The organism is Streptomyces sp. NPDC058257 (assembly GCF_042881845.1).
GTDB lineage: Bacteria > Actinomycetota > Actinomycetes > Streptomycetales > Streptomycetaceae > Streptomyces.
Genome location: NZ_JBHVXJ010000028.1, coordinates 55,222 through 108,327 on the forward strand (window position 1 = coordinate 55,222; position 53,106 = coordinate 108,327).

Below are 53,106 nucleotides of genomic sequence, written 5' to 3' on the forward strand. Positions count from 1 at the left end.
CTGCCCCCGCAGGGGTTCGCGCAGCCGATGCCCTCGGAGCCTGCTCCTGCTCCCGCACCTGATCCCGAGCCGCAGCCCGCGGCGGACTCCGGCACGTACGGCCCCGCCACCACCACCGGCAACCCCCGTGTCACCGACGCCCAGCGCGCCCGTGCCGAGGGGCGGTCGCCGATCATAGAGCCGGGGATCCAGCCCGCCGCGCTGACCGCGGTCCTCGGCCTGCTGCTCGCCGGTACGGCCGCCGTCGGGCAGTACGCACTCCTCGTACCGCTCATCCTGCTGCAAGCAGTCACCGCAGCCGGATGGTTCCGGCTCAACGGGATGTGGCCCGCCCGGCAGGGCATCGCGCTCGCCTTCATGGGCGGTGTCGTCGCCGACATCGCGCTGCTCGCCACCGGCAAGGAGAACGCGCCCGCCGCGATCCTCGGCACCCTGGGCGTGTGGGTGCTGCTCGTGCTCGTCCTTCAGCTGCGCAGCCGTGCGTCCGCCGACGAGCGGATGGCCGGTCTGATGGCGACGGTCACCTCCTCCGCTCTCGCGATCATCGCGACGGGGCACCTCGCGGCGTCGGACGACGCGATGACGGTGGGCGGCATCGCCGTCGCGGTCGCCGTGATCGCCCGCGCGCTGCCTCTGCCGACGCCCGCCTCCGTGGTCGTCGCGCTGCTCGCGGCGGCCGGAGCGGGCATCGCCGTCGGCGGTACGACGGACTTCGGCAGCAAGGGCGCGCTGCTCGGCCTCGGCGCCGGTGTCTGCGCGCTGATCGGCCACCGGGTGGCCAGCTACGACTATCCGTCCCGCTTCGTGCACATGACGGCGGGCGTCGCCCTGCCGCTCGCCGCCGCGGCCCCGGCCGTCTATCTCCTCGGCAGGGCCATCGGCTGACCGGCGGAGAGATCGGCGGAGGCCGATCGTCACAGCTGATCGACAGGTCCCCGGCCGGGCTCTCCCGCCGGGGGCCTGTCCTTTAGGCTCGCGGCAAACGTCAGTTGAGTCGGGGGATCAAGGTGGGGGAACACCGGACATGAGCAAGCGCGCCGTACGAATACTTCTGATCGTCGTCGTGATCCTGGGGGGTCTGTTCGTGGGCGCCGACCGCCTGGCGGTCGGTTTCGCCGAGGACGAGGTGGCGAAGAAGCTGCGTTCGAGCGAGGGCCTCAGTCAGACGCCCGACGTCTCCATCAAGGGCTTTCCCTTCCTGACGCAGGTCGTGGGCGGCACGCTCGACGACGTCGAGATCGGCATGCGGAACTACGAGGCCACCTCCGGCTCCGACAAGATCCGCATCGCCGATCTGGACGCCCGGATGCAGGGCGTCGAGTTCTCGGGGGACTACAGCTCGGCCACCGCCGAGAAGGCCACCGGCACCGCCCGGATCTCGTACGACGAGCTGCTCAAGGAGGCACAGGGCGAGCCGGTCGAGCTGCCGCTCGGCGCCACCGGCAAGGTCGTCGGGCTCTCGGACGGCGGCAACGGCAAGGTCAAGGTCGAGGTCGAGGTGAGCAAGGGCGGTGCCAAGCTGCCCAAGCCGGTGCACGTCATGAGCTCGGTGCGGGTCGAGGGCGACACGATCAAGGTGGACGCCGACCAGATCCCCAAGAAGATCGACGTCATGGGCGTATCGATTCCCCTCCCCGAGGGCATGGTCCGCGATGTGACGGACTTCGAGGAGAAGGTCAGCGGGCTGCCGGGCGGCATCAAGATCGACGAGGTGGAGCCGGCGCAGGACGGCGTGGACATCACGGTCAAGGGGACGAACGTGAAGCTCGCGGGCTGAGGCCCCTCCGGCGGGCCCATCGGCCTGCCGTTCCGCAGTACGAGACAGAGCCGTCCGCGCCATGGATGCGGCAGGGGTGAAGCCCTCCCCCCGCCCCCGCGCGGGCGGCTCCGTTCGTCGATCGATCCCACATCGTGGATGATCGCGTCTCATCATTCAACATGCCGGTGACACGGCCGCCCTCGCGTCCTTACGATCGGACGCATGCACCGACAGGCGGACCTCACGAAGCGGCGGGCAGTGGACCTGTGCCGCGTCGCCGCCATGCTCTGTCGCACCTTCTGAGCGGGAGCCCCGACTCCCGTATCCCCCGGCCCGTTGACCTCGTCAGGGCCACCCCGTGCCGCGTACGCCGCGCCACCGCGCAGTCACAGCACGTACCCGGCGCCCCCTCGCACAGCACCAAAGCCCCGCCGTAACTGCCCCGGAGGAGACAAAGTATGAGCCGCAGCGACGTCCTGGTAGACGCCGACTGGGTCGAGGCCCACATCGACGACCCGAAGGTCGTCATCGTCGAGGTCGACGAAGACACCTCCGCGTACGACAAGAACCACATCAAGAACGCGGTCCGCATCGACTGGACCGACGACCTCCAGGACCCGGTCCGCCGCGACTTCGTGGACCAGGAGGGCTTCGAGAAGCTCCTCTCGGCCAAGGGCATCGCGAACGACACCACCGTCGTGCTCTACGGCGGCAACAACAACTGGTTCGCGTCCTACGCCTTCTGGTACTTCAAGCTCTACGGCCACCAGGACGTGAAGCTCCTCGACGGCGGCCGCAAGAAGTGGGAGCTCGACTCCCGCGACCTGGTCGACGGCGACCAGGTGCCGCAGCTCGCGGCCACCGCGTACAAGGCCAAGCCGCAGGACACCTCGATCCGCGCCTTCCGTGACGACGCGGTCGCCGCGATCGGCACCCAGAACCTGGTCGACGTGCGTTCGCCCGACGAGTTCAGCGGCAAGCTGCTCGCCCCGGCGCACCTGCCGCAGGAGCAGTCGCAGCGTCCGGGTCACATCCCGTCCGCGCGCAACATCCCGTGGTCGAAGAACGCCAACGACGACGGCACCTTCAAGTCGGACGACGAGCTCAAGGCCCTCTACGAGGACGAGCAGGTCGACCTCTCCAAGGACACCGTCGCGTACTGCCGCATCGGTGAGCGTTCCGCGCTCACCTGGTTCGTGCTCCACGAGCTCCTCGGCGTCGAGAACGTCAAGAACTACGACGGCTCCTGGACCGAGTACGGCTCCCTCGTCGGTGTGCCGATCGAGCTCGGCGCCAACAAGTAACCCTCCCCGCCCCCCCCGGCAGTGACCAGTTAAGGAAGAACGCATATGTGTGGAGCGAAGGCCGGCGGACCCGACGCCTCGACGATCAAGCCCGGCGAGACCACCATCCAGGGTCAGGTGACCCGCGACGGCGAACCCGTCAGCGGCTACGTGCGCCTGCTCGACTCGACCGGCGAGTTCACCGCCGAGGTCCCGACCTCGGCGACCGGCCAGTTCCGCTTCTACGCGGCCGAGGGCACGTGGACGCTGCGCGCCCTGATCCCGGGCGGCACCGCCGACCGTACGGTCGTGGCGCAGACGGGCGGCCTCGCGGAGGTCGCGATCGCGGTCTAGCTCCGCACGCGCCTCGCGCACTGCTCCGCAGGCTGCGAGGCGCCGCGTCGGACTCCGTCCGCCGACTCCGTGCGGGCGGAGTCCGACGCGTATGAACGGCCGAGGGCCGTGTCCCTGGGGGGTTGGACGCTTCCGTATCCGGGACGCGGCCCTTCGCGCCGTTCGGCACCAGAACGCGTCAGCCCACCGGATGCGGCCCCTCAGTGGTCCTCAGTAATCCTCGGCGGTCCTCAGCGGCCCTCGGCGGTCCTTCGGCTGGCAGCCGCTCCTGTGGTTACCGCCGGTGCTTGCCGTCCAGTTCGTCCCACCAGTCGTCGGACTTCGAGTCCCCCGAGGGGTCGTCCCACCAGCGGTCCTCGGGGCCGCGCCGGTTGGCCACGATGGCGGCCAGGGGCGGGATCACCATCGCCACCACGCACATCCCGACGGCGACGGGAATGGACCAGAGCCGCACGACGGCCCACGCCAGGACGAAGAGGGCGATGCACGTGCCCATCATGGCGAAGTACGCATGGCGACGTCGCGCGAACATAAGGCCAGCGTACGACTGGGTTGCTCAGTAGGCGAGCGTCAATGGACGAGTGCTCGCGCGCCTCGGTGGACGAGTGCTCGCGCGCCGTCAGTAGACGAGTGCCTGCGTGCCGTCCGTCATGGCTTCCTGTACGAACACCTGTGCGCCCGCGATCCGCACTCCGTCGATCACGTCCTTCTCGGTGATCTCGCGACGCGCCGCGCACTGTGTGCAGAGCGTGATCTGTCCGGCGGCCACGATCGAGTCGATCAGATCGGGCAGCGGCGCCGCGTGCGGCAGCTCGAACTCCGCCGCGCGCCCCGGCAGCGCGAACCACGCCGACTCGCCCGTCAGCCAGAGCGAGACCTCCACTCCGCTGGCCACGGCAACGGCCGCCACCGTGAACGCCTGCGAGCAGCGCTCGGGAGCGTCGGCCCCGGCGGTCACCTTGATCACGAGCTTCTTCGCCATGGCCGCATCGTAAGGCCGACGGGGGGACCACCCATAAGGCCACCCATAAGGCCACCCATAAGGCCGCCCGTAAGGCCACCTCGCAGAGAGGCGCGGGGCGCGCACGACTACAGTGGGAGCGGCTCTGATACCTGCCCCACTAGCTCACCCCATAGCTCACCGAGGAGCACCCCGTGCTTGAGGCCTTCTTCTCCGCCCTGCTGGTTCTGGTCTGCGTCGGCGTTCTCGCCTTCGCCGGACTGTCCGTGAAGAAGCTGTACCAGGGTCAGCGCTGAGCCCCGTACACCCCGTACGCCACCTAGAGATCGCCTGAGCTTCCCATGATCGAGATTCCGTCCGACCTGCACCCCGACCTCGTGCCCCTCGTCTGGCTCCTCGGCAACTGGGCCGGCGCGGGCGTCACCGACTTCCCCGGCGCCGAGAAGGCGAACTTCGGTCAGGAAGTGTCCTTCTCCCATGACGGGCGGGACTTCATCGAGTACCACTCGCACACGTGGGTGCTCGACGCCGAGGGCAACAAGGTCAAGCCGCTGGAGTCCGAGTCGGGCTTCTGGCGCGTCGACAAGGACCGCAAGGTCGAGACCGTGATGGTCCGCGACGACGGCGTCGTCGAGGTCTGGTACGGCGAGCTCGCCGACCAGAAGCCGCAGATCGACATCGTCACGGACGCGGTGGCCCGCACGGCGGCCTCCGGCCCGTACACCGGCGGCAAGCGTCTTTACGGGTATGTGAAGGGCGACCTGATGTGGGTCGGCGAGAAGCAGACCCCCGAGGTGCCGCTGCGGCCGTACATGTCGGCGCAGCTGAAGAAGGTCGTCTCGCCCGAGGACGTCGCCGAGATGGCCAGGGGCCTGGGCGATCTGCCGGACGACGGCATCGCCTTCTTCAAGTAGGCGGCCGGTTCTTCAAGAGGGCCGCGGGCCCGTCTGGCCTAGACTGCCTGTGTGGCAAGCACCGACTTCGACTGGAAGAGCGACCTGCGACAGCGCGGCTACCGGCTGACGCCGCAGCGTCAGCTCGTCCTCGAAGCCGTCGACGCCCTTGAGCACGCGACCCCCGACGACATCCTCTGCGAAGTGCGGAAGACGGCGTCGGGGATCAACATCTCCACGGTGTACCGGACCCTGGAGCTCCTGGAGGAGCTGGGTCTTGTCAGCCACGCGCACCTGGGGCACGGTGCGCCGACGTACCACCTGGCGGACCGCCACCACCACATCCATCTGGTCTGCCGGGACTGTACGAACGTCATCGAGGCCGATGTCTCCGTGGCGGCCGAGTTCACCGCGAAGCTGCGGGACTCGTTCGGCTTCGACACGGACCTGAAGCACTTCGCGATCTTCGGCCGCTGCGAGAACTGCTCCGCCGGGGAGAACGGCCCCGGGGGGGAGAACGGCCCCGGCAAGGAATAAGAACGCCCGCCGCCGGGTCGTAGTGTGGGTGAACATGAAGAGCCCCCTCCTGTCCCTGCCCGGCGCCGTCCCCGCCGAGGGCGTGGACGAAGGCGTCGCCGCCCACTACGGCGATCTGTTCCGTGAGCAGCGCGCCCTCGCCGACGGCACCGGTTTCGTCGATCTCTCGCACCGCGGTGTCGTGACCGTCTCGGGACCCGACCGGCTGAGCTGGCTGCACCTGCTGCTCACGCAGCACGTGACCGAGCTGCCCGTCGGGCAGGCCGCCGAGGCGCTGATCCTCTCCGCGCACGGCCACATCGAGCACGCCCTCTATCTCGTCGACGACGGCGAGACGGTGTGGGCGCACGTCGAGCCCGGCACGCAGGACGCCCTTGTCGCGTACCTGGAGAGCATGAAGTTCTTCAACCGGGTCGAAGTCGCCGACCGCACGGACGAGTTCGCGGTCGTGTACCTCCCCGCCGGTTCGATCGCCCCGGTCCCGGAAGGCGTCGTCGTACGCGAGACGCCGCACGGCCGCGATCTGTTCCTGCCGCGTACGTCTCTTGAGCCGTACGCCGACAAGAACGGCCCCGCGATCGGCATCCTCGCCTACGAGGCGCTGCGCGTGGAGGCGCACCGGCCGCGGCTCGGCTTCGAGACGGACCACCGCACGATCCCGCACGAGCTCGGCTGGATCGGCACGGCCGTGCATCTGCAGAAGGGCTGCTACCGCGGCCAGGAGACGGTCGCCCGCGTCCAGAACCTGGGCAAGCCCCCGCGCCGCCTGGTCTTCCTCCACCTGGACGGCAGCGAGGTCCATCTGCCGGTGGCCGGGACCGAGCTGCGTCTCGCCTCGGAGGGCGAGGAGGGCCGGAAGCTGGGCTTCATCACGACGGCGGTACGCCACCACGAGCTGGGCCCGATCGCGCTGGCCCTGGTGAAGCGGAACGTGCCGCTCGACGTGGGGCTGCTCGCGGGGGCGGTGGCGGCTTCGCAGGAGGTCGTGGTCGAACCGTAGGGGTCGCAGATGCGGGGCAACGGGGTGGGCGGGCCGGAAGAAACCCGCCGGGGTGGGCGGGCCGGAAGAAACCCGCCGGAGCGGACGGGCCCGAAGAAACCCGCCCCGAAGCGGCGGTTCAGTTCGGGCCTGTCACATCTCGATCAGCACCGTGAACGGCCCGTCGTTGGTCAGTGACACCCGCATCTGTGCGCCGAAGCGGCCGCAGGCCACCGTCGCGCCCAGCGACCGAAGTTGGGCGACGACCTCGTCCACCAGGGGCTCGGCGACATCGCCGGGCGCGGCGGCGTTCCACGTAGGCCTGCGGCCCTTCCGCGCGTCGCCGTACAGCGTGAACTGGCTGATGACAAGGAGCGGCGCGTCGATGTCCGAGCAGGACTTCTCGTCGGCCAGCATCCGAACGGACCAGAGTTTGCGGGCCAGTTGGGCCGCCTTCTCCTTGGTGTCCTCGTGGGTCACCCCCACCAGGACGCACAGGCCCTCGCCGCTGATCTCGCCGACCGTCTCGGGGCCGTTCTCGCCCTCGACGACGACACTCGCTCCGTCCACCCTCTGCACCACAGCACGCATATGGCCCATCATGCCTGCTCCGTACGGCCGCGGTGGCCGCCGGATGCGCCGCCCGCGGGGGTGCCGTGAACCCCCCATCTGGGGTTGATTGGGGCACTCGCTCACATAGCGGCCACCCGGGGTGGCACCATGCTCACACGCGGTGTACCGCGCCGGTCGAGGGGACGGTAGAGCCACATGAGCACATCAAGTACGGGGCAGCCGCCCGGATCCGTGTCGCTGACCCGCACGAGCGCCGCACGACGTGCGAACGTGCCGCGGCCGCCCATGCAGCGCACGGGCGGCGCGGTCCTTTCCGGGCAGCCCGAGCACGACCTGGCCGCGCTGCTCCTGCGCGAGCTGCGCGAGTTGCGCAGGGACGCGCAGCAGAACGAGGCGGACCTGAGCTATGTCCGGCGCCTCCTCCAGGGGCGGATCGACATCCTGCGGGCCGAGGTCGCGCGCCGCAAGGACCCGACGGCGCCGGGCCCGGAGGGGCCGCTCGTGCTGCGGCTCTCCGAGATCCTCACGGACGGCCCGGCCCGGCACCGCTCGTCGGCCCGGCATGTGACCCTCGGCACGCCGCACAGCGCGGAGTACGGCCTCCTGGCCACGGAGATGCTGGCCGAGGTCGAGCTCTCCGACCTGGACGCCCGTACGGACGACGAGCTGCACACGGCCATGGGGCGGCTCACCCGCTACGAACAGCAGGTTTCCCGGCGCCGCCAGCAGCTCCAGCACACGGCGGACGATTGCAGCGCGGAGATCGCCCGCAGGTACCGTGAAGGCGAAGCACAAGTGGACGACCTGCTCGCCTGACCGGTGACCCCGGCTTTCGCGGGCGGCGCCGTCACGCCACCCCCCCCCGCCCCGGAAGGCCGAAGATGACCTCGACGTCCGCCGAGTCCGCAGCCACCCCTGCCATACCCCCGGTCATACCCCCGGTCCTCGCCGAGGTCGTGCGTTCCGGCTTCGTCGAGGGCCGTCACAGGGGAAGCCTGGTGCTGCTCGCGGCGGACGGCGGCGTGGAGCTGGCCATGGGGGACGTGGGCGCCCCCGTCTTCCCTAGGTCCGCCAACAAGCCGATGCAGGCGGCCGGTGTGCTGCGGGCGGGGCTCGACCTGTCGGGCGAGCGGCTCGCGCTGACGGCGGCGAGTCACTCCGGGGAGGGGTTCCACCGGGACCTCGTACAGAAGATGCTGGCCGAGCACGGCCTGACGGCGGCGGACCTGCAGTGCCCGCCCGACCTCCCGCTCGACGCGGTCGAGGCCGAGACATATCTGGCAGCGGGTGCCATTCGTGACCGGGTCACGATGAACTGCTCCGGCAAGCACGCGTCGATGCTGGCGGTGTGCGAGCTGAACGGCTGGCCCACGGATTCCTACCTGGACCCGCAGCACCCCCTCCAGCAGCTGATCCTCCAGGTGGTCGAGGAAGCGGCGGGGGAGAAGGTGGCGGCCGTCGGCACGGACGGCTGTGGCGCCCCGCTGATGGCGATCTCCCTGACCGGCCTCGCCCGCGCCTTCCGCCACTTCGTCCTCGCCCCCGAGGGGACGGCGGAGCGCCGGGTCGCGGACGCGATGCGGGCCCACCCCGAGTACGTGGCAGGGACGCGCCGCCCCGACACGTGGCTCATGCGGGAGATCCCCGGTGCGCTCTCCAAGATGGGCGCCGAGGCGGTCCAGGCGTTCGCGCTGCCGGACGGCCGTGCGCTGGCCTTCAAGGTGGATGACGGCGGGATACGGGCCCTGGGCCCCGTCCTGGCCCGTGCGCTGCGTATGGCGGGCGTGGAGGCGGACGTACTCACCCGCGTCGGCCGTGCGCCCCTGCTCGGCGGCCCCACCGAGGTGGGGGAGATCCGGGCGGCGTTCTAGCCGCCGCCCGAGACCTCCCCCCTCCCACTCCCACTCCCCCTCCCTCGGATCAATGACTGACCGGGCTCCCGGCTCCCCTCCGGATGGGAGAACCCGGTCAGCCAGCACTTGTCAGCCCGACTGGGCGAGCAGCAGGACGAGGAGCGCGGCCCCCACGCCGCTGATCTTGGTGTTCTTGGCCTTGACGCCCACCGTCAGCAGGACGAAGGCGACGATGCCCAGCGGGCCGTACTTCCACTGGACGAGCTGCTCGAATCCGATGGCGAGGGCGGCGATGACGAGGGCGATGAGCGGCATGACGTTCCCCCCTTCCGGGACGGGGCGGCGAGCCCCGTCCTGCTCGGTCGACGGCCATCCGATGGGCACCCCCCGGCCGCCAACCCCTCAGGGTTCCTGCCAGGCTGCCTAAGTTGGCCGCCAACTTCACCTGAGTTATCTCCGCGATGGCTCGATTAGTAACCACCTTCTGAGCAACTTCACAGCAACTCCCCAAAGTTGGCGCGAAGTTGTACCGTTCGGTTGTGAGCACGGAACCTGCCCCTGTCAAGGGGATGAAGAGGCCGCACAGGTCTCACCGCGAGGTGGCCGACGAGCTTCGCGACCGGATCAGGTCCGGGTCGCTGCGGCCCGGCCAGCGCATGCCCACTCAGGCCGAGTTGGCCGACGAGTTCGGCGTGGAGCGTGGCGCGATACGTGAGGCGCTGCGCACCCTGCAGGGCGAGAACCTGCTGGCGAACGTGTCCAAGGGCAGCCCGGCCACGGTCGCCGAGCCCGCGGGGCACTGGCTGTCCGGGCCCTGCGGCGTCAGGCCGCAGTCGACCATGGTCGGCCTCGCCCCGCGCGTCGCCGCCGCGTTCGAGGCGCCCCACGTGCGGATCGACGCGCTCTGCCTGACCTCCGTCTCACTCACGATGGCGATCGGTGAACCGCTCCGTCAGATCCACGCCGGACAGCGGAAACCGGCCAAGGTCTCCGTCCGCGTACTGCTGCCGAGTCGCAGCATCGACCTCGCCTTTCCCGCGCCGGTGGACAGCGGGGACGACGAGGGCGGCCACGTGCACAGACACTGGCTCGACCAGCGCAACGCGCAGGGGCAGGTCCTGCGCCACAACCTCCTCGCCCTGCGGGCCTCGCACGATGTCGACGTACAGGTCTCGTTCCGTGCGCTGCCGTTCACACCGCCGGTGAAGCTGTATCTCCTCAACGGATCCGAAGCGCTCTTCGCGTACTACACCCTCGCCAGGCAGAGCGAGGAGATCGACCACGAGTACCTGGAGATGTACGACGCCCAGGGCGCGCAGTCGATGCTCTTCCCCTTCCACCAGGGTGACGGGCCGCGGGACACGACGTTCGTGGAGCAGTCCCACCTCTGGTTCGACGCGCTCTGGGGCACGATCAGCCAGGACCTGGACCTGGAGCCGGCGCGCGGCTGACGCGTGAGGGGCTCTGGGCCGCCCGTGACTAGATCGCGGGCCCGGTCATCACCAGCGCGATCACGACCGCGCCGATGGAGCTGCACGTGGGGCTCTTCGTCTTGATTCCGACGGTCAGGAACAGCAGGCCGACGATGCCCGTGGCCCCGTACCGCCACTGCACGAACTGCTCGAAGCCGACCGTGGACAAGGCGGTGAGAAGAGCGAGGACAGCCATGATGGTTCCCCCTTCTGCCATCTCGAATGAGTTGGCAACCAACTTCACTTAAGTTGTCCCCTCTTGGTCCCGCAACATAAACAACTTCAAGACAACTGCCCTGAGATGGCGAGGAGTTGTATCGTCTGGTTGTGACCCAGGAGAACGTTGCAGTGAACGGCAGCAGAAAGCTCACTCCCCAGGACATCGCAGACATCCTTCGCGACCGCATCCGTTCCGGCGACCTCAAGCCGGGCGACCGGCTCCCCACGCAGGCGGTGCTCGCGAAGGAGTTCGGCGTGGAGCGGGGGACGGTGCGCCAGGCGCTGAAGACGCTGCAGGCCGACGGCCTCCTGGCCAACGTGAGCAAGGGCAGCCCGCCACGGATCGCGGCGGAGCCGCCGGTGTCGACTTCGGCGGCCGAGGAGCCGCAGGCCTCGATGGTCGGCCTCGCGCCACGGCTCGCGGCGGCGTTCTCGGAGCCCCAGGTACGGATCGACGTGGTGTCCTACACGGCGGAGACGCTGATCCTGGCGCTCGGTGACCCCCTGCGCCGCATCCACGAGGGACTCATCCGCCCGGAATCGATCAGCGTCCGCATCCTGCTGCCCAGCAGCGACATCGACCTGGCGTTCCCCAGGGCGGTCGACGGCCAGGGAGACGAGGACGGCAAGGTCCACCGGCGCTGGCTCGCGCTGCGCAACACCCAGGGGCAGGTCCTGCGCCACAACCTGCGGGTGCTGCGCGCCTCGCACGGCATCGACGTCGACGTGTCGTTCCGCGCACTGCCGTTCACACCGCCGGTCAAGCTCTATCTGCTCAACCAGAAGGAGGCGCTCCTCGCCTACTACACGATCGAGCGCAGCACGCTGGACCTCGGCAGCGCGGAGTTGGAGGCGTTCGACGTCGCGGGGCTGAAGTCGCCCCTGTTCTCCTTCGACAAGAGTGCGGCCCCCCGGGACGCCGCCTTCGTGGAGGAGTCCCAGAAATGGTTCGACGCACTCTGGGCAACCATCGCGACGGACCTGACACTCTCTTAGTGACTCCTGATACGACGCAGACCGAACAGATGACAGAAGAGATCAAAAGTCTTCGAGAGCTGGTCGTTCGAGCCCGCTTCGTCCTCTTCGACTTCGACGGGCCCATCTGCCAGTTGTTCGCACAGCACAAGGCCGAGCGGATCGCGGCGGGCATGTTGCGCGGGTTGGGGGAGCGGGGCCTGCGCGGTCTGCTGTCCGAGAAGATGCGGGCGGAGGCGGACCCACAGGTCGTCATGCGCGCCGTCGCCGCCCGGCACCCCGGCAGCGATCTGATCACCGAGATCGAGGAGCAGCTCACTCAGGAGGAGCTGACGGCGACAGCGACCGCGTATCCGACTCCGTACGCCGACCCCGTGATCCAGACCTGGGTCAATGCCGACACCCGGCTCGCGGTCACCACCAACAATTCCGCGCGTGCGGTGACGAGGTACCTCGAATCGCGCGGCCTCACGCACTGCTTCGCCCCGCACATCTACGGCCGCACCCAGAACCTCGATCTGCTCAAACCCCACCCGCACTGCGTCACCCGCGCCCTGAGCGCCATGGGCGCGGCCCCCTCCGCGGCGCTGATGATCGGCGACGCACCCACCGACCACGAAGCCGCGGGGCGGGCCGGGGTGAGCTTCCTGGGCTACGCGCGTACCGATCACAAGGAAGAGCTGTTGCGGGCCGCGGGGGTCAGGCCCGAGCACATCGTCAGATCCCTCGAACCCGTTCTCAAGATCCTTCGCGCACAGGGCTGACGCGGGGCTGACGCGGGCCGAGGCGGGTCCGGCGCGGGTCCGGCGCGGGTCCGAGGCGTGCCCGGCGCGGGTCCGGCGCGGGTTCCACACCGCCTGTGCGGGTGCTTCTCGTCCTGCTCGCCGAGTAACGCCCGGCGGATGAGCGCGTTACATAGCGCGTCACATCCTTGGCTGCTCTCGCCCGTGTGCTGCCCTCGTGCCGCGTGGAAGAGTGTGCGTAGTCAAGGCTGTGCGGCAACTTCGTGTACGCGCGCGAGCATCAGGAGCAGCACGTGTCGATCAGCGCCTGGGCGGACGGATCCCCGGTCTTCCGTGACGTCCACCGCCCCGTGCTCCCCGGGCTGCCGGACCGCCTGGTCACCCCCGAGGACGGTAAGCCGGTCGACTCGCAGCTGATCAAGGCCATCGCCGAGCTGCTCGCACAGCTGGCTCTGGTGCGCAAGGAGTCACTCCTGATCCCCGTCGGCGGCTGGCCGCACGACGAGCGGGACAGCGGAGGGTTCCTGCGGGACCTCGCCCGGCACACGCACGCGCGTGACGTGCGGCCGATGTGGGCCGAATTCGGCGGCCTCCTCGACGCGTTCGGCATCGGGCCCGACGCCCTGGTCCAGTGCGCCGGGCGGTCGCCCTCCATGGCGCGGCGCCCGTACAGCCTCCTGCACACGGACCTGTGCCGGGCCACGGTCCTCCTCCCGTACGACCGGAAGCCGTACGACGGGAAGCCGTACGACGGGAAGCCGTACGACCGGGATCTTCCGGTGAGTCTCGACTGGTCCCGGGCGGTCTACGGCGACCCCGCCTACGACCTGGCGTCCCATCTGGTGCGCATGCGGTATCCCGAATTCCAGTGGCCGGAGGTGATCGACGCCTGGGTCCGCGCCATGAGCGGGCGCAGACCCGCGGCCGTGAAGAGGGTCAGGGCGGACGTCTGGAGCTACATCGCCCTCGAACAGGTCCGTGCCGTCCATCTCGACGTGATGAGGGCGGCGGCCTCCCTGGGGGAGACGCTCGACAGCACACGTCTGGGCGCGGCGGCCGAATCCGTACGCCAGTGCCTGCACGCGGCGGAGAAGCCGCTCGGTCTCGCGCGGCTGCCCGAGGCGAGCGTGGTCGAGCGCGCGCTCTTCCGGTGGCAGGCGGCCCGGATCGAGAGCCGGCACGCGGCAGCGTCGGACGAGGGCCCCTCGCCCGTGTCCACCCTCTCCTGGCAGCCCGACGAACGCGTTCCGGAGCGCCCCGACTTCCCCCGGACCGCCGTACTGAAGGCGCTGGCCGCGGAGGGCGCAGCGCAGCAGCACCGGGTGTTCAAGGGCACGGCCCATCTCAACACGGTGGTGCGTGTGGACGGGGTCGAGCGGCCCGTCGTGGTGAGGCGCAAGGCAGGTGCCGTGCCGCGTCAGGAGGGCGGGTTCCTCAGCGAACACGCCGTGCTCGCCGCCATCGAGAAGTCGCAGGCCGGGGTCAGCGCGCCGAGGATCCTCGCCCTCGGGATCAGCGGCAGGGGCGACCTGTTCGCCGTCCACTCCTACGAGGGCCCGCTGGTCGGCGAGCAGCCGCCGAACCACCCTGTCCACGGCCTGCTGCCCAACGAGGCGGACAACCTCGTGGACCAGCTCCACGCACTGACCCGGGTCGACCACCGCGGGCTCGATCCTGCCGCGCCGCAGACCGGCTTCTACGGCAGGCTCAGCGCGGAACTGGTCCGGTTCGTGCACTCGCTGTCCAAGGAGACCCAGCGTCAGGCCCGCTCCCGCGGTCTCCCGAACGGGTGGCGGCTACAGGAGATCCTCGGCAGGCACGACACCACACCGCGCCCCTCGGTACTGCTCCACGGCGACCTCAACCCGTGGAACCTCGTGCGGTCCGGGCCCGGCGGCCGACTCACCATGATCGACTGGGAGTTGGCCATGATCGGTGATCCGCTCTACGACCTGGTGCGCCATCTGCATCTCACACCGACGCGGGTCGAGATCAGACAGCGTCTGTTCGCGCGGTGGGCCCGCGTGCTCCCGCCCGAGTACACCAAGGGGTGGGAGCAGGACTGGCGGGTGTACCGCTGGATCGAGCTCGTCCGGTCCGCCTACGTGGACCTGGACCGGCTGGAGAGCGGCGCCGTGGACAGCCCGAACGTGCGGCGCGCGGTCGATTCGTACGCGATGACCTTGGACGCGGCGAAGGCCTCACTGGGCCTGCGCCGGGAGCGCTGAACCCCTCACATCTCATGCGCCCCTGACATCTCATGCGCCCTCATATCTCACGCGACCTCATCTCTCTGCCGTCCCTTACCTCCCTTACCTCCCTTACGTCTCTTGCGCCCCTCATGCCGTCCGCCTCCTGAACAGCACCCCCGAAGCCCCCACCGAGGCGGCCAGGATGCCCGCGCACCAGGCCAGGGCCACCCAAGGCGTCGAGCCCACCGGCTGGCCGAGGAGCAGGCCGCGGAGGGAGTCGATGACCTGCGTCACCGGTTGGTTGTCGACGAAGGGCCTGAGCCAGCCGGGCATCGAGTCCGCCGGGACGAAGGCGCTGCTCGGGTAGGGGAGGAAGCTCACGAAGAACGTGAAGCCGCCCGCCGCCTCCGGGGACTTGGCCAGGAGGCCGACCGTCGCCGAGAGCCAGGACAGGGCCAGGATGAACGCCAGGAGGATGGCCGTCGCCGCGAACCAGGCCGCGGGGGTCGCCGACGGGCGGAAGCCGATCGCGAAGGCCAGGGCGAGGACCAGCGTCGTGGCGATGAGGTTGCGGGCCACCGAGGCGACGACGTGGCCCGCCAGGATCTGGGTGCCGCCGATGTCGAGCGAGCGGAAGCGGTCGATGATGCCGCCCTTGAGATCCTCCGTGACCGCGATCGCCGTGTTCGACGAGCCGAATCCGGCGCAGAGGAGGAGGACGCCGGGGACCACGTACAAGACGTACGACCTGGTGTCCGTCCTGATCGCGCCGCCGAAGAAGTAGACGAAGATCAGGAGGAGCATCACGGGGAGCGCCATGGAGGTGATCAGGGCGTCCACGTTGCGGCGGCTGACGCGGATCGCGCGGCCGGTCATGACCAGGGCTTCAGACATGGGTCATCCCCTCTGTCTCGTTCCGCGTCTCCTTCGGCTGTGACGGGTTCGTGAGGGCCAGGAAGACGTCGTCAAGGCTTGTCGTGCGGAGGGCGAAGGTCGCCAACTCGGTCCGGTGCGGGTCGAGTTCGTCAAGAAGGTCTCGTACGTCGCCTGCCGTGCCGTCCGTCGGGAAGCCGAGCGTCAGGGTTTCGGGGGAGTGGTGCGTGGCCCTGGGGGAGAGGTGGAGGTAGGCCTCCTGGGTGGTGACCGTCGCGTCCAGGCGGTGGCCCGCCACCAGGGACTTGAGGGTCGACGGCGATCCCTCTGCCGCGATCTTCCCCTCGTGCAACACCGCGATGTGGTCCGCCAGCCGGTCCGCCTCCTCCAGGTATTGAGTGGTCAGGAAGACCGTCGTGCCTTGTGCCGTCAGGTCGCGTACCACCTGCCACATCTCCTGGCGGCTGCGCGGGTCGAGGCCCGTCGTCGGCTCGTCGAGGAAGATGACCTCCGGGTCGCCCACCAGGCCCGCCGCCAGGTCGACGCGGCGGCGCATGCCTCCCGAGTACGTGCGGACCAGGCGGTCTCCCGATTCCGTGAGGCCGAAACGGTCCAGGAGTTCGGCGGCTTTGGCACGGGACTCGGGTCGGGTCAGGCCCGTGAGCCTCGCCATCATGCGGAGGTTCTCCGCGCCGGTCTGCGTCTCGTCGACCGCCGCGAACTGGCCGGTGAGGCTGATCGCGCGGCGGACCTCGCGCCGCCCGGTACGGATGTCGTGGCCCGCCACCCGTGCCGTGCCCGCGTCGGGCGTGGTGAGCGTGGCGAGGATGCGGACGGCTGTCGTCTTGCCCGCGCCGTTCGGCCCGAGGAGGGCGAAGACGGTGCCTGGCGGGACGTGGAGGTCGATGCCGCGCAGGACGGGTACGGCTCGGCCGCCGGATCTGGATCCGGATCCAGATCCAAGTCCTGCGGATCTGGATCCGGATCCGTAGGACTTGGTGAGGGCTGTCGCCTCGATGGCCGCCGGTGGTGCGGGTGGTGGCATGGGTTTCTCCCCCGGTCGCGTGGCGCTCTGGCCGCGCCCCGACCTATTGCGCTCTATTGCGTAAGGCATACGCATTACTGAGTAAGGGTTACGCAGAACTACGATGTGCGTCAAGCACGGCAGCTCACGAGGAGGTAGCGGCGGATCATGGCGGCGGATCGTGAAGGTGTGGATGCGGGCGAGGCCGCGGGTGACGCCGTGGGCAGGGCCGCGGGTGACGTCGTGGGCAGGGGCGCGGGTGACGCCGTGGGCGGGGCCGCGGGGGACGTCGTGGGCGGGGGCGCGGGTGACACGGGGCTCTCCGCGACCCTCGAAACGGCCTGGGGGCTGCGAGAACGCCCGTCGAAGGGGCCCAAGCCGGGGCTGAGCCTCGACCGCATCGTCGACGCGGGCGTCGCCATCGCCGCGGCGGAGGGGATCGGCGCGGTCTCCATGGGGCGCGTCGCCAAGGCGCTCGGCGTCGCGCCGATGTCCCTCTACCGGTACGTCTCTTCGAGGGACGAGCTGTACGTCCTCATGCAGGACGCCGCCACGGGTTCGCCGCCCGAGCTGCCGTCGGACGTCGTGGGGTGGCGGGCGCGCCTGGAGTGGTGGGCGCGGGCCCAGCGCGATGTCTTCCGGCGCAATCTGTGGCTCGTGCGCATCCCCATCAGCGGGCCGCCCGCGACGCCCCGCCAGCTGGAGTGGATGGAGCAGGGCCTCGCGGCGCTCGACGGGAGCGGCCTGGAGGAGGGCTGGAAGCCGTCCGTCCTGATGCTCATCGGCGGCTTCGTGCGGAACGAGGTCACGCTCATGGCGGACCTGGACGCGGGCATGCGGTCCGGCGGCCAGGAGCCCGACGAGGTGATGCGGCGGTACGCCCGCACCGTCGACGCGCTCACCTCTACCGCCCCGGACCGCTTCCCCTCGCTGCGTCGGCTGCTCGCGGCGGGCGTCCTGGATGTCGCCGACGCCGAGGACGCGGAGTTCGAGTTCGGGATCGGGCGGGTGCTCGACGGGGTGGCCGTGATGGTGGAGGGGGCGGGGGGCGAGTAGAGGCGAGCAGGCTTCGCGCCTTCGCGCCTTCGCGGCCTTCGCGCCTCGCGCCTTCAGGCCGTCGCGCCTCGCGGCGTTGCGTCTTCAGGCCCTCGCGCCCTCGGCTCTCACGCGTACCGCGTCAACCCCGACCGCAGCTGCCCGAACGCCCGGTTCGTCGCCATCACCGCGTCCGGCCGGACCGCTTCCGCCTTCTCGCCCGCGTCGACCCGGCGCCAGATGTCCAGGGCGAGAATGCGCTGTACGGCGATGATCTGGCCGGCGGCCAGGCGCGCGGCGAGCTTGTCGCCGTCACCTCCGTCCGGTGCTCCGTCCGGTGCTCCGTCCGGTGCTCCGCCCGGTGCTCCGGCCGGCGTCCCGCCCGACGCCTCGCTCAGTGCGTCCCCCAGCGCCTTCTCCGACCGCTCCTGGTACCCGTACAGCCGCGCCACCAGCGACGGCGTCCCGTACAGCAGCCGGTGGAAAGCCAGTACGTGGACGTTGTCGCACAGGCCTGTCACCGGGTCCTGGCGCTCCAGGCCGTCGAGGAAGTGGCGGTGCAGGGCGTCCAGGGGGGAGTGCTTGGCGGGGCGTGCGGTGACGACCCGTGCCGCCTCGTCCAGATGGTCGGCGAACCGGTGCAGTACGAGGTCCTCCTTGGCCGGGAAGTACCGGAACAGGGTCGGCTTGGAGATGTCGGCGGCTGCCGCCACCTCCGCGACCGGCACCTGATCGAAGCCCTTCTCCAGGAAGAGCGCGATCGCCGCGTCGGACACCGCCTGGTACATCCGCTGCTTCTTGCGCTCGCGGAGGCCGGTGCCACCGGTGCCGCCGGTGTCACCGGTGCCGGAGTCCGTGTCGCCGCCGTTGCCCATTTCTTCGTCCGTCATGGCGGGAGCCTACCTCACCTATGATTCTCGGTAACAAATTTAACTGAGTTACATTATTCTCGACGGTATGACGCGACTCGACGAAGCCCTGACCCAGGAACGCCGCTACCACGACACCTGCCGCACCGCCCTCGCCGGCATGGTCGACGGCGCCGAGGAACAGGTCGTCAGCGGAGCGGACGTCTCCGCGTCCGGCGCCGACGCCGAGGTCCTCGGCTACCAGTTCCGCAGCCACGCCAGAGCGATGCGCGAACTCCCCGAGGCTCCCCTCTTCTTCGGCCGCCTCGACTTCGCCGCCGAAGGGACGGAAGCGGGCCAGGCCGGTGACCATCGCGGGCAGAGCTACCACATCGGCCGCCTCCGCATCACCGAACACCCCTCGGCCCCGCCCCTCGTGGTGGACTGGCGCGCCCCCGTTTCCCGCGCCTTCTACCAGGCCGGGACCCGGGACCCCCAAGGCGTCTCCGTCCGCCGCCGCTTCGGCTGGGCGCCCGGCAGCAAGGGCGACTCCGCCGACCTCACGGGCCTGGAGGACGAGCCCCTGGCCGCGCCCGCCGCGAGCACGGCGCCCGCACACAGCACTGCGCCCGCCGCGAGCACGGCGCCCGCACACAGCACCACCCCCGCCCCGAACACCGCGCCCGCACAGAGCAGCCGCATCCTCGCCGGAGAGATCGAACGCCCCCGCGTCGGCCCCATGCGCGACATCGCCGCCACCATCCAGCCCGAGCAGGACGACCTCGTCCGCGGCGAACTCACCGCGTCCGTCTGCGTCCAGGGCGCCCCCGGCACCGGCAAGACGGCCGTCGGCCTGCACCGCGCCGCGTACCTCCTCTACACCCATCCCCAGCGAGTGCAGCGCGCCGGACTCCTCATCCTCGGCCCCAACCGCACCTTCCTCCGCTACATCGCCGAGGTGCTCCCCTCGCTCGGCGAGACCGGCGTGCGGCAGTCCACCGTCGCGGACGAGATCGCCAGGGCCGAGGCCCCCGTGCGGGCCCAGGACGGCGAGAGCGCGGCGAGCGTCAAGCACGACGCCCGGATGGCGGAGGTCCTGCGCCGCGCGCTCTACTCGCGCGTCGCGCCGCCCGCCAACTCCATCGCGGTGCCGGACGGTTCGTACACCTGGCGGGTCGCGCTCGACGATCTGGAGCGGATCATCGCGGACGTGCGCGCCGAGGAACCCCCGTACGCCGTCGGCCGCGAGCGCGTGCGCACCCGTGCCGTGCGGTACATCCAGGAGCAGGCCGAGCGCCGCGCGGGTGCCGTGAACAACGCCTGGCTGCAGAAGATCTCCCGAGCCCGTTCCGTCTCCGCCTTCGTCGAAACCGCCTGGCCCAAGGTCAAGCCGGAGGAGGTGCTCGCCGCCCTGCTCGCGGACCCGGAAGCCCTCGCCGCCGCGGCCGACGGCATCCTCGACGCCGATGAGCAGCGGGCGATCCACTGGACCAGGCCCCCGCGCTCGTACAAGTCGGCGAAGTGGTCCGCCGCCGATCTCGTCCTGCTCGACGAGATCGCGGGGCTGCTCGAACGGCCCGAAGGGTACGGCCACATCGTCGTCGACGAGGCCCAGGACCTCTCCCCGATGGAGGCCCGCGTGATCGCCCGCCGCGCGGACTTCGGCTCGCTCACCGTCCTCGGCGACCTCGCCCAGGGCACCACACCGTGGGCCGCCCGCGGCTGGCCCGAACTCCTCGCCCACCTCGGCAAGCCCGACGCCTCCGTCACCCCGCTGACCACCGGATTCCGCGTCCCGAAGGCGATCGTGGGGCTGGCCAATCGCGTACTGGCCTCGCTCGACGTCGACGTACCGCCCGCGCGGTCGCTGCGTGCGGACGGCGAGTTGAGGATCAAGGAGGTACGGGATCTGGGCGCCGCCGCTGTCGGCGTGGTGCGCGACGCGCTGTCCCGCGAGGGCTCCGTCGGTGTCATCGCCGCCGACGCGGACACGGACCGCCTGCGCGAGGCACTCGCCGCGGCGGGCATCGAGAGTGCGGGCCCGGACGATCTGGGCGCGCGTGTGACGGTGCTGCCCGCGTCCATGGCGAAGGGGCTGGAGTACGACCATGTGGTGGCCGTCGAGCCCGCCGCCATCGCGGAGGCGGAACGACGCGGGCCCAGCCGCCTGTACGTGGTCCTGACCAGGGCGGTCTCCCGGCTCGACGTGCTGCACAGCAGGCCGCTCCCGTGGGAGGCGTGAGCGGGGCGGCGCGGTCGCCCGGATCCTCCGCCCATCCGCCCATCGCTCATCCGCCCATCGCTCATCCGCCCATCGCTCATCCGCCCATCGCTCATTCGCCATTCGCACATTCCTTTGAAGTTATATAGCCAGCGGGGTATGTTCGAGGTATGCCCATACCGTTCGATGTGCTTGCCGACCCCAGCCGCCAGAAGATCCTCGATCTGCTGCTCGAACGCCCTCGTCCGGTCGGTGAGCTCACCGAGCGGCTCGGTCTGAGCCAGCCCGGCACGTCGAAGCATCTGCGGGTCCTGCGCGACGCGGGTCTCGTGAAGGTGCGGCGGGACGGGCAGCGCCGCTGGTACGAGCTGCGGCCCGAGCCCCTCGCCGAGCTCGACGCGTGGCTCGCGCACTACCGGCACCTCTGGGCGGGCCGGCTCGACGCCCTCGAACGGCACCTCGACGTCATGGACGGTGACTCCTCATGAACCCGCACTCCGACACCCTCGGCCACGACGAGGAAGGCGGCCGCAGCGTCCTGCGGATGGAGCGCCGCCTCGCGCACCCGCCCGCCAAGGTCTGGGCCGCGATCACCCGGCCGGAGCACCTCGCCCAGTGGTTCCCCTCCGAGGTGACCCTGGAGCTGCGGCCCGGCGGCGCGATGGGCTTCCACTTTCCCGGCGACGAGGGCCCCGGTATGACCGGCGAGGTCACCGACGCCGACGAGCCGCGCCTCTTCGCCTTCAGCTGGGGCGACGACCACCTGCGCTGGGAGATCACCCCGGAAGGACCCGACGGCCGGGGCTCGCTGCTCACCCTGGTCCACACCTTCGGCGACCGCTTCGGCGCCCCGAGCTTCGCCGCGGGCTGGCAGTTGTGCATCTCGGCGCTCGGCCAGTTCCTGGACGGTGGAAAGGCCGAGGTGAGCCGGGACGCGGGCGAACTGCACGAGGCGTATCTGGAGCAGTTCGACCTGGGCCACGGGACGGTGACCGGCGACGGCGACGGCGGCGGCATCCGCTTCGAGCGGCAGCTGGTGCGGTCGGCGGACGCGGTCTGGGCCGAACTCTGCTCCGGCGAGGAGCCGTTGGAGGGCGACACGGCCCCTGACGGCTTCTTGGCGGACGGCGTCTCCGCGGGCCCGGTCACCGCGCTGCGGGCCCCGGTGTCGCTCACGTACGCCGTGCATCCCAAGGGTGAGGTGCGCTGGGAGCTCGGCGAGGGCACGGGCTACGGCACCCGCCTCGTCCTCACGCAGACCGGCCCCTTCGACAGCGCGGCGGCCACGGACGAGGCGCTCGCCGCCTGGCACGCCCGTATCGAGCGGCTGGCGGGACGGCTGTTGGAGGACTGAGGCGCCCTTCGGTGGCCCCGGCAGTCGCCTTCAGCCGCCTTGAGTAGAGTCGCTGAGTACGGCTTCCCTGACCGCGGCGGCGTCAGGCGTGCTGCGGGGCGGGGGCTGCCGGAGCGGCCGGGATCCTGCGGGTCTCGCGCAATATCAGCAGGCCGGTGACCACCATCAGCGTCGCGGTCAGGCAGTGGACGCCGAGCGCGGTGGCCACGGAGCCGTGGTGGGCAAGGACGGTGGTCATGTCGCCGTACGCGGCGAAGGCCTCCACGAGCAGCACCCAGCCCAGCGCCCGGCGGTGGCCCGTCACCAGCAGGATGGCCAGGACCAGGGCCAGGACGACGTCGCGGATTCCCTTGATGATCAGAAAGCCGCCGCCGTCACCGGACGGCCAGCTCGGCAGTCCGAAGTCCGGCGCCGTCGTCTCCGGGCTCACGATGAACTCCGTCCCGAACCAGAGGATGAAGAGGATGAAGGCGGCGGCCAGGACTGTGTTGATCTTCTTCAGCGGCATTGTTCGTCCCCTTGCGAGTCATCGTCAGCTTGGTCAGCTTCGTCAGCTTGGTGAGTGTGGTGAGTGTGGTGAGTTTGGTGCGTTTCGTGGAGCTTGCTGAGGCGGCTCAGACGAGGGCGGCGACCAGCAGGGCGAAGGCGGCGATGAGGATGGCGACGCGGACGTAGTGGAAGCGGTTCCAGCGGTTCATCTGCTCCTTCCAGTCGGCGGGCCGGTTTTCAGGGGTCCACGTCTTGTTCCGGTTGTTGATCGGGACGAGCAGCAGAAGCGACATGATCACGCTGACGAGCAGCAGCGCGCCGGCGGTGACGACGAGGCCGGTGCCGTGGTGGTGCCATCCGGCGATGGCCCAGATGCCGACGAGGACGAGCGAGCCGATGTACCAGAACGGCATCACGGCGCCGAGCATCCGGCCCCCGTGGGCGTGGCCGAGTTGGCCGCTGTCCTCGGGGAGTGCGTTGAGGATCGGGTTCATGACAAAGGCGACGGAGAACTCCACCCCCACCATCACGCCGAAGACCACAGTGGCGAACACCTCAAGTGCGTTGAGCATGATGATCTCTCCCGTTATCTAGCGTTGCTAGCTGATGAGGCAACGCTAGTACTACTGCCGCTCGATTGTCTAGCGGTGCTAGGATCTAGTCATGTCGGTACAGGAACGCAAGCAGCGCGAACGGGCGGAGCGGGAGCGCCTCATCGTGGCGACGGCCCGCGAACTCGCCGAGCGGCAGGGCTGGGACGCGGTCACCACCCGCCGGCTCGCCGAGCGCATCGAATACAGCCAGCCCGTCCTCTACAGCCACTTCCGCGGCAAGCGCGAGATCATCGGCGCCGTCGCCATCGAAGGGGCCACCGAGATGGCCGTGGCGGTGCGGGCCGCGACCGCCGCCGCGGACGGCCCGCGCGCCCGGGTGTACGCCCTCGCCCGCACCTACCTCGACTTCGCCGCACGCAACCCGGCGGTGTACGACGCCCTGTTCCAGCTCGACGGCGGCCTGGCGTTCGCGGACGAGGACACGCCGGAACCTCTCAAGGACGCCTTCGCCGCCCTGCTGGAGAGCCTCGGTGAGGTCGCCGGGGACGGCGTCGACCCGGGACTGTTCACCGAGACGTTCTGGGCGGCCCTGCACGGCCTGGCCACCCTCACCCGAGCGGGGCGGCTGCCGCCGGAGCACATCGAGCCGAGGGTGGAACTGCTGGTGGACCGGCTCGCCATGGCCTGACACACCATCCCGGCGGATGCGTTCGGTGCGAGTGCGGGTGCAGGTGCGGGTGCAGGTGCGAGTGCGGGTGCAGGTGCGGGCGGGTGCGGGTGCGGGCGGGCGTGGGAGCGGGTGTCGGTCGCTGGGAGTAGGACCTGCGCCCCATGCGCTCCTCGGGGGCGCTGACTAGTGTCGGCGCTCATGCGGAACACGGAGATCGTTCGTCGTGAAGGACCCGAGCGCAGGCGCGAGACGCTCGCACGCCTCGACCGGGAGCGTGACATATGGCTGTCGACGTCCCACCCGGAGCACGGCCCGCACCAAGTGCCCCTGTGGTTCCGCTGGGACGGCCGGGCGTGCTGGCTGTGCACCGGCGAGGCCTCCGTGACCGCCCGCAACGCGCGGGCGGAGCCACGGGTGCGCCTCGCGCTGCCGGACACCGTGGACGTGGTGCTCGTGCAGGGCGAGGCGGAGTGTTTCACGGCCCGTGACGTCCCGCCGGAGGCCGCGGACGGATTCGCCGGGAAGTTCGGCTGGGACCCGCGCGAGGAGGAGGTCCCCTTCCTCTACCTGCGCGTGACGCCGAGAACGGTGCGGGCCTGGCGCGGCGAGCACGAGCAGCACGGCCGGGTCCTCATGCGGGACGGGGCGTGGGTGGTGTAGCCGCGCCCGCGGTGCTTCTGCTTCTCGCGGTGCTTCTGCTTCTCGCGGTGCTCCTGCTTTTCGCGGCGCTTCTGCTTTTCGCGGTGCGTCTACTTCTCACGCGGCTGGTTGAACCGCAGCATGTTCCCGGACGGGTCGCGGAAGGCGCAGTCGCGGACGCCGTACGGCTGGTCCATCGGCTCCTGCAGCACCTCGCCGCCCGCGGCACGGATCCGCTCGAAGGTGGCGTCGACGTCGGTGCTCCGGAAGATGACGCCCCGCAGCATGCCCTTGGCGAGCAGTTCGGCCGCGGCCTGCCGGTCGGCGGCGGAGGCGTTCGGGTCGGCGAGCGGCGGTTCGAGGACGATCTCCACGTCCGGCTGCGACGGCGAGGCGACGGTCACCCAGCGCATGCCCTCGAAACCGACGTCGTTGCGTACTTCGAGGCCGAGTACGTCGCGGTAGAAGGCGAGCGCCTTGTCGTGGTCGTCGACGGCGATGAAACACTGGGAGAGGTTGATTTCCATGGGTACGACGCTACGTACCGGCGTCGGGTTTCGCTTCTCCGTTCCTGACCGGCCTGGTGCGGGTCTTGGCCACGCAGGCGGGGATGGCGGCGCCGTGGTCGTGGTCGCGGGCCCGGTACGCGCTCGGGCTCTCGCCGACCAGCTCGGTGAACCGTGTGCTGAAGGAGCCGAGCGAGGTACAGCCCACGGCCATGCAGACCTCCGTCACCGACAGGTCCCCGCGCCGCAGCAGCGCCTTGGCCCGCTCGATGCGGCGGGTCATGAGATAGCTGTACGGCGTCTCGCCGTAGGCGGCGCGGAAGCTGCGCGAGAAGTGCCCCGGCGACATGAGGGCGGACCGCGCCAGGGCCGGGACGTCCAGAGGTTCCGCGTAGTCGCGGTCCATCCGGTCACGTGCCTTGCGCAGGAGGACGAGGTCGGGGAGAGAGACAGCCACACGGGGAACGTTACCGACCGCGCGGAAATGCGGCGTGTGCGTCGGGCCCTGGGGGAGCGGTCTGGCGCACTGGCTCCGTAGCGACACTCCTCGGGCGATCAGGCACTCGTCTATCAGGCACTCGTCTCGCCGGGCTGCGGCCGGAGGTACTCCGGGCCCGCCCCTCTATCTCCAGGGTGCGGCGGGGTTCAGCGCACCGGGAAGCCGAAGGAGTGGCCGTCCTGCTTGAGTTGGGGCAGGACCTGGCGCAGGGCCTCGACGGTCTGGGTGCGGTCGCCGCCCGCGTCGTGGAAGAGGAGCGTGGGGCCGTTGGGCAGCTCGCGCCGGACGGTGGCCACTATGGCGTCCGTACCCGGGCGCTCGAAGTCCTTGGTGTCCACGTTCCAGCCGAGCGGGCGCATGCCGTGGGAAGCGGCGAGCTTGCGGCTGTAGGGAGTGAAGGCCCCGCCGGGCGCGCGGTAGTACATGGGCCGTACGCCCCCGGACGCCTTGGTGATCATGCGTTCGGCGTCGACTATCTGCTTCGACTGGTAGGCCTCGGATTCCTTGTCCATGGCGGTGTTGTGCGACACCGTGTGGTCGCAGAGGCGGTGCCCGTCCGCGACGACCTTCTTCACGAGGTCGGGGTGCGCCTGCGCCTGGGTCCCCACCATGCAGAACGTGGCTTTCACCTTGTACTCCCGCAGCAACTTCAGGACTTCAGGAGTCCACTTGGGGTCGGGGCCGTCGTCGATGGTGATGTTGACGCCGCGCTCTCCTTTGTCCGAGGCGTGCGCGATGGTCGCCGCGACCGGCTTCACCTTCGACGTGGCGGGGGCGTCCGCGTTGGGCGACGAGTCGGTACCGGCCTGTGCGGTCCACACCGAGGCACCGGTGGCGAGCAGTGTCACGCCGAGCGCCGCACCGATCATCTTGCCGTACCAGCCCCGTGCGTTGCTGTGCCGTGCCATGTCCGCCCCTTTGCGTACTGTGCCTCGCCGATCCCCTGGTCACTTGCGACCCACCAGGGGGGACGAGATACGGCGACGGAAGGATGCGCCCGTTACCGATCAAGGACAATTCCGGGGGAGTTCGCGGACAACTCTGCGCGAGCGGCGTCCGAAACGGTGCGGGTTGGCCCGATCTCGCCCCGCGCGAACGACCGCACACCGTCTGGCAGTTGAGTGCCGACCGTGAGATCGTCCTGGGATGTCAGACGCTGCGGGGGAATCGGTTTCGGCACGACCCGACGACCGACCCGACGACCGACCTGATGACCAACTCGACGGCCGGTCCGACGGCCGGTCCGATGGCCGCCCCGACGGCCGGTCCGATGGCCGCCCCGACGACCGTGTCGCATCCGCTCTGCGCTTCGCGGTGGAACTCGTCGCCTGGGTGGCGACCCCCTGGGCGCTGGCCGGACACTCGTGGCTGCTCGCCGTCCTGTCCGTGGTGCTCCTGATCGGCCTTCCCACGTGTTTCTCCACTCCGGGTGACAAGGCGAGCGTGATCATCGCCGTACCGGGCTGGGTCACCATCCTTCTCGTGCTTCTCCAGATCGCCGCGGCTGTGACTTCGTCGTGGCTGGCCTGGCCGACATGGGCGGCGGTCCTCGTGTCCCTGGCGGCGGTCACCACCCTCGTCACGGAGCGGCGCCGCTGGAAGTGGCTGTCCGCTCCCGGTGGAAGTGGCGGAGAGCGGCGCATCTGACCGGAGGCCGGGGCACCTTGGGCCCCGTCGGCCCCGTGACGACATTCGTACAAGACCGAGGCCCGTGCCCCGGGCATCCTCCCGTACATGGGTATCTACGACGGCGAGCACTTGCACGGGATGCACATCGTCCACGACGGTCGGCGGGAGGCGCCGCCGCTGGTGCTCATCCACGGATCGGGGGCCTCGGGCAGCTCCTGGGACCCGGTGGTGCCGGCACTGGCCAGCCGGTATCACGTCATCCGGGTCGACCTCCCGGGCCACGGTCAGTCCCCGCCCGCGCCGTCGTACGACGTGCCTGAGCAGGCAGCCCGCCTGGGCGCGGCGCTCGATGAGCTCGGCCTCAGCCCGGTCGCCGTGGCCGGGCACTCAAGCGGCGGATACATCGCCACCGCCCTCGCCGAACAGCGCCCGGACCTGGTGGGTTCGCTCGCCCTGATCAGCAGTGGCCCGAGTCCCGACGCGCTCCTTCCGCAGCCCGTCCTCCTCCGGGTTCTGATCGCCCCGCCGCTCGGCCCGCTTCTGTGGAGAGTCCGTTCCGACGCGATGCTCCGCCGGGGGGTGACCGCGGTGTGCAACCGCCCGGTGGACGTCCCGGACGACCTGGTCGCCGCGGCACGGGCCATTGGCTACCGCAGGTTCAGGACGGTACTGCGCCAGAACAGCGCGTACATCGCCGAAAGGGACGTGCCCGCGCGCCTGACCGCACTCGACGTCCCGGTTCTGGTGATCTTCGGTGCCGCCGACCGCCGCTGGGATCCGTCTTCGGCGCACCACTACGACACGGTGCCGAACGCGCGAGTCGAGCAGCTGCCCGACGTCGGACACTTCCCCATGCTCGAAGCTCCGGACGAGACAAGCGAGTTGCTGTTGGGCTTCGCGGCGAGGGCCGCTGAATCCCATCGCCTAGCCTGATGTCGTGAGGACCACCGAATCACCACATGACTGGGCGGCGGTGGAGGTCGCCGTGCCCCGGCAGCGGGACCGACTGCCGGGGGTCAGTATGGCCGGGTTCAGCCAACGTGCCCCGGCGCGCGTGGATATCGCCATGGTCGCGCACCCCTCGGTGACTCTGTTCGTGGACCTGAGCGAGGGAGACAGCCTTGTCTGCGACGCCCACGGCCGGCGCGAACGCGGCAGCACGGTCGTTGGACTGGTACCGCCCGACCTTCGGCTCGGCGGCCGGGCGGCCGGGGGGATCGAGTGCCTCCAGATCCGGTTGTCGCCGGTCCTGGCGATCGCGGTGCTCGGCGCCTCGACCGACCTCAGCGGGAAGGTGGTCTCCCTGGAGGCTGTCTGGGGCCGCGACGCCGGGCGGGCCGAGGACAGGCTGCGGGCCGCCACGTCGTGGGACGAGCGGTTCACGATCGCGGCGGATGCCCTCGGCCGACGGCTGAGCGCCCGCCCGTCGCTCGATCCAGAGGTGGCTGCCGCCTGGTGGCTGATGCGCACCAGCCGGGGACGGGTACGCGTCGACAGCCTGGCGAACGAGCTCGGATGGAGCCGTAAGCGCCTGTGGTCCCGCTTCCGGTCCCAGATCGGCGTCACCCCCAAGCGCGCCGCCCGGCTGGTGCGCTTCGACCGCGCCGCCCATCTCCTCGCGGCGGGCAACGCCGCCGCCCAGGTGGCGGCCGTGAGCGGCTACGTCGACCAGGCCCACCTCCACCGCGAGGTCAAAGCGTTCACCGGGGTGACACCCACCGCCGTAGCCGCTGCGCCGTGGCTCGCCATCGATGACGTCGCGTGGCCGACCTCGTTCGCGGACCTGACGCCGTCGATGTCTCCGGTCCGTGTCGCCGGTCCGTCAGGTTCCGGCGAAGTGAGCTGAGGTCCCATGAGAGACGAGGCATCGTCTCTCAGCACGTGCCCGGACGGCCGGCGCCGGGCCTTGTGACTCCGGCCCGGACCGCCCTTGTGAGTCCGGCCCGGACCGCCTTGTGCGCGAGGCTCAGTCGGCCCGTCGGGTGGAGTCGAGAAGCTCGCGGTAGCGCTTGGCGTGTATGGCGAGGTCCTCGTCGGAGACGGTGCGGGCACCGTGCAGGACCAGCGGTTCGGCAAGACGCATGCCGATCAGGCGGGCGGTGGCGTCGAGGGGTGCCAGCAGCTGGGCCAGCGTGAAACGGGAGGTGGGATCGACAGGAGCGTACGACTCTTCCGGCCCGCCTGTGGAGGTGACCAACTGGAGGGTCTTGCCGCGCAGTGCGGAGCCGCTGCTGCCGTAGGCGAAGCCGTGGGTGAGGACTTGGTCGATCCATGCCTTGAGCACCGCAGGGACGGAGTACCAGTACCAGGGGAACTGCCACACAATCCGGTCGTGGTCGCGCAGCAGTTGCTGCTCACGGGCGATGTCGAAGCGGCCATCGGGATAGGCGGGACGGATCTCATGGACGGTGACGTGCGCGAGGTCGCTCACGGCGTCGGCAAGGCGGGCGGTTATCCGGGAGGAGGCGAGGTCGGGGTGGGCGACGACAACCAGGGTGTGCGAGGGGGGCGGGTCGGCTGGGGTCGCGGAGAGGGGGCTGGGATGGTTCATCGGGGTTGGTCCTTGACTGTGGTCGGCTTACGGGAGAGTCGGAGCAGCTGATCCGTACGCCACCGTGGACGTCGATCACGTCTACCGGTGGCGCGGGTGACACGGGTGGCGCGGGGCACGGGTGACTCACTTGATTGAGGGGCCTGAGGGGCCTGAGGGGCGTGAGGAGCAGGTGTCTCGTGTGACGGATCGATCCGTTACGGAGTTTGTGACGGATCGATCCGTCTGTCAAACTGAGACCGTGCCCAGCGCGCGGTCAACGGGCCCACCGCCCACGTGCGCCGCGCGCCGCGTCGGCTCGGCGCGACGCATGACAAGCAGAAGGAGCGCGCCATGGTTCGCAAGACAGCGGAGGAGAACCGGCGCCACGTCCTGGCCGTGGCGAGCCGCCTGTACTACCAGCGCGGCATCCGCGCTGTCGGTATGGACCTCGTGGTCAAAGAGAGCGGGGTCGGCAACGCCACTGTCTATCGGCAGTTCCCCACCAAAGACGCTCTTGCCAGTGCCTTCACGCAGGACCGGGCCGACGCCTGGTTCGCGCGCATGCGCCAGGTCACCGACCAGGTCGACGACCCGCGCGAGAAGCTCCTCGCGATCCTCACGGCCGTCATCGAGGAGACCGGACTGCCGACCTTCCGCGGCTGCCCCATGCTCAACACCCATACCGAGTTCCCCGACCCGCAGCACCCCGCGAACCGTGTGGCGGTCAACCACGAGCAGCGGGTCCGCCACTGGATGCGCGACCTGGCGGCCGACGCCTGCGCTCCCGACCCCGAGCAGCTCGCCGACGAACTGCTCCTCGTCCTCAACGGCGTCTACGTCACCGCCACCGTCCTCGGACCCCAGGGTCCCGCCCGGCGCACCAGTGAGCTCGCCCGTCGCCTCATCTGGACTGCCTGCGACGAACCCGGCCGCTCCTGAATCCGGCACCATGCCCGACCGACCGGCCCACCGGCTGCCCGACCCAGTCACCCACCCACCCACCGACCGACCGGCTGGCTGACCGGGCGTCAGGAGGAGGGGGGGCGGGGGCGATCCCCTGGTGGCGGGGTGCCCCACGGGGAACCAGTCGGGTTCGTCCTGCCGGCGCACAACGGCTACAACGCGATCATCGCCTACGTCGCGGTCCTTCCCCTGCACCGTGGCAATGGCTGCATCGACGACCTTCTCGCCGAGGGCACCCGGGTTCTTGCCGAGCGGAACGTCCCCCGCATCCGTGCGTCCACAGACCTTGGCAACGTTCCGACGGCGGACGGCGGACGCGATCCGGCGCGCTGGATACGTAAATTTCGGGCAGGAGATCAATATGTCCTGGAGTTGATCGAGCTCTGGGCGGGTCCTGAGGCTGCTCGGCGCGGTCCAGGCGCGGCTGCGTGAACTACCGGGACCCGGAGTCACAGCGGCCCAGTAGTGGCGTAGCGCACTTTTGCAAGCAGGCGCTTGCAATAGTTAGCAAGCGGCAGGCACTATCGACGCATGGCATCACTCAACGTCGGCAATCTCGGTGAGTATCTGCGTGAGCAGCGGCGCAACGCGCAGCTCTCGCTCAGGCAGCTCGCCGACGCCGCCGGGGTGTCCAATCCGTATCTGAGCCAGATCGAGCGCGGCCTGCGCAAGCCCAGTGCCGACGTGCTGCAACAGGTGGCCAAGGCGCTGCGAATCTCCGCCGAGACGCTGTATGTCCGGGCCGGGATCCTCGACGAGAAGGAGCGGGACGAGCTGGAGACGCGCGCCGTCATCCTCGCCGACCCCTCCGTCAACGAGCGGCAGAAGCAGGTCCTGTTGCAGATCTACGAGTCGTTCAGGAAAGAGAACGGCTTCGAGGTCTCGGGGTACGCGGATGAAGCGTCGTCGTACGCGGACGACGCGGACGATGTGGACGACGTGGACGCCACCGCTGACGGCCCCCGCACGGCCGACGGCAGTGATGCCAGCCCCAAGGACCATCCCTCAAGCTGAACGCGAATCCGGGAGGACCATCACCATGGCCATCAAGGACGACCTGCGCAACACCCTCACCGACACCACCCCCGCCTACTTCGTCGTCGGCACCGCCGACCTGGCGTTCCAGCAGGCGAAGCGGGTGCCGGGCGCCATCGAGCAGCTGATCGCCGAGGCGCCGGCCCGTATCGACGCCGTGCGCAACACCGATACCAAGGCCGTCCAGGACAAGGCCGTCGCCCGTGCCAAGGGGGCGCAGGAGACCATCCAGACCCGGGTCTCCGAGCTGCTCGGCACGCTCGACACCGACCTGAAGAAGCTGAGCGAGAGCGCTCAGGGCTTCGCCCTCAGCTCGGTCGGCGTCGCCGCCGAGTACGCCGTCAAGGCGCGCGAGAAGTACGAAGAGGTCGCCGAGCACGGCGAGCAGGCCGTGAAGACCTGGCGCGGCGAGGCCGCCGAGGAGATCAACGAGCTGGCCGTGGCCGTCGAGCCGGACGCCGATGAGACGTCGGGCTCCGCCGAGTCGCAGCCGGGCACGTCGGACTCCGACGCGTCGGAGCCCACTGCCGCGGCCCCGGCGAAGAAGCCCGCCGCCAAGAAGGCCCCGGCCGCCCGCAAGCCCGCGGCGAAGAAGGCCACGCCGCCCGCCAAGTAGGCCCGCGTACGGCATTCACCGGGTGAACGGGCCGGGCACTCACGGAGTGCCCGGCCCGTTCACCCGGTAGCGGGTACGGTGTCCGCGTACTCGACGATTCGATGATTTGTATGGCTTCAAGAGGCTTAAAGAGCCGGGACTGGTGGTGGACGTTGTGCTGATGCAGGGGTTCGCAAACTTCATGTGGCTGCTGTCGTTGGCGCTGATCGTCTTCAGCGGCTTCGCGCTCGTCGATGCGGCGGTGCGGCGCGAGGACGCCTATCGCGCGGCGGACAAGAAGACCAAGCCGTTCTGGCTGATCATCCTCGGGCTCGCCTTCATCGTGAACCTGATCTTCAACATCCTGTCGTTCCTGCCGATCATCGGGCTCGTCGCGACCATCGTCTACATGGTCGACGTACGGCCCGCGCTGCGGCAGATCACCGGCGGCGGAGGCGGCGGCGGACGCCGCGGCTCCAGCAGCGACGGTCCGTACGGGCCGTACAACGGCGGCCGCTAGAAGCCAGTAGCCCCGCAACCCGTAAGGGGCGCGGGGAAGCACTCAGCACTCGGTGCTCAGCGGCCAGCGCTAAGCACTCAGCGGTCGCGGTCAAGGAGCAGCACGGCGACGTCGTCCGTCAGGTCGCCCCCGTTCAGCTCCCGCGCCTCGTTGACCGCGGCCTCAAGGAGCTCGTCGCCCCGCAGGCCCGCGGCGATCTGGCGGCGGAGCATCTCCACCATGCCGTCCTGCCCCAGACGCTGGTTGCCCTGGCCGATGCGGCCCTCTATCAGGCCGTCCGTGTAGAGCATCAGGCTCCACTTGCCGCCAAGCTCCACCTGGCGGCGCGGCCAGCGGGCGTTCGGCAGGAGTCCCAGCGCGGGGCCGTTGTTCTCGTACGGCAGCAGCTCGGCGAGGCGGCCGTCGCGGGCGATCAGCGGTGACGGGTGGCCCGCCAGGCAGAGCCCGGCCCTGCGCCCGTCCGGGGCGATGTCGACCGTGCAGAGCGTCGCGAAGATCTCGTCGTCGGCGCGCTCGTGCTCCAGGACCTTCTGCAACGTGCTGAGCAGCTCGTCGCCGCACAGACCCGCGAAGGTCAGCGCCCGCCAGGCGATCCGCAGCTCCACGCCGAGCGCGGCCTCGTCGGGGCCGTGGCCGCAGACGTCGCCGATCATGACGTGCACGGAGCCGTCGGGGGTGCGCACCGTGTCGTAGAAGTCGCCGCCGAGCAGCGCCCGTGAACGTCCGGGGCGGTAGCGCGCGGCGAACCGCAGCGGTGAGCCGTCGAGGAGCGGCGTCGGAAGCAGGCCGCGCTCCAGGCGGGCGTTCTCCTGGGCGCGCAGCCGCGACTCCGTCAGCTGGCGCTGGGCGGCGTCCGCGCGCTTGCGCTCCACGGCGTACCGGATGGCGCGGCTGAGGAGGCGCCCGTCCAGCTCGTCACGGAAGAGATAGTCCTGGGCGCCGACCCGCACGGCCTCCGCGCCGCGCTCGGAGTCGCCGTTCGCGGTGAGCGCGAGGACGGCGTGCCGGGGCGCGAGGCGCAGGACGTGCTTGAGCGTGGCCAGCTCGTCCTCGTGCTCCCCGGGGGCCGCGGAGAGCGCGGCCGCGGCGGAGGCGGCAGAGGAGGCGGGAGTCGCGGGGGCCGTCATGGCGAGGTCGAGCAGGATGCAGTGCACGTCGTCGGTGAGCAGCCGCTCGGCCTCGGTGAGGTTGCGGGCGGTGCGGATACGGATGGGCTTGCCCATGGCGTCGAGCATCCGGGGCAGGCTCAGGGAGCCCGCCGGGTCGTCCTCGATCACCAGGAGGCTGAGTCCCGGTCCGCTGGTCTGCTGGTCCATGTCCCTGGGCGCGGGTACGGGCTCCAAGGGTGTGGGTGCGCTCTCCACGGGCGTGGGTACGGATTCGGGCGCCGGCTCGGGTGCGGGCGTCGGCGTCGGCAGAGCGTGAGCCTGACCGCCTTCCGCGGCCGGGATCGCCCTCTGCCGCGGTATGGGTACGGGCATGGCTTCGGTTTCCTTCCCTCCCCCCGAGGGCACGGTGGATCGACGGTCGAACGATTCACCGACGGGGACCATAGCGTTAGCCGCGCCCCGATTGGAATGGCGCACGGCAAACAGCCACCGTCATATGCCGGAACAAGGACCGCAATTGGGCACGACAGGTCCCGACCGGAATGACGAACATCACGCCTGAAGGGTTGAGAGGCGGGGCGAGGGTGCGGTGGGTCACATGACGTACGGCACAGGACGGCCCGCCTTGTGCCGCACCTCTGCGGAATGCGTGCCGCACCTCTGCCGAACACGTGCCATACCTCCGGCGAACACGTGCCGTGACGCTATTCGTGGAGCCCGATACTCGCCCGATACCCCTACTTGTCGGGCCGCACGACCCCGAGAATCTGCATCGATCCCGCGCCCGCGACGGTGACATCGCGGCCGGGCCGGGGCGCGTGCACGATCGCGCCGTCGCCCACGTACATCCCGACATGGCTGGCGTCCGCGTGATAAATGATCAGGTCGCCGGGGCGCATGTTCTTGATGTCGACGTGCGGCAGCTGCTTCCACTGCTCCTGTGACGTACGCGGAATTCCCTTGCCCGCGGCGGCCCAGGCCTTGGACGTGAGTCCGGAGCAGTCGTACGAGGACGGGCCCTCCGCGCCCCAGACGTACGGCTTGCCGAGCTGCGCGGTGGCGAACTCGACGGCCTTTTTGCCGGGCCCTGTCGCCTTGCCCTTGATGTCCTTCAGAACGCCGGAACTCACCCACGCCGACTGCTTCTTGAGCTGGGCCTCTTCCTCAAGCTTCCGGAGCCGCTCCAGCTCCTTCTTCTCGAGCTTCGACTCCATCTCCTCGGCGGCCGCGATCTTCTTCTTGATCTTCTTCTTCGACTCGGCCTTGGCCTTGCGGTTGGTTTCGAGCTTCTTCCACTGGGCGGTGGCGTCCTTGGCGTAGATCCGCAGGTCTTCCTGCGTCCGCTCCATCTCCGTCAGCATGCCCTTGGTGGCCTTGTGGCCCTGGCGCATCCGTCCGGCGCTCTCCAGGAACTCCTGGGGGTCGTCGCTCAGCATCAGCCGGGCCTCGGAGGACACCCCGCCGCTTCGATACTGCTCGCGGGCGGCGGCGCCCGCACGGGACTTGAGCTTGTCCAGCTTCTGCTGGCCCTTGGTGATGGAGCGGGCGAGCTTCACGATCTGCTTGGACTGCTTCTCGCTCTTCTCCTCCGCCGCGTTATACGCGTCGGTGGCGACGCCCGCGTCGTGGTAGAGCTTCTCGATCTCTTTTCGCAGGTCCTCAAGGGACTTGGTGGTGCCGGGCGTTGGCTTCGCCGGGCTCGCGTAGGCCACGGCGGGTGTGCTCAGCACCGCTGCGGCGCAGATCAGCGCCAGGCCAGCCACAGTCGAACTCCGCTTGCCGGTCACGTCCGCCTCCCCCAAAGCTGATTTACCGTCAGTAACTTACGGTTGCCCCGCGGATGGTGCCATGCCGACGCGCAATACGACAGAGCGCGACATCAAGTCCGATCGCGGCAAGCCCGATCACGCAGCAATCACAGCAAGCCCGATCCCCACCCGCTACTCGCCCCATGTGACGAGCGGCACGCGGAGATCGTTCCCCTCGCGGCGTGTCGCACGCGGATTTCACCCGCCGCCACCTCGCGAATCATCCGCGGGCACCCCACGGGTTCACCTGCGGGCACCCCACGGGTTCACCTGTGGGCCCGCTCGTGCACCTGTGGACACCCCGCGAGTTCAGCCCTGACGGGGGGCCAGCGCCTCCCACCGCACGGTCACTTCGCCCTGCCGCCACCGCGAACCCCGGTCGGCCACGGGCCAGTCCGCGGCCAGGTCCCGCACCGCTCTGATCCACCGCTGCCGGGCGCCGTACGAGGCGTAGGGCGCGGCGGCGGCCCAGGCCCGGTCGAAGTCGCGCAGGAACGCGTACACCGGCTCACCCGGCGTGTTCCGGTGGATCAGCGCCTTGGGCAGACGCTCGGCGAGGTCGGACGGCCGGTCGAGCGATCCGAGGCGGGTCGCGAAGGTCACCGTGCGCGGCCCCTCGGGTCCGAGCGCGACCCAGACGTGCCGCCGCCCGATCTCGTCGCACGTCCCCTCGACGAGCAGCCCGCCCGGCGCGAGCCGCCCGCACAGCCGTTCCCACACGGCGGCGACCTGCTCCTCGTCGTACTGCCGGAGCACGTTCGCCGCGCGGATCAGCAGGGGCCTGCCCGGTAGCGGGACCTCGAAGCCGCCATGCCGGAAGGAGAGCCCTTCCCTCTCGTACGGCTTCGCGCCCGCGACCCGCGCCGGATCGATCTCGACGCCGACCACGCGCACGCGGGGGGCGGCGGTCCGCAGCCGGACAAGCAGCTCCAGGGCCGTCCAGGGGGCGGCTCCGTAGCCGAGGTCGACGGCGACGGGGTCGTCCGAGTGCCGCAATTCCGCGCCGTGGGTGGCGGCGATCCAGCGGTCCATGCGGCGCAGGCGGTTGGGGTTGGTGGTCCCGCGCGTCACCGTTCCCACGGGGCGGGAAGGAGTGCGGGAGGCCATGGTGGAAAGGGTATGCGCCCTGGCGGCGGGGGTACGCGTCGAGTCCGGCGGGGGGTACTCGCCGAGTCTGGCGGCGGTACGCGTCGAGTCCGGCGGGGTCATGGGGCGAGCGCCCCCGGTGAGCTCAGGGGGGGGCGACCCCCGGTGAGCTCATGGAGTGATCACCGGCGGGGTCATTGGTTGAGCCGCGACTGGTAATTGTTTGGTAAAGCGGAAATGGAGCTGTCTCTTCCGATGTTCACCCTCTGGAGGACCGTGCACGCCCTCCCTTAAGCCATGCCCGCTTGAGCCAAGCCCGCTCAGTCATATCCGCGCGCACCAGGAGGACCGCCACGTGAGCCAGTACGTGACCAGGCTCGGCCGTCGCTCGCCGGCGGCGCCCAGGGGGCTCCGGCTCCCCGGGGCACACCGGCGCCCGCGCAGGGTGGCCATGCTCAGCGTGCACACCTCCCCGCTGCACCAGCCGGGTACGGGCGACGCGGGCGGCATGAACGTCTACATCGTGGAGCTGGCCAAACGCCTGGCGGCGATCAACATCGAGGTCGAGATCTTCACGCGCTCGACGACCGGTGCGCTGCCGCCCGCCGTCGAACTCTCCCCTGGCGTCCTCGTACGCCATGTGGACGCGGGACCGTACGAAGGCCTGGCGAAGGAAGAGCTGCCCGCCCAGCTCTGCGCCTTCACGCACGGCGTGATGCAGGCGTGGGCGGGCCACCGCCCCGGCTACTACGACCTCGTCCACTCGCACTACTGGCTCAGCGGCCACGTCGGATGGCTGGCCGCCGAACGCTGGGGCGTGCCCCTTGTGCACGCCATGCACACGATGGCGAAGGTCAAGAACGCCGCCCTCGCGGAGGGCGACACCCCGGAGCCCGCGGCGCGCGTGATCGGTGAGACGCAGATCGTGCGGGCGGCCGACCGTCTCATCGCCAACACCTCCGAAGAGGCCGACGAGCTCGTACGCCACTACGAGGCTGAGGCGGGCAAGGTCGCCGTCGTCCACCCCGGCGTGAACCTCGACCGCTTCCGCCCCGCCGACGGCCGCGCGGCGGCCCGACACCGCCTCGGCCTCCCGCAGAACGCCCTCGTCCCGCTCTTCGCGGGCCGCATCCAGCCCCTGAAGGCGCCGGACGTGCTGCTCCGCTCGGTCGCGGTCCTCCTGGACCAGCGCCCCGAGCTCCGCTCGAACATCGTCGTCCCCGTGGTGGGCGGCCCGAGCGGCAGCGGCCTGGCGAAGCCGGAGGGTCTGCAGAAGCTGGCCGCGAGGCTGGGCATCGCGGACGTCGTCCGCTTCCAGCCGCCGGTGGGCCAGGAGCAGCTCGCGGACTGGTTCAGGGCGGCCTCGGTCCTGGTGATGCCCTCGTACAGCGAGTCGTTCGGCCTGGTGGCCATAGAGGCGCAGGCGGCGGGCACCCCGGTCCTCGCTGCGTCGGTGGGCGGTCTGCCGGTCGCCGTACGCGACGGGGTGACGGGCTTCTTGGTCGACGGCCACGAACCGGCCCACTACGCGCGCGTGCTGCGCGATTTCGCCGACAACCCACACCTTGTGGACCGCATGGGCGAGGCGGCCGCGGGGCACGCTCAATCCTTCGGCTGGGACACGGCCGCGTCCGCCACCGCGGACGTGTACACGGCGGCGGTGCACGAGCACAGGCGTCGCGTACGCTCGCATCATGGCTGATCAGGCTGGCACCGCGCCGACCACGATCGTCGAGCGGACGCTTGACGAGGCGGAACTGGAGTGGGATAGCCCTGAGAGCGGCTCCTACGTGGTGACGCTCCCCGGCACCCGCAAACTGTCGACGACGCTCTCGCTCAAGGTCGGCAAGCACGCCCTGTCGCTGACGGCGTTCGTGATCCGCCACCCCGACGAGAACGACGCCGCGGTCCACCGCTGGCTCCTGGAGCGCAACCTGCGCCTGTACGGCGTCAGTTACGCGATCGACTCCCTCGGCGACATCTACCTCACGGCCAAGCTCCCGCTCTCGGCGGTCACCCCGGACGAGCTCGACCGCCTGCTCGGCTCGGTCCTGGAGAACGCGGACGGCTCCTTCAACACGCTCCTGGAGCTGGGTTTCGCGTCGGCGATCCGCAAGGAGTACGCGTGGCGGGTGTCGCGCGGTGAGTCCACGCGGAACCTGGACGCGTTCACTCACCTGACTCGGCCGCAGGGCTGAGTTCGCTGCACGTAGCTGCACGTAGCTGCACGTAAGAGTCCCCGTCGACATCTTCCCCCGTACGGGGCGCCAGTGGCATGCTCACGCTCATCGCAGACATGAATGACGTTCACATCCATGGATAGGGCGGCGGGCATGGACAAGATGCATCCCAGCAGACGTGGCGTACTCGGCGGGGCGATGGCCGTGGCGGCGGTTGCCGCGACCGGCGCGACCGGTGCGACCGGTGCGACGGCGTCTGCGAAGTCCGGCGAAACCCCCACCCTCTGGCGGGAGTTCAAGGCGGCCCCGTACACGCATCCCCAGATCCCCTACGTAGCCCGCGCGGGCGCCCGCTCCGGCGCCCGCAGCCTCCCGCGCCCCAAGGCGGTCGCGAACGTAAGGGACTACGGAGCGAGGCCGGACGGCACGTCGGACGCGGCCCCCGCGATCAACCGGGCGCTGGCCGACGCGGGAAGGAGAGGCGGCGGCACGGTCGTCGTCCCTCCCGGCGAGTACCGCGTCGACGGCATCATCCGCATCGCCCACGACAACGTGGTCCTGAGGGGCGCGGGCAGCACCCGCACCACCCTCCGCGCGACGAAGAGCCTCACGGAACTGATCGGCCCGTACGGCTCCCGCTACGGCGGGGACAAGTCGAGCTGGTCCTGGGCGGGCGGCCTCATCTGGCTCTGCCCGCAGTCCCGTTGGGATGCGCTGACGACGGCCATCACGGCGAAGGCATGGCCATTCGAGGGCTGGACGGGCAACAGGCGCGACGCGTGGGAGACGCTGAGCGCCGTCGCCCCCGCGAGGCGCGGCGACCGCACCCTGAGGGTCACGGACACCTCCCGCCTCCACGAGGGCGACCTGGTGCTCCTGCGCCTGGCGGACGACGCGGACCACACGCTCCTGGAGCACATGGCGGGCGGGGGAGAGGGCCCTGAGGGATACGTGTGGGACGACAAGACGAAACTCACGTCCTACGTCCCCTACGAGTGGCCGGTACGGATCACTTCAGTAAAGAAGAGCACCGTCACCCTGGAACGCCCGCTTCCCCTGGACGTACGCGAGGAGTGGGACCCGCGCCTGACGACGCACGTGAAGGCGCTGACGGGAGCGGGAGTGGAGGCCCTGACGCTGGAAGCGGTGGAGACCCCTCAGTCCCCGCATCTCCTGGACAAGGGCTACAACGGTGTCACGTTCCAGTGCGCGTACGACTGCTGGGCGGACGACATCGTGGTCCGCCACGTCGACAACGGGTTCGGCCTGGTGAGCGCGTCGGCCTGCACGCTGCGCCGCACGCGGGTGACGGGCAGGGGAGCGCACCACCCGTACTTCTGCCGGGAGGGCTCGCACGACAACCTCATAGAGGACTTCAGGATCGACGAACGTACGGTCCCGGCGCCCTCCGGCACCCAGCTCCACGGCATCAACGTGGAGGGTCTGTCCTCCTACAACGTCTGGTCGCGAGGCGTGATGGAGATGGGCACGTTCGACAGCCACAGGGGGATGCCGTTCGCGAACGTCCGCACGGACATCACGGTCGACAACGACGGCAGCCACGGGGGAGACGCCAGCGCGGGCCCTCTCTTCGGCGCCCGCTTCACCCACTGGAACATCCGCGTCACCAACGAGCGGGCAGGCCTGATGAAGATCGACGGCCTGGCCCCGTACAGCGCGACGGTCGGCATCAACGAGGTCCGCGAGTTCGGCCAGATCGACGTACCGGACTTCTCCGGAGACCTGCACTCGCGCATCGAGCTCTACGGGACCACTGGCGTGGTGCGGCCACGGAATCTGTACGAGGCGCAGAGGGAAGTCGAAGGCGAAGGCGCTTAAGAGGCCGTCACCGAAGCCGTTATCGATCCGTCGGCATGAGTGCGCCGAACGCGTCATCGACCACACTGCCGAGATCCAGGCGTGCCTCGATGGCGACCCAGTGCTCAACAGCGGCCATGAGGCACTCCATGGCGGCGGCCACGCGCGCGTGGAGGATCAAGGGAGACGACTGCCCGGTCCGTGAGCGCTCCGTCAGGCTCCGCACCAGGTGCGGCCGCCAGTTGGCCTGCTTCTCGCGAAATCGGGTGCACAGCGCCGGACTCCGATGCACCAGGTCGAGCAGCGTGAGCCCGTCGGGGAGTTCACGGGCGACGAACGCGACGACTGGATCGACGGCTCGCCTCAGAGCGGCCCAGTCGTCCTCATCGGCCGGGCGGACACGCAGAGCCTCGGCCATCCGGTCACCGAGCGGGTCGAAGGCGAAGAGGACCACTTCCTCCTTGCTTCCGAAGTAGCGCAAGAACGTGGCGCGCGAGACCCCGGCGGTGGCAGCGAGGTCTTCGAAAGTGACGCTTTCGAAGCTCCTGCGGCAGAACAGGTCGAGAGCCACCCGGGCCAGCTCCTCGCGAATCGCGCTACGGCCAATGTCGCGGGTGCTCATCCGGGAGGCGTTCATCCGTGCACCCTACCCCTCTCAAGCGAACTCACTCACAGAACTGACACCGGGCTACTATCGTGATACTCAGTATCAGTAGTGGCGGTGAGTTTCTTTGAGGGGTGGGTCGGGCGAGGCGATGAAGAGGCCGATGAAGAGGCCGATGAAGGTTCTGGTGATCGGTGCCGGTGCGTTGGGGCAGGTCTTCGGTCTCTGGCTGGCCAGAGGAGGCGCTTCGGTGACCTATCTGGTCAGACCGGGGCGGGAGGGGTGGGAGCGGGAGGGCCGGACGCTGTTCCGGTTGCGGCGTCTTGGCGGACCGGTCGCCGAGCGGCTTCGGCCCGCTGCGGTCGTCGCCGACCTGGAGGACTTGAACGGCGAGGGCGGTTGGGACGCGGTCTGGCTCTGCGTTTCCTCCACGGATCTCCATGGACCCTGGGTTCAGGACCTCCGTGACCGTGTCGGCTCCGCGACCGTCGTCCCCGTCATCGCGGCCCCGCACACCCTGTCGGACCTCACCCGGATATGGCCGGCCGAGCAGATCGTCCAAGTGGTGCCGTCCGTCCTTGCCTACCAGGCGCCGCTGACGGACGAAGTGCCGTCGCCCGGCATCGCGTACTGGATGCCGCCCGGCGCGGCGATCACGGTCAGCGGCGCCGAGGACCGCGCCGGGGACACCGTGGCGGCGCTCCGCGCGGGCAGTGTCCGCGCGCGAAAGGCGGATCGTGAGGGCGCCGCCGAGCAGAACGAAGCCCTGATGATTCCCTACATGGCCGCGCTGGAGGTCGCCGACTGGTCGCTGCCCGCCCTGCGCAAGAAGCTGAGCGCGCCGACCGCCGCCGCCCGGGAAGCGGCGGTGGTCGCTGCCGCTCTCACCGACAGCGAACCACCCGCGACGGCTGTCCCCGCCTGGGCCATCGGCCTGGCCATGCGGGCCCTTCCCGTACTCGCCCCGTTCGACCTGCCGCGCTACCTCCGCGCGCACTGGACCAAAGTGGGCCCGCAGACCCGGGAAATGCTGGACGAATGGATCACCGAGGGCAGGTCGCGCGGACAGCCGGTTCGCCGACTCGAAGAACTCCGCGAAGCCCTTACGGCCAGAGCCTGAGAGTTGAGCTTCAGTCAGTTTCCTGCGAGGTGGCGAGGTGGCGGGGGGCCTCGACCCGCAGCACGATCAGCAATGCAGAGGCGAGCAACAGGACGCCGGAGATCGTGAATACGGTGACGGCGCCGCCGATACCGAACATCACGCCGCCTGCGGCGGCCCCTCCGGCGATGGCGGACTGAACGCCGACCACCACGAGCCCGCCCGCGCTCTCTGCCTGGTCGGGCACCATGCGCGTCGCCCAGTTCGACCACGCCACCGATACGCCGCCAAAGGCAAGGCCCCAGAGGACCACCAGAGCCATGTACCCGACCTTCCCGGCGGGAAGTAGCGCCAAGCCCAGGGCCGCGACGCCCATCAGCGCCGGTGTCAGTGTCAACGTAAGGCGCAGGCTGATCTGCAAAAGCCATCCGGCCACCAGCGTGCCCACGAAGTTCGCCACTCCGAAGACGAACAACAGCAGCGCCAACTCGTCGACGTCGACTTTCACCACGTTTTCCAGAGCGGGCCGGATATAGGTGAACAGCGCGTAGTGCCCGATGTGAACCAGCAGCATTCCTACGATGCCCACCGCGAATCCCGGGCGTCGCAGGACCTCCCACAATGTGCCGAGACGTGCCGCGCCACGGGGCGTCATCCGGGGCAGCGTGAACAGCTGGAACACCAATGTCAGCATTCCGAGTACGGCCGCCGCCAGGAAGGTGCTGCGCCAGCCGGACAGTTCACCGAGGTAGCTGCCGAGCGGCACCGCCACGATGGTCGCCACCGCGATGCCACTGAAAATGATCGATATCGCGCGCGGAACCAGAGCCGCGGGCACCAGGCGCATGGCCACCGCCGCCGCCATGCTCCAGAAGCCACCGAGCGCGATACCCAGCAGGATCCGCATCAGCATCAGCATCGCCATGTTGGAGGCCATGGCCACCAGCAGGTTGGACACGATCATCAGGACGGTGAAGCCCAGTAGGACGACCCTTCGGTCGATCCTCCGCGTCAGGGTCGCCGTCAGCAATCCGGAAATCATCGCCGCCACCGCGGTGACGGTCACCGCCTGCCCCGCCAAAGCTTCCGATATCCCCAGGTCGGCGGCCATCGGAGTCAACAAACTGGTCGGCAGATACTCCGCTGTCAGCAACCCAAAAACACCCACCGCCAGCGAGAACACCGCCGCCCAGGACGATGAGGCCGGTTCGGGCGGTATCGATTCCCTGTCGGGGGCTTCGCCAGGCTTGGCGTCGGGCACCGCGTCGCATATATCGCTGCTCAACTTTTACTTCTCCTGAATCGCATGAGAGGTTCAAGTCAAGGCTGCACGCGAATTTCAGGATGAGCTATGACGGAAAGTCCGCAATCTTTGATCGAGAGTCCGGGCGGGGGAGCTCCGGGAGCTCCGGGCGAGGAGGCTGCGGGGCAGTTCGCCCTGTCGTCCGCCCTCATCAGCGAACTGCTGACCAGTATGCGGCTGCGCGGTGTCCAGTATCGGCGCGTCCATGTCGGCCCGCGGTTCGGCCTCAATTTCGATGCCAAGCCCGGACGCGCCTATTTCCACTTCCTCGCCGTGGGCTCCGCCGTCCTGCGCACCGCGGACGGAACTGTGTACGAACTCTCGGCAGGCAACGCCGTATTCATGGCCCATGGAGAGTCCCATCAGCTGCTCTCCGGTCCGGACGTGCAGGTCCTGGGTATGGACAGTTTCAACGGGATTCCCCTCGGCGACGCGGTCTGTGACGTGGACGCCTGCCCGGGCACCGACCCGAATCCCAGCGCGATCTTCTTCAACGGCTATATGGAGTTCGACCTCGGCGGAATGCAGGGCATCAGTCAGCTGATGCCCGACGTCATGCTGGTCGACGCCGAAGGGGAGCGTTACCCCGGGCTCCTGCCGATCCTCGCGTCCATGAGGCGCGAAGTCTGCTCCGCGCGCGTGGGCTTCGCGGGCATCCTCGCCCGTCTTGCCGAGGTGGCGGCGGCCATGATCGTGCGGGGCTGGATCGAGTGCGGATGCGACAGCGCGTCCGGCCTCGTGGCCGCGTTGCGCGATCCCCGCCTGGCCTGCGCCATCCTGGCCCTGCACCGGCAGCCTGGACATCACTGGACCGTGGCGGAGCTGGCAGCGGAATGCAATGTCTCCCGGTCCGTCTTCGCGGACCGGTTCCAGACCACGATCGGCATGCCGCCCCTCCGCTACGCCACGGAGCTGCGCATGATCCTCGCCGGTCAGTGGCTCGCCCAGGACACGCTGCCGATCCAGTCCGTGGCGCAACGCCTCGGCTACACCTCGCAGGCCGCGTTCAGCCGAGCCTTCAAACGCGTCACGGGCCAGCCGCCGGGCGCGAGCAGGGTGGGCTGACGCAGAGGTGGTCCGGTCGCGCCTACGCGTCGTCCTGCTGGCCGGACTCCTCGGGGCGCCGGGCCACGAAGGAGCCGAGGCCCACCTCGGCCCGGATGATCCCCTCCGTCTTGAGGTGGGTCAGGGCCTTCTGGGCTGTCGAGGCGGCGATACCGAACTCGGAGGACAGCTCGACGACGGACGTGCCGCTCGGCGTGACGCGGTCGCGCCGATCCCCGCTGCCCCCCCATCACCCCCGCCCTCCCCGACCACCGCAGCCCCTACGGACTCGACCCCGGCGCCCTCGCAGGCGAGGCCAGCCCCCTCGTACGCCCCTACCTCACCGCCCACGAGCAGCGCAGACGCCGACGTGAACTGGTGCTCGCCACCCTGGGGTTGGACGCCCCCGGCCCCTACTGGATCCACGGCATGGAGGTCGCCTGATGTCGCAGTCGCAGTCGGAGGACGGTGGCCCCTAGGACGCGGAACCCGGAACCCGGAACGCGCGCACCGGGGGCCACCCTCGCGCCCTGCTGCCCGGCATACCCGCCTGGCACAGGCCAATCCAGCCCAGGGTGCGCGGTAAGTCGCCAATCGTGGATGGCCGCGTGACTGCCCCACGCGCTTCGAGCTACATAGGAGGACTGGCCGTTCTTGTTTGATGGGGGGGACTTGCCAAGTGGTGCTGACCATCGATCTCGCGGTACTGCTGGCCATCATCATCTTTTTGCTTTGGCGGAGACGCCCTCTGGCTCGGACCCGGCTCAACACAGGAATGACCATGGCCGTCGTGCTGGTCTTCGGGGTGATCATCGCTCCGACCGCCTTCGGGCACGAAATTGTTGACGCCGTGAGCGAGGTCTCGCAGGGGATCTCGAACGTGAGTACCAGCCCCTGACCGACCGGCCTTTACTCCGGGAGAGAGCAACCGTGGTCAGGGTTCCGCGCTATCGCGATCACGTCATCGAGCCGGTCACGCACGTCGAGCAGGTCGGTGATCCGCTGGTCGACATCGACGCGCTGCGCTGCCAGTTGGTCCAGGAGTGCCGCCGAGGGCGCGCCGCCCGAGTCCACACACGGCAGCACCAGGCGGACCGTTCTGCTCGGCAGGCCCGCGGCATAGAGCTGCTGGATCAGCTTGACCCGGCCGACGGCGGTGTCGGCATAGTGCCGCTGGCCGCCGGAGCTGCGGTCGGCGTGCAGCAAATCCTGTTCCTCGTAATAGCGCAGCGCACGGACGCTCACCCCCGCCTTCTCGGCGACCTCCCCGATCCGCATCCGCATCCGCACCGCTCCTCCTTCGTGCGACTGGCGCGTCAGACTTGCACCTGACGTCAATGTCAGGTTCTACCGTAGCGGGCATCGGCGCTCGCGATCGTTCCGGAGCGCACCGAACCCTTACGACGGGCCCGTTCAGGCCCTCGGAGAAGGCAGGACTTCATGCGCGCAGCCCGCTTCCATGAGTACGGCGACGTAAAGACATTGGTGATCGAGCAGGTGCCGGAACCGCACCCCGGCCCCGGGGAGATCCGCATCCGTGTCGCGGCCGCCGGCGTCAACCCCGTCGACTGGAAAGTGCGTTCCGGCGTGGCGCGCGAGATGTTCCCCCTGGAGCTGCCCGCGATCCCCGGGCGGGACGCCGCCGGTGTGGTGGATGAGATCGGTGACGGGGTGCGGGAGGTCGGTGTCGGTGACCGTGTTTTCGGTCTTGGCGGTGTCACCGGCGCGACGGCCGAGCTGGCCGTACTCTCGGCCTGGGCCCACTCGCCCGCCACGTGGAGCGACGAGGAGTCGGCCGGAGCCGGCCTGGCGTCCGTGACCGCGATGGGCGGGCTGAAGGCGCTCGGCCCCCTGCACGGGCGCACCCTTCTCGTCGAGGGCGCCGCCGGAGGCGTGGGCAGTGCAGCGGTCGAGATCGCCGTGGCTCAGGGCGCCACCGTGATCGGGACGGCCGGCGAGCGCAACCACGAGTTCCTGGCCTCTCTCGGCGCCGTCCCCACCACCTACGGCAGCGGTCTCGCGGAGCGCCTCGCCGTCCTCGCTCCGCACGGTGTCGACCTCGCTCTCGACACCGCGGCCTCCGGGTCCCTGGCCGACCTCGTCGCGATCGTGGGCGACGCTGCCCGCGTCTCCACGGTCGCCGACCACGTCAACGCGGAGCGCCTGGGCGTACGCGTGGTGAACGCCGTGAACGACTCCGCTCTGCTGGCTGAGGCCGCGGAGGTCGGTGGGCAGGGCTGCTACACACCCCGCATCGAGCGAACCTACGCCCTCGAAGAGATCGCACAGGCCCATGCCGACGCCGAGCGCGGGCACACCCGGGGGAAGCTCGTGATCCGTCTCTGATTCGGTCGCCTCTGAGTCGGTTGCTTCTGCGCCGGTTGGCTCAGTCGGTGACCGGGTCCCCTACGGCCCCTCCCGTGGCCCTGCGGATGGCATCCGCCACGCGTTGCGGGGCGTCGGCGAACTGCACGGGGTCGGCGCCGTCGAGGAGAGCCGCGCCGATGTGCTCGTTGAGGACCCGGAAGGCGGCTGAGGCCGCTGCGGCGTGCAGGCGGACCTGGAGGTCGTCGGCCGGGAGCCCGAGACGCTTCGCGACGATCCCGCCCATCTCGCGCTCCACCTGGTCGCAGGCCATCAACCAGGCAGTGCGCAGGGGCGGTTCGGTGTCGGCGAGGCGGATCATCCGCATCGCGAGCGCGTTGTCGGCGAGCTCGACGGGGTCGGCCTCACGGCGGAACCGGCCCGCCTCCGTGCTGAAGTGCTCTTCGAGCGAGAGGTTCGCGGGCCAGCCGCGCAGCGTGCGCATCTCCCATTCGACGCCTCGCGTCACGATGGGTTCGGCGCAGCTCTCCTTGTTGCGGAAGTGGCGCCAGATGGTGCGGGTGGACAGGCCCACCGCCTCGGCGATCTGATCACCGCTGGTGGCGTCCACGCCCTGTTCCCAGAACAGGCGTGCCGCCTCCCGGGAGATCTCCAGGCGCAGCTTGTCGCGCCGCTGCTCCTTCATGTCCCGCCTCCGCTCGCGTTCCTGCCGTGGGTGTCTTCTGTCTTCGTGAGTGCCTTACTGACATTAAGTGACGTCCGCAGCCGGTGCGTACCGGGGAGGTCGGGTGAGAGGACGTCGGGTGAGAGGAGGTCAGGTGGGCGTAGCTCAGGCGCTCTTGGCGGGGAGCAGGCCGATGGTGGTCAGTCGCTTGTTGGAGCACCGGGCGGCCCAGGCGACCACGAGGAGGGCCAGGGCGAGCAGCGGGAAGCCCATGGCGATCTTGGCGGCGCCCAGCGAGCCGACCTGGTCGGTGACGTAGAAGTACTGCTGGACGGCGAACCGGGCGCCGAAGACGGTGGCCAGGACCAGGGTCGCGATGTCGTAGTAGAGCCGCGAGCGCTTGTCCGCGCGCCAGACGTTGCCCTTGCCGGTGGCCGCGTTCCAGATCAGGCCGGCCAGCGGCCAGCGCACCAGGACCGAGGCCAGGAAGAGGACGGCACCGGCCAGGCTCGCCCAGATACCGATGAGGAAGTAGTCCTTGGCGGAGCCGGTGAACCAGACGACCCCGGCGGCGACCGCGACACCGAACACGCCGCCGATCGCGGGCTGCAGGGACTCCCCGCCCACCAGCCGTGCCACACCGATGGCCACGGCGACGGCGAAGGCGGCGACGATCGACGCCGTGAGCCCGAGGAAGTTGTGGGCGACGACGAATGCCAGCGCGGGCAGCGCCGAGTAGACCACGCCCTTGGTGCCACCCGCCTGGTCGAGGACCGAAGGCCGCGGCTGCCGGGGCGCCGCCTGTCCCGCGCGTCCCGCCTGCCTTGCGCGTCCCGCCTGTCCTCCCGCCTGCCCTGCGTGCCCCGTCCGTCCTCCCGCCAGCCCTGCCTGTCCCGCCCGCTCCGTCCGCGCGTCGGACTTGGTCTCCAGGAAGCTCTTGCTCTCCATGGTGGTCACGTCTCCCGATTCGTCTGAGGGCGAGGCGATGCCGGTGATGCATCACTTGATGACATCGTGTCACTAAGTGACGTATCTGGCTACCCCCCCCTGCTCGACAGGGGTGGACGGTGCACCGTGGGTCACTTAGTGACGATGCCGGGGTTGTCGGGGTAGTGGCGGCGCAGGTTGGCGGCGAGGACGCGGTCGAGCGTGCGGTCGGAAAGGACTCGGCCGAGTCGCATGATCAGGGCGGCGTCCCGGCCCGCGGTGTAGCGGGTGCGCGGCTTGCGGGCCGTCACGGCCTTCGCGATGACCCGGGCGGCGGCGTCGGCGGTCAGGCCCGACGCGGTGCCCGATGCCATCAGCTTGTTGTTCGCCTCGACCAGGGCGCCGTAGCGCTCGTCCTGCTCCGGCGTCATCCGCGCGGCCAGGTCGTTCGCCGTGGCGATCCCGCGGGCGGCGATCTCCGTGCGGACGCCGCCGGGCTCGACCACGACGACCTGTACGCCCAGCGGCGCGACCTCCCGCCGGAGCGAGTCGCTCACTGCCTCAAGGGCGAACTTCGTACCGGCGTACGCGCCGTAGGTGGCCATGGCGTATTTGCCGCCGATCGAGCTGATGTTGACCACGCGGCCCCTGCTGCGAAGGAGCGCGGGCAGGAGTGCCTGGGTGACGGCGATGTGGCCGAACAGGTTGACCTCGAACACCCGCCGCCACTCCGCCATCGGCATGGCTTCGACCGGGGCGTTCACCTGGATTCCGGCGTTGTTGACGAGCGCGTGCAGCGCGCGAGGGTCGGTGGCGACCCTCTCCGCGAGTGCCTCCACGTGCTCGGACCTGGTGATGTCGAGGATGACCGGCTCGATGCCGGTCGACCGGATGGCGTCGGCGTCGCGGTCACGTCGTACACCGGCCAGGACGTGGAATCCCCGGCGGGCCAGTTCGCGGGCGGCCGACGCACCCATGCCCGTGGAGGCGCCGGTCACGACGATCAGCTTCTGGGTCTCGGAGCTTTCGGACGGGGGCCGGGAGCTTGTGGACGGGGTTCGAGAGCTTGCAGACGGGGTCCGGGAGCTTTCAGATGACGTTGTCACCCCGATTACGTTACTGCTTCAGATGACACTGTCAACTGAAGTTCTGTAGGGTGGACGTCATGGTTACCCGCGCGGAGTCCGCCGCCGTCACCCGCCGCGCTCTGCTCGACGCGGCCGCCGAACTCCTCGACATCGGCGGCGCCGAAGCGGTCACGCTGCGCGAGGTGGGCGCGCGGGCAGGCGTGTCGCGGGGAGCGCCGTACCGGCACTTCACGGGCAAGGACAGCCTCCTGACCGTCATCGCGACCGAGAGCTGGGAACGGATCGGTGACCAGGTCCACGCCCTGCGGACCGATCAGACCCTGGCGGCCTCCGACAAGCTGCGCGGCGCTCTGCGCACCCTCATCGGCGTCGGCCGGGAGCAGCCGCACCTGTACCAAATGCTGTTCAGACGGCGCGGACACCGTCCCGAGGACCTCGGTGAAGGACTCGACCGCGTCCGGCGTCGGATGTGCGCACCGGGGGACGGATCGGGGGGTGAAGCGGGGGGTGAAGCGGGGAACGGCCCGGGGAGCGACTCGGGGGGCGACCCGGTCGCGGACCGCCTCCGCGCCGCCGGGCGCTTCCAGGACGAGTTCCTGGCCATCGTCGCCGACGTCGTAGGGGAGCGGAACGCGCGGCACTACGGCGCCTTGCTGCTGACCAGCGCCCACGGCATCGCGGACATGGAGCTCACCGGTCACCTCGGCGCGGGCAAGATGCGCACCACGTCCGACGAGCTCGTCGACACCCTCGTCCGCATGGTCACGGACGCGGGCGAACCGACGTAGCGCCGCCCCGCCCTGCGGCCCGTCCGTAGCGCCGCCCCGCCCTGCCGCCCGTCCTCAGCGGCCGAACTTCTCGATGGCGGCCGGAGTGACCGGCGTGAAGAAGTTGACGAGGTTGCCGTCAGGGTCGCGGAACAGGAGCGAGCGGTTGCCCCAGGGCAGCGTGGTGGGCTCATTGACGAAGTCCTCGACGAAGGCGGTCAGGTTCTTGTGGACGCTGTCCACGTCGTCGACCAGGAACTCAAGGATGACGCTGTGGTTGTCGGCCGGGCGGGCGGAGCCGGGCGAGAACAGCGGGACCGTGCGGGTGCTGCCGATCGCGAGGGTGGCCGAGGCGACCCGCAGCTCGGCGAAGTCCTCGTTGGACCAGGTGGCGGTTACCCCGGTGGCGCGCTCGTAGAAGGTGACGAGGCGGGCGACGTCGCTCGTGATGATGCGAACAGAGACGAAATTCATGGGGTTCACTCCAGGTCGTTCAGGTGGTTCAGGTCTAGCTCAGATGGTTCGTTCCGTGCTTCTGACCACACGCTATGACCAATACCGGGCGGAACCCGCCCGGTATATACGGCAGACTTCCGAACATGCCTCGCCCCATCGCCCGCGTACTCACCCTGCTGGAACTCCTGCAGTCGGGCGGCACCCGGACCGCGTCCGAACTCGCCGACCGGCTCGACGTCGACGAACGCACGGTGCGGCACTATGTCGGCCACCTCGTCGACCTCGACGTGCCCGTCGAATCGGTGCGCGGACGCTACGGCGGCTACCGGCTCACCCGCGGTTTCCGTATGCCGCCGCTCATGCTGAGCGACGACGAAGCGCTCGCCGTGCTCCTCGGCCTGGTCGCGGGGCAGCGGGAAGGCCTGACGACCACCACCACGGGCACGGCGAGCGAGACGGCGGCGGCCAAGATCAGGCGCGTACTGCCCGAGCGGCTACGCCTCGGACTCGACGCGGTGCTCGATTCCCTCGCCTTCACGACTCGGCCCGGCGGAGCGGGCGGCCCGGAGTTCGCCCCGGAAACCGGGGTCCTGCTCCCGGTCGCCGACGCGGTGAACCACCACCGGCCGATCTCGATCCGCTACACCAACGCGAACGGCGACCGCAGCGAACGCACGCTGCACCCGCACGGACTCGTCGCCCACGCGGGCAAGTGGTACGTGACGGCTGTGGACCTCACGAGCGGCGAGGACCGTACGTTCCGCCTGGACCGCATCAGGGACGTGCGGACCCTGCCGGGCTCGTTCGAACCACCCGCTGAACCGGACCCGGCGCAGCGCGTTCTGACGGGCCTCGCCACAGCTCCGTACCGGCATGAGGTGACCCTGCGCGTCCAGGCGACGGCCGAGCACATCCACACGCGGCTGCCTCCCAGCGTCGCGATCGTGGAAGAACTGCCGCAGACTGATGGCTGGTCCGGCGTCGAACTGCGCGTGGACCGCCTCGACTGGCTCCCCGCCGTGCTCGCCTCCCTCGACCGCCCGTTCGTCATCGAACGCCCGGACGAGCTGCGCGGCCTGGTCGAGGCCCTCGCCGACCGCCTCACGCACTCCGCCCGACGGGACCCGCCTCACGTATGACAGACCCGTAGGCCCTCCCCCTCCCGGGACCTCGACTTTCGTCTCAGCGCTCCATGCTTTCGGACAACCGCTTCTAGCCACTCGGTAGACGCGCCGCCGATCACGTCGCCCGTAGCGTCGGATGACATGAGACACGCGATGCCCGCCGTGGGGCTGTTCTTCCTGTCGCCGGTGGTCGGCGAGCTGCTGCTCGGTGCGACCTCGATCGACATGCTGTGGCTGCTGCCGATGCAGGCGCTGCTGTACGGCGGCGGGTGCCTGCTGATCCGCGAGGCCGTCCGGCGCGCCGGACGGGGATGGGGTTCGATCCTGCTCCTCGGCGCGGCGTACGCGCTGGTGGAGGAGGGGCTCCTTGACCAGATGCTGTTCAACGCGCACTACTCCGGCAACTACGACATGGTCTCGGTGACGCACGTGCCGTACCTGGGCATAGGTGCCTACGGGCTGCTCTCGGTGCTCGCCGTGCACGCCGTGTGGAGCATCGCCGTGCCGATCGCGCTGATGGAGTCGCTGGTTCCGGACCGGGCGCGGGAGCCTTGGCTCGGCCGCATCGGTCTGTCCGTCACCGCGGTGCTCTTCGCCCTCGGTGCCGTGATCACCGGCTGGGGCAGCTACGACGAGAGCCACTTCATGGCGCCCTGGCCCCGCCTGGCCGGTACGGCCGTGGTGGTGGTCCTGCTGGTGGTCGCCGCCTTCAGGATCCGGCCGCCACTGTCCGGCGGCCGGGCCGCCCGCGGCGCGCCCCACCCCTTGCTCGCGGGCGCGGCGGCGTTTCTGCTGACCAGCGGATTCATGCTGGTCCTTCAGACGAACTGGTGGAGCGTGGCGGCGTCCATCGCCATCGCGGCCGTGGCTCTGGCCCTCGGCATCTCCTGGTCGCGGAGGCCGGGTTGGGGATTGCCGCAGGTG

At 70.0% G+C, this 53,106-nt stretch carries 61 protein-coding genes and 1 pseudogene (2 of these 62 cut by a window edge); 38 read left to right on the forward strand and 24 right to left on the reverse strand.

What is annotated here, in order from left to right; all coding sequences use genetic code 11:
- From ACFVXC_RS38920 to ACFVXC_RS38940, 5 genes are all read left to right on the forward strand, one after another.
- Positions 1–885: the 3' portion of a hypothetical protein gene (locus ACFVXC_RS38920; protein ID WP_389915828.1), read on the forward strand. It extends 354 nt beyond the left edge of the window; 885 of the gene's 1,239 nt are visible here — the last part of the coding sequence; the start codon falls outside the window, past its left edge; its stop codon occupies positions 883–885.
- A gap of 139 nt (positions 886–1,024) precedes the next feature.
- Positions 1,025–1,777, forward strand: a complete 753-nt coding sequence (locus ACFVXC_RS38925; protein WP_389915830.1) for a DUF2993 domain-containing protein — start codon at positions 1,025–1,027, stop codon at positions 1,775–1,777.
- A 204-nt stretch (positions 1,778–1,981) separates the two neighbouring features.
- Positions 1,982–2,062, forward strand: coding sequence for a putative leader peptide (locus ACFVXC_RS38930; RefSeq protein ID WP_350893136.1), 81 nt, complete (start codon positions 1,982–1,984; stop codon positions 2,060–2,062).
- A gap of 155 nt (positions 2,063–2,217) precedes the next feature.
- Positions 2,218–3,063 carry a sulfurtransferase gene (locus tag ACFVXC_RS38935; protein WP_389915833.1) on the forward strand — a complete coding sequence of 282 codons (846 nt, stop codon included), beginning with the start codon at positions 2,218–2,220 and terminating at the stop codon, positions 3,061–3,063.
- A 45-nt stretch (positions 3,064–3,108) separates the two neighbouring features.
- Positions 3,109–3,396, forward strand: coding sequence for a DUF1416 domain-containing protein (locus ACFVXC_RS38940; protein ID WP_160505842.1), 288 nt, complete (start codon positions 3,109–3,111; stop codon positions 3,394–3,396).
- Positions 3,397–3,670: 274 nt separating this feature from the next.
- On the opposite strand, the gene ACFVXC_RS38945 is transcribed toward ACFVXC_RS38940, so the two are convergent.
- Together ACFVXC_RS38945 and ACFVXC_RS38950 are read right to left on the reverse strand one after the other, a co-directional pair.
- Entirely contained in the window at positions 3,671–3,928 is a 258-nt protein-coding gene (locus tag ACFVXC_RS38945; protein WP_389915835.1) for a DUF3099 domain-containing protein, read from the reverse strand.
- Between the two features lie 87 nt (positions 3,929–4,015).
- Positions 4,016–4,378: a DsrE family protein gene (locus ACFVXC_RS38950; protein ID WP_389915838.1), complete on the reverse strand. Its 363-nt coding sequence runs from the start codon at positions 4,376–4,378 to the stop codon at positions 4,016–4,018.
- 320 nt (positions 4,379–4,698) lie between these two features.
- On the opposite strand from ACFVXC_RS38950, the gene ACFVXC_RS38955 reads away from it, so the two are divergent.
- Genes ACFVXC_RS38955 through ACFVXC_RS38965 form a run of 3 tightly spaced genes read left to right on the forward strand, consistent with a single transcriptional unit; the run spans position 4,699 to position 6,787 of the window.
- Positions 4,699–5,271 carry an FABP family protein gene (locus ACFVXC_RS38955; protein WP_389915841.1) on the forward strand — a complete coding sequence of 191 codons (573 nt, stop codon included), beginning with the start codon at positions 4,699–4,701 and terminating at the stop codon, positions 5,269–5,271.
- 51 nt (positions 5,272–5,322) lie between these two features.
- Positions 5,323–5,787, forward strand: a complete 465-nt coding sequence (locus tag ACFVXC_RS38960; protein ID WP_389915844.1) for a Fur family transcriptional regulator — start codon at positions 5,323–5,325, stop codon at positions 5,785–5,787.
- Positions 5,788–5,821: 34 nt separating this feature from the next.
- Positions 5,822–6,787 (forward strand): YgfZ/GcvT domain-containing protein, encoded by a 966-nt coding sequence (locus ACFVXC_RS38965; protein WP_389915847.1) that lies wholly within the window; start codon positions 5,822–5,824, stop codon positions 6,785–6,787.
- Positions 6,788–6,919: 132 nt separating this feature from the next.
- Here the strand turns inward: ACFVXC_RS38965 and dtd are convergent, their stop codons facing one another.
- Positions 6,920–7,357, reverse strand: coding sequence for a D-aminoacyl-tRNA deacylase (gene dtd, locus ACFVXC_RS38970; protein ID WP_389915850.1), 438 nt, complete (start codon positions 7,355–7,357; stop codon positions 6,920–6,922).
- Positions 7,358–7,534: 177 nt separating this feature from the next.
- On the opposite strand from dtd, the gene ACFVXC_RS38975 reads away from it, so the two are divergent.
- Together ACFVXC_RS38975 and ACFVXC_RS38980 are read left to right on the forward strand one after the other, a co-directional pair.
- Positions 7,535–8,155: an ABC transporter substrate-binding protein gene (locus ACFVXC_RS38975; protein ID WP_389915852.1), complete on the forward strand. Its 621-nt coding sequence runs from the start codon at positions 7,535–7,537 to the stop codon at positions 8,153–8,155.
- Positions 8,156–8,220: 65 nt separating this feature from the next.
- On the forward strand, positions 8,221–9,210 hold the full coding sequence (locus ACFVXC_RS38980; protein WP_389915855.1) for an asparaginase: 990 nt from the start codon (positions 8,221–8,223) through the stop codon (positions 9,208–9,210).
- A gap of 111 nt (positions 9,211–9,321) precedes the next feature.
- On the opposite strand, the gene ACFVXC_RS38985 is transcribed toward ACFVXC_RS38980, so the two are convergent.
- On the reverse strand, positions 9,322–9,507 hold the full coding sequence (locus ACFVXC_RS38985) for a hypothetical protein (RefSeq protein ID WP_389915858.1): 186 nt from the start codon (positions 9,505–9,507) through the stop codon (positions 9,322–9,324).
- Positions 9,508–9,761: 254 nt separating this feature from the next.
- Here ACFVXC_RS38985 and ACFVXC_RS38990 point away from each other — a divergent pair, with 254 nt between their 5' ends.
- Positions 9,762–10,643 carry a winged helix-turn-helix domain-containing protein gene (locus ACFVXC_RS38990; RefSeq protein ID WP_389915998.1) on the forward strand — a complete coding sequence of 294 codons (882 nt, stop codon included), beginning with the start codon at positions 9,762–9,764 and terminating at the stop codon, positions 10,641–10,643.
- A gap of 28 nt (positions 10,644–10,671) precedes the next feature.
- Here ACFVXC_RS38990 and ACFVXC_RS38995 read toward each other — a convergent pair whose 3' ends face one another.
- A complete protein-coding gene (locus ACFVXC_RS38995; protein WP_389915861.1) occupies positions 10,672–10,860 on the reverse strand; it encodes a hypothetical protein in 189 nt (62 codons plus the stop codon).
- 125 nt (positions 10,861–10,985) lie between these two features.
- Between ACFVXC_RS38995 and ACFVXC_RS39000 the strand changes: the two genes are divergently transcribed.
- The 3 genes from ACFVXC_RS39000 to ACFVXC_RS39010 all read left to right on the forward strand — a co-directional run bounded on the left by ACFVXC_RS39000 (position 10,986) and on the right by ACFVXC_RS39010 (position 14,829).
- A complete protein-coding gene (locus ACFVXC_RS39000; protein ID WP_389916001.1) occupies positions 10,986–11,879 on the forward strand; it encodes a GntR family transcriptional regulator in 894 nt (297 codons plus the stop codon).
- Positions 11,880–11,908: 29 nt separating this feature from the next.
- Positions 11,909–12,622 carry an HAD family hydrolase gene (locus tag ACFVXC_RS39005; RefSeq protein ID WP_389915863.1) on the forward strand — a complete coding sequence of 238 codons (714 nt, stop codon included), beginning with the start codon at positions 11,909–11,911 and terminating at the stop codon, positions 12,620–12,622.
- A 272-nt stretch (positions 12,623–12,894) separates the two neighbouring features.
- Complete coding sequence (locus tag ACFVXC_RS39010; RefSeq protein WP_389915866.1) at positions 12,895–14,829, forward strand: phosphotransferase; 1,935 nt, start codon at positions 12,895–12,897, stop codon at positions 14,827–14,829.
- A 111-nt stretch (positions 14,830–14,940) separates the two neighbouring features.
- Here ACFVXC_RS39010 and ACFVXC_RS39015 read toward each other — a convergent pair whose 3' ends face one another.
- Positions 14,941–15,687: an ABC transporter permease gene (locus ACFVXC_RS39015; protein ID WP_389915869.1), complete on the reverse strand. Its 747-nt coding sequence runs from the start codon at positions 15,685–15,687 to the stop codon at positions 14,941–14,943.
- Entirely contained in the window at positions 15,680–16,711 is a 1,032-nt protein-coding gene (locus ACFVXC_RS39020; protein WP_389915872.1) for an ATP-binding cassette domain-containing protein, read from the reverse strand. Before ACFVXC_RS39020 ends, ACFVXC_RS39015 begins: the two co-directional genes overlap by 8 nt.
- 147 nt (positions 16,712–16,858) lie before the next feature.
- On the opposite strand from ACFVXC_RS39020, the gene ACFVXC_RS39025 reads away from it, so the two are divergent.
- Complete coding sequence (locus ACFVXC_RS39025; RefSeq protein WP_389915875.1) at positions 16,859–17,746, forward strand: TetR/AcrR family transcriptional regulator; 888 nt, start codon at positions 16,859–16,861, stop codon at positions 17,744–17,746.
- Positions 17,747–17,853: 107 nt separating this feature from the next.
- Here ACFVXC_RS39025 and ACFVXC_RS39030 read toward each other — a convergent pair whose 3' ends face one another.
- Entirely contained in the window at positions 17,854–18,615 is a 762-nt protein-coding gene (locus ACFVXC_RS39030; RefSeq protein ID WP_389915878.1) for a TetR family transcriptional regulator, read from the reverse strand.
- 67 nt (positions 18,616–18,682) lie between these two features.
- Between ACFVXC_RS39030 and ACFVXC_RS39035 the strand changes: the two genes are divergently transcribed.
- From ACFVXC_RS39035 to ACFVXC_RS39045, 3 genes are all read left to right on the forward strand, one after another.
- Positions 18,683–20,815, forward strand: a complete 2,133-nt coding sequence (locus tag ACFVXC_RS39035; protein WP_389915880.1) for a HelD family protein — start codon at positions 18,683–18,685, stop codon at positions 20,813–20,815.
- Between the two features lie 149 nt (positions 20,816–20,964).
- Positions 20,965–21,282 (forward strand): ArsR/SmtB family transcription factor, encoded by a 318-nt coding sequence (locus ACFVXC_RS39040; RefSeq protein WP_389915883.1) that lies wholly within the window; start codon positions 20,965–20,967, stop codon positions 21,280–21,282.
- The gene (locus tag ACFVXC_RS39045) at positions 21,279–22,148 is read left to right on the forward strand and encodes an SRPBCC family protein (RefSeq protein ID WP_389915886.1); all 870 of its coding nucleotides are present in this window, start codon (positions 21,279–21,281) and stop codon (positions 22,146–22,148) included. Before ACFVXC_RS39040 ends, ACFVXC_RS39045 begins: the two co-directional genes overlap by 4 nt.
- 82 nt (positions 22,149–22,230) lie before the next feature.
- Here the strand turns inward: ACFVXC_RS39045 and ACFVXC_RS39050 are convergent, their stop codons facing one another.
- Both ACFVXC_RS39050 and ACFVXC_RS39055 read right to left on the reverse strand, forming a co-directional pair.
- Positions 22,231–22,656 carry a DUF4267 domain-containing protein gene (locus ACFVXC_RS39050; RefSeq protein ID WP_389915887.1) on the reverse strand — a complete coding sequence of 142 codons (426 nt, stop codon included), beginning with the start codon at positions 22,654–22,656 and terminating at the stop codon, positions 22,231–22,233.
- A gap of 106 nt (positions 22,657–22,762) precedes the next feature.
- The gene (locus ACFVXC_RS39055; protein ID WP_389915890.1) at positions 22,763–23,209 is read right to left on the reverse strand and encodes an anthrone oxygenase family protein; all 447 of its coding nucleotides are present in this window, start codon (positions 23,207–23,209) and stop codon (positions 22,763–22,765) included.
- Positions 23,210–23,300: 91 nt separating this feature from the next.
- On the opposite strand from ACFVXC_RS39055, the gene ACFVXC_RS39060 reads away from it, so the two are divergent.
- Both ACFVXC_RS39060 and ACFVXC_RS39065 read left to right on the forward strand, forming a co-directional pair.
- On the forward strand, positions 23,301–23,879 hold the full coding sequence (locus ACFVXC_RS39060; RefSeq protein WP_389915893.1) for a TetR/AcrR family transcriptional regulator: 579 nt from the start codon (positions 23,301–23,303) through the stop codon (positions 23,877–23,879).
- Between the two features lie 180 nt (positions 23,880–24,059).
- Positions 24,060–24,521 (forward strand): pyridoxamine 5'-phosphate oxidase family protein, encoded by a 462-nt coding sequence (locus ACFVXC_RS39065; RefSeq protein WP_389915895.1) that lies wholly within the window; start codon positions 24,060–24,062, stop codon positions 24,519–24,521.
- Positions 24,522–24,610: 89 nt separating this feature from the next.
- Here ACFVXC_RS39065 and ACFVXC_RS39070 read toward each other — a convergent pair whose 3' ends face one another.
- The 3 genes from ACFVXC_RS39070 to ACFVXC_RS39080 all read right to left on the reverse strand — a co-directional run bounded on the left by ACFVXC_RS39070 (position 24,611) and on the right by ACFVXC_RS39080 (position 26,413).
- On the reverse strand, positions 24,611–25,027 hold the full coding sequence (locus tag ACFVXC_RS39070; RefSeq protein WP_389915897.1) for a VOC family protein: 417 nt from the start codon (positions 25,025–25,027) through the stop codon (positions 24,611–24,613).
- Positions 25,028–25,037: 10 nt separating this feature from the next.
- Positions 25,038–25,412, reverse strand: coding sequence for a helix-turn-helix transcriptional regulator (locus tag ACFVXC_RS39075; RefSeq protein ID WP_389916004.1), 375 nt, complete (start codon positions 25,410–25,412; stop codon positions 25,038–25,040).
- A 239-nt stretch (positions 25,413–25,651) separates the two neighbouring features.
- Entirely contained in the window at positions 25,652–26,413 is a 762-nt protein-coding gene (locus ACFVXC_RS39080) for a polysaccharide deacetylase family protein (protein WP_389915899.1), read from the reverse strand.
- Positions 26,414–26,651: 238 nt separating this feature from the next.
- On the opposite strand from ACFVXC_RS39080, the gene ACFVXC_RS39085 reads away from it, so the two are divergent.
- From ACFVXC_RS39085 to ACFVXC_RS39095, 3 genes are all read left to right on the forward strand, one after another.
- Positions 26,652–27,152, forward strand: coding sequence for a hypothetical protein (locus tag ACFVXC_RS39085; protein WP_389915901.1), 501 nt, complete (start codon positions 26,652–26,654; stop codon positions 27,150–27,152).
- A gap of 87 nt (positions 27,153–27,239) precedes the next feature.
- The gene (locus tag ACFVXC_RS39090; RefSeq protein WP_389915904.1) at positions 27,240–28,067 is read left to right on the forward strand and encodes an alpha/beta fold hydrolase; all 828 of its coding nucleotides are present in this window, start codon (positions 27,240–27,242) and stop codon (positions 28,065–28,067) included.
- 4 nt (positions 28,068–28,071) lie between these two features.
- The gene (locus ACFVXC_RS39095) at positions 28,072–28,980 is read left to right on the forward strand and encodes a helix-turn-helix domain-containing protein (RefSeq protein ID WP_389915906.1); all 909 of its coding nucleotides are present in this window, start codon (positions 28,072–28,074) and stop codon (positions 28,978–28,980) included.
- Between the two features lie 120 nt (positions 28,981–29,100).
- Here ACFVXC_RS39095 and ACFVXC_RS39100 read toward each other — a convergent pair whose 3' ends face one another.
- Positions 29,101–29,685, reverse strand: a complete 585-nt coding sequence (locus ACFVXC_RS39100; protein WP_389915909.1) for an NAD(P)H-dependent oxidoreductase — start codon at positions 29,683–29,685, stop codon at positions 29,101–29,103.
- 333 nt (positions 29,686–30,018) lie between these two features.
- Here ACFVXC_RS39100 and ACFVXC_RS39105 point away from each other — a divergent pair, with 333 nt between their 5' ends.
- The 5 genes and pseudogenes from ACFVXC_RS39105 to ACFVXC_RS39125 all read left to right on the forward strand — a co-directional run bounded on the left by ACFVXC_RS39105 (position 30,019) and on the right by ACFVXC_RS39125 (position 32,780).
- Complete coding sequence (locus ACFVXC_RS39105) at positions 30,019–30,606, forward strand: TetR/AcrR family transcriptional regulator (RefSeq protein ID WP_389915912.1); 588 nt, start codon at positions 30,019–30,021, stop codon at positions 30,604–30,606.
- 129 nt (positions 30,607–30,735) lie between these two features.
- Positions 30,736–31,006, forward strand: a pseudogene (locus ACFVXC_RS39110) (GNAT family N-acetyltransferase); the annotation flags it as partial.
- A 155-nt stretch (positions 31,007–31,161) separates the two neighbouring features.
- Positions 31,162–31,644, forward strand: a complete 483-nt coding sequence (locus tag ACFVXC_RS39115) for a helix-turn-helix domain-containing protein (RefSeq protein WP_389915914.1) — start codon at positions 31,162–31,164, stop codon at positions 31,642–31,644.
- 25 nt (positions 31,645–31,669) lie between these two features.
- A complete protein-coding gene (locus ACFVXC_RS39120) occupies positions 31,670–32,281 on the forward strand; it encodes a hypothetical protein (RefSeq protein WP_389915916.1) in 612 nt (203 codons plus the stop codon).
- A gap of 160 nt (positions 32,282–32,441) precedes the next feature.
- Positions 32,442–32,780 carry a DUF2516 family protein gene (locus ACFVXC_RS39125; RefSeq protein WP_389915919.1) on the forward strand — a complete coding sequence of 113 codons (339 nt, stop codon included), beginning with the start codon at positions 32,442–32,444 and terminating at the stop codon, positions 32,778–32,780.
- 77 nt (positions 32,781–32,857) lie between these two features.
- Here the strand turns inward: ACFVXC_RS39125 and ACFVXC_RS39130 are convergent, their stop codons facing one another.
- From ACFVXC_RS39130 to ACFVXC_RS39140, 3 genes are all read right to left on the reverse strand, one after another.
- Positions 32,858–34,333 (reverse strand): PP2C family protein-serine/threonine phosphatase, encoded by a 1,476-nt coding sequence (locus tag ACFVXC_RS39130; RefSeq protein ID WP_389915922.1) that lies wholly within the window; start codon positions 34,331–34,333, stop codon positions 32,858–32,860.
- Positions 34,334–34,626: 293 nt separating this feature from the next.
- On the reverse strand, positions 34,627–35,676 hold the full coding sequence (locus tag ACFVXC_RS39135) for an NlpC/P60 family protein (protein ID WP_389915925.1): 1,050 nt from the start codon (positions 35,674–35,676) through the stop codon (positions 34,627–34,629).
- A 330-nt stretch (positions 35,677–36,006) separates the two neighbouring features.
- Positions 36,007–36,804: a class I SAM-dependent methyltransferase gene (locus tag ACFVXC_RS39140; RefSeq protein ID WP_389915928.1), complete on the reverse strand. Its 798-nt coding sequence runs from the start codon at positions 36,802–36,804 to the stop codon at positions 36,007–36,009.
- A 334-nt stretch (positions 36,805–37,138) separates the two neighbouring features.
- On the opposite strand from ACFVXC_RS39140, the gene mshA reads away from it, so the two are divergent.
- The 3 genes from mshA (at position 37,139) to ACFVXC_RS39155 (ending at position 40,802) form a co-directional block, all read left to right on the forward strand.
- Positions 37,139–38,485, forward strand: a complete 1,347-nt coding sequence (gene mshA / locus ACFVXC_RS39145; protein WP_389915931.1) for a D-inositol-3-phosphate glycosyltransferase — start codon at positions 37,139–37,141, stop codon at positions 38,483–38,485.
- Positions 38,478–38,981, forward strand: coding sequence for a YbjN domain-containing protein (locus ACFVXC_RS39150; RefSeq protein ID WP_389915934.1), 504 nt, complete (start codon positions 38,478–38,480; stop codon positions 38,979–38,981). The genes mshA and ACFVXC_RS39150 overlap by 8 nt, the downstream gene beginning before the upstream one ends.
- A gap of 135 nt (positions 38,982–39,116) precedes the next feature.
- Positions 39,117–40,802 (forward strand): glycoside hydrolase family 55 protein, encoded by a 1,686-nt coding sequence (locus tag ACFVXC_RS39155; RefSeq protein ID WP_389915936.1) that lies wholly within the window; start codon positions 39,117–39,119, stop codon positions 40,800–40,802.
- A gap of 19 nt (positions 40,803–40,821) precedes the next feature.
- Here the strand turns inward: ACFVXC_RS39155 and ACFVXC_RS39160 are convergent, their stop codons facing one another.
- A complete protein-coding gene (locus tag ACFVXC_RS39160) occupies positions 40,822–41,418 on the reverse strand; it encodes a TetR/AcrR family transcriptional regulator (RefSeq protein WP_389915939.1) in 597 nt (198 codons plus the stop codon).
- A 130-nt stretch (positions 41,419–41,548) separates the two neighbouring features.
- Between ACFVXC_RS39160 and ACFVXC_RS39165 the strand changes: the two genes are divergently transcribed.
- Positions 41,549–42,505 carry a ketopantoate reductase family protein gene (locus ACFVXC_RS39165; protein ID WP_389915941.1) on the forward strand — a complete coding sequence of 319 codons (957 nt, stop codon included), beginning with the start codon at positions 41,549–41,551 and terminating at the stop codon, positions 42,503–42,505.
- A gap of 10 nt (positions 42,506–42,515) precedes the next feature.
- On the opposite strand, the gene ACFVXC_RS39170 is transcribed toward ACFVXC_RS39165, so the two are convergent.
- Complete coding sequence (locus ACFVXC_RS39170) at positions 42,516–43,769, reverse strand: MFS transporter (protein ID WP_389915944.1); 1,254 nt, start codon at positions 43,767–43,769, stop codon at positions 42,516–42,518.
- 66 nt (positions 43,770–43,835) lie between these two features.
- Here ACFVXC_RS39170 and ACFVXC_RS39175 point away from each other — a divergent pair, with 66 nt between their 5' ends.
- Both ACFVXC_RS39175 and ACFVXC_RS39180 read left to right on the forward strand, forming a co-directional pair.
- Positions 43,836–44,852, forward strand: coding sequence for an AraC family transcriptional regulator (locus tag ACFVXC_RS39175; RefSeq protein WP_389915947.1), 1,017 nt, complete (start codon positions 43,836–43,838; stop codon positions 44,850–44,852).
- Between the two features lie 658 nt (positions 44,853–45,510).
- Entirely contained in the window at positions 45,511–45,729 is a 219-nt protein-coding gene (locus ACFVXC_RS39180; protein ID WP_389915950.1) for a hypothetical protein, read from the forward strand.
- Positions 45,730–45,740: 11 nt separating this feature from the next.
- Here ACFVXC_RS39180 and ACFVXC_RS39185 read toward each other — a convergent pair whose 3' ends face one another.
- Positions 45,741–46,109 (reverse strand): MerR family transcriptional regulator, encoded by a 369-nt coding sequence (locus ACFVXC_RS39185; RefSeq protein WP_389916007.1) that lies wholly within the window; start codon positions 46,107–46,109, stop codon positions 45,741–45,743.
- 162 nt (positions 46,110–46,271) lie between these two features.
- Between ACFVXC_RS39185 and ACFVXC_RS39190 the strand changes: the two genes are divergently transcribed.
- Positions 46,272–47,177, forward strand: coding sequence for an NADP-dependent oxidoreductase (locus tag ACFVXC_RS39190; RefSeq protein ID WP_389915953.1), 906 nt, complete (start codon positions 46,272–46,274; stop codon positions 47,175–47,177).
- A 40-nt stretch (positions 47,178–47,217) separates the two neighbouring features.
- On the opposite strand, the gene ACFVXC_RS39195 is transcribed toward ACFVXC_RS39190, so the two are convergent.
- The 3 genes from ACFVXC_RS39195 to ACFVXC_RS39205 form a co-directional block, all read right to left on the reverse strand.
- On the reverse strand, positions 47,218–47,841 hold the full coding sequence (locus ACFVXC_RS39195; RefSeq protein WP_389915956.1) for a TetR/AcrR family transcriptional regulator: 624 nt from the start codon (positions 47,839–47,841) through the stop codon (positions 47,218–47,220).
- A 144-nt stretch (positions 47,842–47,985) separates the two neighbouring features.
- A complete protein-coding gene (locus ACFVXC_RS39200) occupies positions 47,986–48,777 on the reverse strand; it encodes a DUF3159 domain-containing protein (protein ID WP_389915958.1) in 792 nt (263 codons plus the stop codon).
- A 122-nt stretch (positions 48,778–48,899) separates the two neighbouring features.
- On the reverse strand, positions 48,900–49,745 hold the full coding sequence (locus tag ACFVXC_RS39205; RefSeq protein ID WP_389915961.1) for an SDR family oxidoreductase: 846 nt from the start codon (positions 49,743–49,745) through the stop codon (positions 48,900–48,902).
- A 167-nt stretch (positions 49,746–49,912) separates the two neighbouring features.
- Between ACFVXC_RS39205 and ACFVXC_RS39210 the strand changes: the two genes are divergently transcribed.
- Complete coding sequence (locus ACFVXC_RS39210; RefSeq protein ID WP_389915964.1) at positions 49,913–50,623, forward strand: TetR/AcrR family transcriptional regulator; 711 nt, start codon at positions 49,913–49,915, stop codon at positions 50,621–50,623.
- A 54-nt stretch (positions 50,624–50,677) separates the two neighbouring features.
- Here ACFVXC_RS39210 and ACFVXC_RS39215 read toward each other — a convergent pair whose 3' ends face one another.
- On the reverse strand, positions 50,678–51,076 hold the full coding sequence (locus tag ACFVXC_RS39215) for a VOC family protein (RefSeq protein ID WP_389915967.1): 399 nt from the start codon (positions 51,074–51,076) through the stop codon (positions 50,678–50,680).
- A gap of 125 nt (positions 51,077–51,201) precedes the next feature.
- On the opposite strand from ACFVXC_RS39215, the gene ACFVXC_RS39220 reads away from it, so the two are divergent.
- On the forward strand, positions 51,202–52,197 hold the full coding sequence (locus ACFVXC_RS39220) for a helix-turn-helix transcriptional regulator (protein ID WP_389915970.1): 996 nt from the start codon (positions 51,202–51,204) through the stop codon (positions 52,195–52,197).
- A gap of 126 nt (positions 52,198–52,323) precedes the next feature.
- A protein-coding gene (locus ACFVXC_RS39225) for a DUF998 domain-containing protein (RefSeq protein ID WP_389915973.1) crosses the window boundary here: on the forward strand, positions 52,324–53,106 show its 5' portion. It continues 276 nt past the right edge of the window; only the first 783 of its 1,059 coding nucleotides appear in the window; it begins with the start codon at positions 52,324–52,326; its stop codon lies beyond the right edge, outside the window.

Coding starts and splice junctions, on each gene's coding strand:
- ACFVXC_RS38925 (WP_389915830.1), top strand. CDS start 1,025: ATGAGCAAGCGCGCCGTACGAATACTTCTGATCGTCGTCGTGATCCTG.
- ACFVXC_RS38930 (WP_350893136.1), top strand. CDS start 1,982: ATGCACCGACAGGCGGACCTCACGAAGCGGCGGGCAGTGGACCTGTGC.
- ACFVXC_RS38935 (WP_389915833.1), top strand. CDS start 2,218: ATGAGCCGCAGCGACGTCCTGGTAGACGCCGACTGGGTCGAGGCCCAC.
- ACFVXC_RS38940 (WP_160505842.1), top strand. CDS start 3,109: ATGTGTGGAGCGAAGGCCGGCGGACCCGACGCCTCGACGATCAAGCCC.
- ACFVXC_RS38945 (WP_389915835.1), bottom strand. CDS start 3,928: ATGTTCGCGCGACGTCGCCATGCGTACTTCGCCATGATGGGCACGTGC.
- ACFVXC_RS38950 (WP_389915838.1), bottom strand. CDS start 4,378: ATGGCGAAGAAGCTCGTGATCAAGGTGACCGCCGGGGCCGACGCTCCC.
- ACFVXC_RS38955 (WP_389915841.1), top strand. CDS start 4,699: ATGATCGAGATTCCGTCCGACCTGCACCCCGACCTCGTGCCCCTCGTC.
- ACFVXC_RS38965 (WP_389915847.1), top strand. CDS start 5,822: ATGAAGAGCCCCCTCCTGTCCCTGCCCGGCGCCGTCCCCGCCGAGGGC.
- dtd (WP_389915850.1), bottom strand. CDS start 7,357: ATGCGTGCTGTGGTGCAGAGGGTGGACGGAGCGAGTGTCGTCGTCGAG.
- ACFVXC_RS38975 (WP_389915852.1), top strand. CDS start 7,535: ATGAGCACATCAAGTACGGGGCAGCCGCCCGGATCCGTGTCGCTGACC.
- ACFVXC_RS38980 (WP_389915855.1), top strand. CDS start 8,221: ATGACCTCGACGTCCGCCGAGTCCGCAGCCACCCCTGCCATACCCCCG.
- ACFVXC_RS38985 (WP_389915858.1), bottom strand. CDS start 9,507: ATGCCGCTCATCGCCCTCGTCATCGCCGCCCTCGCCATCGGATTCGAG.
- ACFVXC_RS38990 (WP_389915998.1), top strand. CDS start 9,762: ATGAAGAGGCCGCACAGGTCTCACCGCGAGGTGGCCGACGAGCTTCGC.
- ACFVXC_RS38995 (WP_389915861.1), bottom strand. CDS start 10,860: ATGGCTGTCCTCGCTCTTCTCACCGCCTTGTCCACGGTCGGCTTCGAG.
- ACFVXC_RS39005 (WP_389915863.1), top strand. CDS start 11,909: ATGACAGAAGAGATCAAAAGTCTTCGAGAGCTGGTCGTTCGAGCCCGC.
- ACFVXC_RS39015 (WP_389915869.1), bottom strand. CDS start 15,687: ATGTCTGAAGCCCTGGTCATGACCGGCCGCGCGATCCGCGTCAGCCGC.
- ACFVXC_RS39020 (WP_389915872.1), bottom strand. CDS start 16,711: ATGCCACCACCCGCACCACCGGCGGCCATCGAGGCGACAGCCCTCACC.
- ACFVXC_RS39025 (WP_389915875.1), top strand. CDS start 16,859: ATGGCGGCGGATCGTGAAGGTGTGGATGCGGGCGAGGCCGCGGGTGAC.
- ACFVXC_RS39030 (WP_389915878.1), bottom strand. CDS start 18,615: ATGACGGACGAAGAAATGGGCAACGGCGGCGACACGGACTCCGGCACC.
- ACFVXC_RS39035 (WP_389915880.1), top strand. CDS start 18,683: ATGACGCGACTCGACGAAGCCCTGACCCAGGAACGCCGCTACCACGAC.
- ACFVXC_RS39040 (WP_389915883.1), top strand. CDS start 20,965: ATGCCCATACCGTTCGATGTGCTTGCCGACCCCAGCCGCCAGAAGATC.
- ACFVXC_RS39045 (WP_389915886.1), top strand. CDS start 21,279: ATGAACCCGCACTCCGACACCCTCGGCCACGACGAGGAAGGCGGCCGC.
- ACFVXC_RS39050 (WP_389915887.1), bottom strand. CDS start 22,656: ATGCCGCTGAAGAAGATCAACACAGTCCTGGCCGCCGCCTTCATCCTC.
- ACFVXC_RS39055 (WP_389915890.1), bottom strand. CDS start 23,209: ATGCTCAACGCACTTGAGGTGTTCGCCACTGTGGTCTTCGGCGTGATG.
- ACFVXC_RS39060 (WP_389915893.1), top strand. CDS start 23,301: ATGTCGGTACAGGAACGCAAGCAGCGCGAACGGGCGGAGCGGGAGCGC.
- ACFVXC_RS39065 (WP_389915895.1), top strand. CDS start 24,060: ATGCGGAACACGGAGATCGTTCGTCGTGAAGGACCCGAGCGCAGGCGC.
- ACFVXC_RS39070 (WP_389915897.1), bottom strand. CDS start 25,027: ATGGAAATCAACCTCTCCCAGTGTTTCATCGCCGTCGACGACCACGAC.
- ACFVXC_RS39075 (WP_389916004.1), bottom strand. CDS start 25,412: ATGGACCGCGACTACGCGGAACCTCTGGACGTCCCGGCCCTGGCGCGG.
- ACFVXC_RS39080 (WP_389915899.1), bottom strand. CDS start 26,413: ATGGCACGGCACAGCAACGCACGGGGCTGGTACGGCAAGATGATCGGT.
- ACFVXC_RS39085 (WP_389915901.1), top strand. CDS start 26,652: ATGTCAGACGCTGCGGGGGAATCGGTTTCGGCACGACCCGACGACCGA.
- ACFVXC_RS39090 (WP_389915904.1), top strand. CDS start 27,240: ATGGGTATCTACGACGGCGAGCACTTGCACGGGATGCACATCGTCCAC.
- ACFVXC_RS39100 (WP_389915909.1), bottom strand. CDS start 29,685: ATGAACCATCCCAGCCCCCTCTCCGCGACCCCAGCCGACCCGCCCCCC.
- ACFVXC_RS39105 (WP_389915912.1), top strand. CDS start 30,019: ATGGTTCGCAAGACAGCGGAGGAGAACCGGCGCCACGTCCTGGCCGTG.
- ACFVXC_RS39115 (WP_389915914.1), top strand. CDS start 31,162: ATGGCATCACTCAACGTCGGCAATCTCGGTGAGTATCTGCGTGAGCAG.
- ACFVXC_RS39120 (WP_389915916.1), top strand. CDS start 31,670: ATGGCCATCAAGGACGACCTGCGCAACACCCTCACCGACACCACCCCC.
- ACFVXC_RS39125 (WP_389915919.1), top strand. CDS start 32,442: ATGCAGGGGTTCGCAAACTTCATGTGGCTGCTGTCGTTGGCGCTGATC.
- ACFVXC_RS39130 (WP_389915922.1), bottom strand. CDS start 34,333: ATGGTCCCCGTCGGTGAATCGTTCGACCGTCGATCCACCGTGCCCTCG.
- ACFVXC_RS39140 (WP_389915928.1), bottom strand. CDS start 36,804: ATGGCCTCCCGCACTCCTTCCCGCCCCGTGGGAACGGTGACGCGCGGG.
- ACFVXC_RS39150 (WP_389915934.1), top strand. CDS start 38,478: ATGGCTGATCAGGCTGGCACCGCGCCGACCACGATCGTCGAGCGGACG.
- ACFVXC_RS39155 (WP_389915936.1), top strand. CDS start 39,117: ATGGACAAGATGCATCCCAGCAGACGTGGCGTACTCGGCGGGGCGATG.
- ACFVXC_RS39160 (WP_389915939.1), bottom strand. CDS start 41,418: ATGAACGCCTCCCGGATGAGCACCCGCGACATTGGCCGTAGCGCGATT.
- ACFVXC_RS39165 (WP_389915941.1), top strand. CDS start 41,549: ATGAAGAGGCCGATGAAGGTTCTGGTGATCGGTGCCGGTGCGTTGGGG.
- ACFVXC_RS39175 (WP_389915947.1), top strand. CDS start 43,836: ATGACGGAAAGTCCGCAATCTTTGATCGAGAGTCCGGGCGGGGGAGCT.
- ACFVXC_RS39185 (WP_389916007.1), bottom strand. CDS start 46,109: ATGCGGATCGGGGAGGTCGCCGAGAAGGCGGGGGTGAGCGTCCGTGCG.
- ACFVXC_RS39190 (WP_389915953.1), top strand. CDS start 46,272: ATGCGCGCAGCCCGCTTCCATGAGTACGGCGACGTAAAGACATTGGTG.
- ACFVXC_RS39195 (WP_389915956.1), bottom strand. CDS start 47,841: ATGAAGGAGCAGCGGCGCGACAAGCTGCGCCTGGAGATCTCCCGGGAG.
- ACFVXC_RS39210 (WP_389915964.1), top strand. CDS start 49,913: ATGGTTACCCGCGCGGAGTCCGCCGCCGTCACCCGCCGCGCTCTGCTC.
- ACFVXC_RS39215 (WP_389915967.1), bottom strand. CDS start 51,076: ATGAATTTCGTCTCTGTTCGCATCATCACGAGCGACGTCGCCCGCCTC.
- ACFVXC_RS39220 (WP_389915970.1), top strand. CDS start 51,202: ATGCCTCGCCCCATCGCCCGCGTACTCACCCTGCTGGAACTCCTGCAG.